The sequence below is a fragment of the Variovorax stachyos genome (genome assembly GCF_051400855.1).
Taxonomy (GTDB): Bacteria; Pseudomonadota; Gammaproteobacteria; order Burkholderiales; family Burkholderiaceae_C; genus Variovorax.
This window is the reverse complement of sequence record NZ_JBLFFN010000005.1, coordinates 162835-217080: the sequence shown is the minus strand read 5'-3', so window position 1 is coordinate 217080 and position 54246 is coordinate 162835. Positions and strand designations below refer to the sequence as shown.

The window sequence follows — 54246 nt, the reverse complement described above, 5'->3', positions numbered from 1 at the left end:
CGTCGTCGCCGCAACGGTCGCGCCGCGTTTGGCCTTGTAGTCGTTGACGGCCGCCTTGATGGCGTCTTCCGCCAGGATCGAGCAATGGATCTTGACCGGCGGCAACGCCAGCTCTTCGGCAATCTGCGCGTTCTTGAGCGCTGCCGCCTCGTCGAGCGTCTTCCCCTTGACCCACTCGGTCACCAGCGAGGAGGAAGCGATCGCAGAGCCGCAGCCATAGGTCTTGAAGCGCGCGTCTTCGATGACGCCCGTCTCGGGGTTGACCTTGATCTGCAGCTTCATGACGTCACCGCATGCGGGTGCGCCGACCATGCCCGTGCCCACCGAATCGTCGCCCTTTTCGAAGGAGCCGACATTGCGGGGGTTTTCATAATGGTCAATGACCTTGGATGAATATGCCATGGGGTACCTCTCAGTCTTGGTTCAATGCGCCGACCACTGGATCGTGCTGATGTCTATGCCGTCCTGGAACATCTCCCAGAGCGGGCTCAGTTCGCGCAGCTTGGCGACGTTGTGCTTGATGGTCGAGACCGCGTAATCGATCTCTTCCTCGGTGGTGAAGCGGCCGATGGTCATGCGCAGGCTGCTGTGGGCGAGTTCGTCGCTGCGGCCGAGCGCGCGCAGCACATAGCTCGGCTCCAGGCTGGCCGAGGTGCACGCCGAGCCGCTGGACACCGCAAGGCCCTTGATGCCCATGATCAGCGACTCGCCCTCGACATAGTTGAAGCTCATGTTGAGGTTGTGCGGCACGCGGTGCTCGAGGTCGCCGTTGATGAAGACCTGCTCGACGTCCTTCAGGCCTTCGAGCAGGCGCTGCTGCAGCGCGCGCGCCTTGGCGATGTCCTGCTTCATCTCGAGCTTGGCGATGCGGAAGGCCTCACCCATCCCGACGATCTGGTGAGTGGGCAGGGTGCCGGAGCGCATGCCGCGCTCGTGGCCGCCGCCGTGCATCTGGGCTTCCAGCCGGACGCGCGGCTTGCGGCGCACGTACAGGGCGCCGATGCCCTTCGGGCCGTAGGTCTTGTGCGAAGCCAGGCTCATGAGGTCGATCGGCAGCGTCTTGACGTCGATCTCGACCTTGCCTGTGGCCTGCGCCGCGTCGACGTGGAAGATCACGCCCTTTTCGCGGCAGATCGTGCCCAGCGCCACGACGTCCTGGATCACGCCGATCTCGTTGTTCACGAACATCACGCTCGCGAGAATGGTGTCCGGTCGGATCGCGGCCTTGAAGGCGTCCAAGTCGAGCAAGCCGTTTTCCTGCACGTCCATGTAGGTCACCTCGAAGCCCTGGCGCTCGAGCTCGCGCATGGTGTCGAGCACTGCCTTGTGCTCCGTCTTGACCGTGATCAGGTGCTTGCCCTTGCCCTTGTAGAAATGGGCTGCGCCCTTGAGCGCCAGGTTGTTCGACTCGGTGGCCCCGGACGTCCAGACGATTTCGCGCGGGTCAGCGCCGATCAGGTCGGCCACCTCGGTGCGCGCTTTCTCCACCGCCTCTTCCGCTTCCCATCCCCAGGCGTGGCTGCGTGATGCCGGGTTGCCGAAGTGCTCGCGCAACCAGGGAATCATCGCGTCGACCACGCGCGGGTCGACCGGCGTCGTGGCACCGTAGTCGAGATAGATCGGGAAATGGGGAGTGACATCCATGGCTGGCTCGGGCTGGCGTGGGGTTGACGTTCTCTGGGAATCTTCGACGCGGCGCCATGTGGCGCCGCCGCATCAGGACTTGGCGAAGGCGTTGCCCAGGGCGAACACCGAATTGGGCGCATTGACCCGGATCGGCTTCACCACAGGCTGGCTCGAGATCGCCCGCTTGACGGCCGGCTTGTTCTCGATCTGCACGCCCTTGGCGATCTGGTCGTCCACCAGCTTCTGCAGCGTGACGGAATCCAGGAATTCGACCATGCGCTGGTTCAGCGAAGCCCAGAGCTCGTGGGTCATGCAACGGCCGGCCTCGCCCAGGCAGTTTTCCTTGCCGCCGCACTGCGTCGCATCGATGGGCTCATCGACGGAAACAATGATGTCGGCGACAGTGATCTCCGAAGCCTTGCGACCCAGCGAGTAACCGCCGCCGGGGCCGCGGGTCGACTCGACCAGTTCATGCCGGCGAAGCTTGCCGAAGAGCTGCTCGAGGTACGACAGAGAGATCTGTTGCCGCTGGCTGATTGCGGCCAGCGTGACCGGACCGGTGTTCTGGCGCAGGGCCAGATCGATCATGGCTGTGACCGCAAAACGGCCTTTGGTTGTGAGACGCATCGCAAGCTCCTTTGAGTGCTTACCGTTGAAAAGACACCTTGGCGTTGTGGGCTTTGGTGACGCCGTCTCCGCCCTTCCCGGCCCGCTTCCGCTGGTGATCCAATCGGTAAGAGCCGGTCCTTCATCGCGAAGTTCTTTTTTCCTGACTATTTCGCTCAAGTATAACAGAAGGCCCTCCGCTCTGCTCGGGTAAACCCGATTGCAGGTTGGGAGGGCCGCTGGCGGTGCACTGTTCTCGGTACTCAGGGGACAACGTTGTCCTTGCCAGGGGCGCCGAACGCCTGCTCCCGCAGCTGCGCCAACTGGTCGCGCACCCGCGCCGCCTTCTCGAACTCGAGGTTGCGCGCATGCTCGAGCATCAGCTTTTCCAGCCGCTTGATCTCCCGAGCCATGTCCTTTTCCGACATGTCCTCGACCTTGGCGCGCTCCAATTCGCGCTTGGCGGCTTCCTTGCCGGCCTTCTCGCTGTACACGCCGTCGATCAGGTCCCGCACCTGCTTGACGATGCTGCGCGGCGTGATCCCATGGGCCTGGTTGTAGGCGATCTGGCGCGCCCGGCGCCGTTCGGTCTCCCCGATGGCCTTCTTCATCGACTCGGTCATGCGGTCGGCGTAGAGGATGGCCTTGCCGTTCATGTTGCGCGCCGCGCGGCCGATGGTCTGGATCAGCGAGCGCTCGGCACGCAGGAAGCCCTCCTTGTCGGCATCCAGGATTGCAACCAGCGAAACCTCGGGAATGTCCAGTCCCTCCCGCAGCAGATTGATGCCGACCAGCACATCGAAGGTGCCGAGCCGCAAGTCGCGCAGGATCTCCACCCGCTCGACCGTGTCGATATCGCTGTGCAGGTAACGCACCTTGACGCCGTTGTCGCCCAGGTAGTCGGTCAGCTGCTCGGCCATGCGTTTGGTCAGCGTGGTGATCAGCACGCGCTCGTTCTTGTCGACGCGCAGCCGGATCTCCTGTAACACGTCGTCCACCTGGTGGGTGGCAGGGCGGACCTCGACCTCCGGGTCGATCAGGCCGGTCGGCCGCACCAGTTGCTCGACCACGTTGCCGGCATGGTCCATCTCGTACTGCGCCGGCGTGGCGGACACGAAGATGCACTGCCGCATGCGGGTCTCGAACTCGTCGAACTTGAGCGGGCGGTTGTCCAGCGCCGAGGGCAGTCGAAAGCCATACTCGACCAGCGTGGTCTTGCGAGCCCGGTCGCCGTTGTACATGCCGCCCAGCTGGCCGATCATCTGGTGGCTCTCATCGAGGAACATGAGCGCGTCCTTCGGCAGGTAGTCGGTCAGCGTGGCTGGCGGCTCGCCCGGCGCCGCTCCGGAGAGATGGCGTGTGTAATTCTCGATGCCCTTGCAGTGGCCGATCTCGGCCAGCATCTCGAGGTCGAAGCGGGTGCGCTGCTCGAGCCGTTGGGCCTCGACCAGCTTGCCCTCGCCCACCAGCTCCTTGAGTCGCTGGTCGAGCTCGATCTTGATGGTTTCGACCGCCGTCAGCACCTTGTCGCGCGGCGTCACGTAGTGGCTGGACGGGTAGACGGTAAAGCGCGGGATCTTCTGCCGGATGCGCCCGGTCAGCGGGTCGAAGAGCTGCAACGTCTCGATTTCGTCGTCGAAGAGCTCGATGCGGATTGCCAGCTCGCTGTGCTCCGCCGGGAACACGTCGATGGTGTCGCCGCGCACCCGGAAGGTACCGCGCGTGAAGTCCTGCTCGTTGCGCGTGTACTGCATGCGGATGAGTCGCGAGATCACGTCGCGCTGGCCGATCTTGTCGCCGACGCGCATGATGAAGCGCATCTGGGTGTAGTCCTCGGGTGTGCCGATGCCATAGATCGCGCTCACGGTCGCGACGATCACCGTGTCGCGGCGCTCCAGCACGCTCTTGGTGGCCGACAAGCGCATCTGCTCGATGTGCTCGTTGATCGAACTGTCCTTCTCGATGAACAGATCGCGTTGCGGCACGTAGGCCTCGGGCTGGTAGTAGTCGTAGTAGCTCACGAAGTACTCGACCGCGTTCTTCGGGAAGAACTCGCGAAACTCGCTATAGAGCTGCGCCGCCAGCGTCTTGTTGGGCGCGAACACGATCGCCGGGCGGCCGAGCCGGGCGATGACATTGGCCATGGTGAAGGTCTTGCCTGAGCCGGTCACGCCCAGCAGGGTCTGGTAGACCTCGCCGTCGCGCACGCCCTCGACGAGGCCCTGGATTGCCGCCGGCTGGTCGCCCGCCGGGGGATAGGGCTGGTAGAGCTCGAAGGGCGAGTCCGGGAAGTGGATGAATTCGCCCGGCTTGACGGGGCCGACGGGCTCGGCCTCGGGCCGATCCGGAATGACTTCGGTGATTTCAGGCATGGCGTCCAGGGGAGGTGCGGGTCGGCCGGTAAAATTCAAGCGAACTCGTGAGGCTAACCGACCCGCGAGCCATGGCGCAAACCCGGATGCAGCCGGGCGCGAATCGCATCACCAAAGGACTTTCTTCCATGTCAATGTTCACCGCCGTCGAACTGGCGCCGCGCGACCCGATCCTGGGCCTCAACGAACAGTTTGCCGCCGACAGCAATCCCAACAAGGTCAACCTCGGCGTCGGCGTCTACTACGACGACGACGGCAAGCTCCCCCTGCTGCGCTGCGTGCAAGCGGTCGAGGAGGACATGATCAAGGCGCCCAAGGCGCGCGGCTACCTGCCCATCGACGGCATTGCCGCCTATGACGAAGCGGTGAAGGGCTTGGTCTTCGGCGCCGGCAGCGAACCCGTAACAGCCGGCCGCGTCGCCACCATCCAGGGCATTGGCGGCACCGGCGGCCTGAAGGTCGGCGCCGATTTCCTCAAAAAGCTCAACCCCAAGGCCAAGGTGCTCATCAGCAACCCAAGCTGGGAGAACCATCGCGCCCTCTTCACCAACGCCGGCTTCGTGGTCGAGGAGTACCCGTACTACGACGCCGCCAAGCGCGGCATCGACTTCGACGGCATGCTGAGCGCACTGAACGCCGCCCCGGCGGGCACCATCGTCGTGCTGCACGCCTGCTGCCACAACCCGACGGGCTACGACATCCGCGCCGACCAGTGGGACCAGGTGGTTGCCGCCGTCCAGGAGAAGCAGCTGGTCGCCTTCCTGGACATGGCCTACCAGGGCTTCGGCTACGGCATCCAGGAAGACGGGGCAGCGATCGGCAAGTTCGTCGCAGCAGGCCTGAACTTCTTCGTCTCGACTTCGTTTTCCAAGAGCTTCAGCCTCTACGGCGAGCGCGTGGGTGCCCTTTCCGTACTCTGCGAGAGCAAGGAAGAAGCCAGCCGCGTGCTGAGCCAGCTCAAGATCGCGATCCGCACCAACTACAGCAACCCGCCCACGCATGGCGGCGCGGTGGTCGCAACCGTGCTGGGCACGCCAGAGCTGCGTACCCTCTGGGAGAAGGAGCTCGGGGAGATGCGCGACCGCATCAAGCTGATGCGCCACAAGCTGGTGGATGGCCTGGCCGCGGCCGGCGTGAAGCAGGACATGCACTTCATCACGGACCAGATCGGCATGTTCAGCTATTCCGGCCTGAGCAAGGACCAGATGGTGCGCCTGCGCCAGGAGTTCGGCGTGTACGGCACCGACTCCGGCCGCATGTGCGTGGCCGCCCTCAACAGCAAGAACATCGACTACGTCTGCCAGAGCATCGCGAAAGTGTTGTGACGTTCCGACCGGGCGCCCTGTGTGCCTGGGTTTGGGAAATTTCTGGCCGGAACAATTAGCACACTCAGGGACTCAACTGATATATTGCACTGCAACATTTGTTGTCATTCCCATGCTCTACCAACTTTACGAAGCACAGCGCTCTCTCATGGAGCCCTTTGCCGATTTCGCGCAAGCTGCTTCCAAACTCTATGGCCAAGGCGGCGTCTTCGGCCAGACCCCGTTGGCGCAGCGCATGGCGGCCGGCTACGACCTGCTCTACCGACTGGGCAAGGACTATGAAAAGCCGGAATTCGGCATCAAGACGGTGCGAGTCGACAACGACGACGTGGTCATCCAGGAGGTCGTCGAGATCGACAAGCCCTTCTGCCAGCTCCGCCGTTTCAAGCGCTTCACCGACGATCCCAAGACCCTGCAGACGCTCAAGGCCCAGCCCGTGGTCCTGATCGTGGCGCCACTGTCCGGCCACTACGCCACGCTGCTGCGCGATACGGTACGCACCATGCTGCAGGACCACAAGGTCTACATCACCGACTGGGTCAACGCCCGCCTGGTTCCGCTGTCCGAGGGCCAATTCCACCTCGACGACTACGTCAACTACATCGAGGAATTCATTCGCCACCTGCAGGCGGAGTACGGCAACTGCCATGTGATCAGCGTCTGCCAGCCCACCGTGCCGGTGCTCGCGGCGGTATCGCTGATGGCCAGCCGCGGCGAGAAAGTCCCGTTGTCGCTGACCATGATGGGGGGCCCCATCGATGCCCGCAAGTCGCCCACCGCGGTCAACAACCTGGCGATGAACAAGAGCTACGAGTGGTTCGAGAACAACGTGATCTACCGTGTGCCGGAGGGCTTCCCGGGCGTGGGCCGGCGGGTGTACCCCGGCTTCCTGCAGCACACGGGCTTCGTCGCGATGAACCCGGACCGTCACGCAAGCAGCCACTACGACTACTTCAAGGACCTGATCAAGGGCGATGACGCCAGCGCCGAGGCGCACCGAAAGTTCTACGACGAGTACAACGCCGTGCTCGACATGGATGCCGACTACTACCTGGACACCATCCGCACCGTGTTCCAGGAGTTCGATCTCGTCAACGGCACCTGGGAGGTGAAGAGTCCCGATGGGACGCGAGAGCTCGTTCGTCCGCAGGACATTCATTCGACCGGCGTGCTCACGGTCGAGGGCGAGCTGGATGACATCTCCGGAGCCGGCCAGACGTGTGCCGCCCACGACCTGTGCACCGGCGTGCCGCCGGAGCACCAGCGCCACTACGAGGTCAAGGGCGCGGGCCACTACGGCATCTTCAGCGGGCGCCGCTGGCGCGACAGCGTGTACCCGGAGGTGAAGGCCTTCATCTCGGCCCACGACAAACCGCAGAAGCGCGCCGGGCGACCCACTGTGTCGGCGGAAGACACGATCAAGGCCCCCGCCGCGCCCAAGAAGATCAAGGTCGCCGCAGCGGCAAAAAAGCCCGCCGTCGCGCGCAAGTCCGCGCCGGTGCGCCGCGCACGCGGCGCTGCGCGCTAGCGCAAGGATCCGCCAGTGAACGCGCTGGCCCGGCGCATCCTGGACGCGCTGCCGCAGACGCAGTGCACGCGCTGCGGCTATCCCGATTGCGCGGGCTATGCCGAGGCGATCGCAGCCGGCGAGGCCGGCATCCACCAATGCCCGCCGGGCGGCGCCGAAGGGGTGGCGCGCCTGTCACGCCTGACCGGCCGGCCGGTGCGGCCCATCGACCCGCAGTTCGGCACCGAAGGCGCCCGCATGATGGCGGTCATCGACGAGGCCTGGTGCATCGGCTGCACGCTGTGCCTCGATGCCTGCCCGACCGACGCGATCCTGGGCATCCACAAGCGCATGCATACCGTGATCGAGGCCCACTGCACCGGCTGTGAGCTCTGCATCCCCGTCTGCCCGGTGGACTGCATCTCGCTCGACGTGGCCACGCCGGGAAAGAGCGGCTGGCAGGCCTGGTCGCAGGCGCAGGCAGACGAGGCGCGCCGCCGCTACGAGGCGCATCGCCGCCGCCACGGCAAGGAAGACGAGTTGTCCACGGCCGCGCCGCTGCCAGAGGCCGCTGCGCCAGATCGCAAACGCGCGATCGTCGAAGCGGCTCTGGCGCGTGCACGTGCCGCCGCGGCGTCACGAACCGATCCGAAAGCACGACCATGACGCTCGACACCCTGCTCCTCTACATGATTGCCTCCGTTGCGCTGGCGATCACGCCTGGCCCCACCATGCTGCTGGCGATGTCCAACGGCATCGCAGGCGGCATGCGTCCCGCGGTCTGGGGCATCGTGGGCGCGTCGCTGGGGGCTGCCATCCTGATCGCCGTGGTGGCGCTGGGGCTGGGCTCCTTGCTCGCGGCCTCGGAATGGCTGTTCAACGCCATCCGCGTGGCCGGCGTCGCCTACCTGGTCTGGCTCGGCGTCAAGATGTGGCGCAGCCAGCCGATCGACATCCACGCGGCGCTCGCCGCATCGCCCGCCGATGCCCTGAGCAGCCGCACCGCTTTCCTGCGCAGCCTCACAGTGGCACTGTCGAACCCGAAGACACTGCTCTTCTTTGCCGCATTCCTGCCGCAGTTCGTCGACACCGCCGGCCCGCAAGGACCGCAATATGCGGTGCTCGGCGCCATCTTCATCGGCATCGATACCTGCGTCATGCTCGGGTACGCCACGGCCGGCGCGCAGGCCGTGCGCTGGCTCTCTCGACGCAGCCTGCGCCTGCTCAACCGCGGCTGCGCGGCGGGCATGTGGCTGCTGGCCGCGACGCTGGCCGTCTGGCGGCGCCCAGGCGCCTGAAGCGTCAGCCCGCGGCCAGCGCGGCAAAGGCCGCCACCACTTCCGGTGGCGCCTGCACCAGCTCGATCAACACCCCTTCGCCCGCGATCGGGGACTCCTCGTTGCCCTTGGGATGCAGGAAGCAGATGTCGAAACCGGCAGCTCCCTTGCGGATCCCGCCCGGCGCGAAGCGCACGCCCTGAGCCGTGAGCCAGCCGACCGCGGCAGGCAAATCATCGATCCACAGGCCCACGTGGTTGAGCGGCGTGGCGTGCACCGCCGGCTTCTTGTCGGGATCCAGCGGCTGCATCAGGTCGACCTCCACCTTGAAGGGGCCGCTGCCGATCGCGCAGATGTCCTCGTCGACGTTCTCGCGCTCGCTGCTGAAGCTGCCAGTGACTTCCAGTCCCAGCATCTCCACCCACAGTGTCCGCAGCCGCGTCTTGTCCGGCCCGCCGATCGCGATCTGCTGGATGCCCAGCACCTTGAACGGGCGCACTTGCGAGGTTGTCATGCGACGGTCTCCTTCACGCGAATTCCAGGATCACCTGGTCCACCGCGAGCGACTCGCCCTTGGCGGCCGAGATGCTGCCGACCACGCCGTCCTGCGAGGCGAGGAGCACGTTCTCCATCTTCATCGCCTCGATCACGGCGAGCTTTTCGCCGGCCTGCACCTGCTGGCCCGGCTGCACGGCAATTTCGACCAGGAGCCCCGGCATCGGCGACATCAGGAACTTGCTGAGGTCCGGCGGTGCCTTGTAGGGCATGAGCTTGAGCAGCCTCGAGCCCAGTGGCGACAGCACCATCGCCTCGATCTGCTTGCCGTTGTGTGCGATGCGCAAGGCCAGGGGCCTCTTGCCGACGCCGCGCTCGACCTGCGCAGTGAAGCCGCGGCCGTTCACGCTGCCCTCGACCCGGATGCTGCCCAGCGCCGCCTGGCTTTCGATCTTGTAGGTGTTCGCGCCCACCATCACCGCGCTCGAACCCGAGGAACCCTGGTAGTCGGTGACGGTCACGGGCTGATGTACATGCTCCCCCTTGGCATCGAGGACGACGACCACGAACTGCTCGCCCACCTTCACGCCGTGCCCCTCCAACTGGCCGCTGATGCGCGAGGCCCGGGCGCGGTAGCGCCGATGCATGTAGGCGGCCAGCGCGACCAGAAAGTCCGGGTCGTCGTGCGGCACGTCCTCGGCGCGAAAGCCCTTGCCGTAGTGCTCGGCGATGAAGCCGGTGTTGAACGCGCCGCTCACGAACTTGGGATGCGCCAGCAGCGCCGCCTGGAAGGGGATGTTGCTGCTGATGCCGCGAATCACGAAGCCGTTGAGCGCCTCGCGCATCAGCGCGATCGCATGCGTTCGGTCGCGCCCGTGCACGATCAGCTTGGCGATCATCGAGTCGTAGAACATCGGGATCTCGCCGCCGTCGTAGACACCGGTGTCGACGCGCACGCCGTACAGGTGCTCCGTGTCCGCGGAGAACATCGTCTCCTTCGGCGGCTGAAAGCGCACCAGGCGCCCGGTCGACGGCAGGAAATTCCGGAACGGGTCTTCCGCATTGATGCGGCACTCGATCGCCCAGCCCTCGCGCTTCACATCCTGCTGCGCGAGCGGCAGCTTCTCGCCGGCGGCGACGCGGATCATGAGCTCGACCAGGTCCAGCCCCGTGATCGCTTCGGTCACCGGATGCTCCACCTGCAGCCGCGTGTTCATCTCGAGGAAGTAGAAGCTCTGGTCCTTGCCGACCACGAACTCCACCGTGCCTGCGCTCTGGTAGTTCACCGCCTTGGCAAGCGCCACCGCCTGCTCGCCCATGGCCTTGCGGGTTGCTTCGCTGATGAAGGGTGACGGCGCCTCCTCGATCACCTTCTGGTGGCGGCGCTGGATCGAGCATTCGCGCTCGTTCAGGTAGATCACGTTGCCGTGCGCATCGCCCAACACCTGGATCTCGATGTGGCGCGGCTCCTCGACGAACTTTTCGATGAACACGCGATCGTCGCCGAAGCTGTTGCGCGCTTCGTTGCGGCAGGAGGTGAAGCCGTCGAACGCGTCCTTGTCGTTGTGAGCCACACGCAGGCCCTTGCCGCCGCCGCCGGCCGAGGCCTTGATCATTACCGGATAGCCCACATCCCGCGCGATTTCGACTGCGCGCTCCGCCGTCTCGATCGCGTCGTTCCAGCCCGGGATGGTGTTGACCTTGGCCTCGTTCGCGAGCTTCTTGGAAGCGATCTTGTCGCCCATGGCGGCGATCGAGTAGTGCTTCGGGCCGATGAAGACGATGCCCTCCTCCTCGACCTTCTTCGCGAAGCCCTCGTTCTCGGAAAGAAAGCCATAGCCGGGATGGACCGCCTCGGCGCCGGTCTTCTTGCACGCCGCGATGATGCGATCGGCTTGCAGATAGCTCTCGCGGCTGGGCGAGGCGCCGATGTGCACGGCCTCGTCGGCCAGCTCCACATGACGTGCGTCCTTGTCGGCGTCGGAATAGACGGCCACCGTCAGGATGCCCATCTTCTTCGCCGTCTTGATGACTCGGCAGGCGATCTCACCGCGGTTGGCAATTAAAATTTTCTTGAACATGCTGTGTTCTCCCGTCCTCAGAGCGGAATGTTCCCATGCTTGCGCCACGGGTTGTCGAGCTTCTTCTCGCGCAGCATGACCAGGCTGCGGCAGATGCGCTTGCGCGTCTCGCTGGGCAGGATCACGTCGTCGATATAGCCACGCGTGCCGGCCACATAGGGGTTGGCGAAACGGGCCTTGTACTCGGCCTCGCGCGCGGCCAGTTTGTCGGGGTCGTTCTTGTCCTCGCGGAAGATGATCTCCACCGCGCCCTTGGCGCCCATCACCGCGATCTCGGCGCGCGGCCAAGCCAGGTTGACGTCGCCGCGCAGGTGCTTGGAGGCCATCACGTCATAAGCGCCGCCGTAGGCCTTGCGCGTGATGACGGTGATCTTCGGCACGGTGCACTCCGCATACGCGTAGAGCAGCTTGGCGCCATGCTTGATGATGCCGCCGTACTCCTGGCTGGTGCCGGGCATGAAGCCGGGCACATCGACGAAGGTGACGACCGGGATGTTGAAGGCATCGCAGAAGCGCACGAAACGAGCCGCCTTGATCGAGGACTTGATGTCCAGGCAGCCGGCCAGCACCAGCGGCTGGTTGGCGACGATGCCCACGCTCTGCCCATCCATGCGCGCGAACCCGATCACGATGTTCTTCGCGTAGTCGGGCTGCAGTTCGAAGAACTCGGCGTCGTCGACCACCTTCGTGATCGCCTCCTTGATGTCATAGGGCTTGTTCGGGTTGTCGGGCACCAGGGTGTCGAGCGACAGGTCGGCGCGATCGGCCGGGTCGCCGCTGGGCCGCACGGGGGGCTTCTCGCGATTGTTGAGCGGCAGGTAGTTGTAGAGGCGGCGCAGCATCATCAGCGCCTCCACGTCGTTCTCGAAGGCCATGTCGGCCACGCCGCTCTTGGTGGTGTGCGTGGTGGCACCGCCCAGCTCCTCGGCGGTGACGTCCTCGTGCGTCACTGTCTTCACCACCTCCGGGCCGGTGACGAACATGTAGGAGCTGTCGCGCACCATGAAGATGAAATCGGTCATGGCCGGCGAGTAGACGGCGCCGCCGGCGCAGGGGCCCATGATCATGCTGATCTGCGGCACCACGCCCGAGGCCATCACGTTGCGCTGGAACACCTCGGCGTAGCCGCCGAGCGATGCCACGCCTTCCTGGATGCGCGCGCCGCCGGAGTCGTTGAGGCCGATGACGGGCGCGCCGACCTTCATTGCCTGGTCCATCACCTTGCAGATCTTCTCGGCGTGGGCTTCGCTGAGCGCGCCGCCGAAGACAGTGAAGTCCTGGCTGAAGACGAACACGAGCCGGCCATTGATCATGCCGTAGCCGGTGACCACGCCATCGCCCGGAATCTTCGTTTCGGCCATGCCGAAGTCGCTGGACCGGTGCTCGACGAACATGTCCCACTCCTCGAAGGTGTTGTCGTCGAGCAGCAGCTCGATGCGCTCGCGCGCCGTCAGCTTGCCCTTGGCGTGCTGCGCGTCGATGCGCTTCTGCCCGCCGCCCAGCCGCGCCTGGGCGCGCCGTTTTTCGAGTTGTTCGAGGATCTCTTTCATGGTCCTGTTCCGGAAGTGATGTTGATGTGTTCTTCGAAGGGCCTGGCCTGTCCGACCTGCGCCGCGAGCAGGTTGCGCGCCGCGGTCGACGCGGGCAGCGTCCCGGCCGCCACCTGGGCCAGGATCTGCGGCAGCAGCTCGCGCACCTTCGGGTGCTGGCGGAAGGCCTGCTTGAGGCCCGCGTCGATGCGTTCCCACATCCACGCGAGCGCCTGTTTCTCGCGCCGCGCGGCGAGCTTGCCGGTCGCGGTCTGCAGGGCCTTGAACTGCAGCACGGTGTCCCAGAAGGCGTCGACGCCCGTGCCCAGCAAGGCGCTGGATTGAATCACCTTGGGTTGCCACTGGCGCAGCGTTGCGTCGGCGCCGTGCACGACGTGCGCATGCACCGGATTGCCGTGATGGCCGAAGAGCCGCAGCGCGGAGGTGATCTGGGCCTGCGCGCGCGTCGCCGCGTCCGGGTCGATGTCGGCCTTGTTGATGACCACCAGGTCCGCCAGCTCCATCACGCCCTTCTTGATCGCCTGCAGGTCGTCACCGGCATTGGGCAGCTGCAGCAGCACGAACATGTCGGTCATGCCCGAGACCGCGGTCTCGCTCTGGCCGACGCCCACGGTCTCGACGATCACGATGTCGTAGCCGGCGGCCTCGCAGACCAGCATGGCCTCGCGCGTCTTCTCGGCCACGCCGCCCAGCGTGCCGCTCGACGGACTGGGGCGGATGTAGGCACGCTCGTGCACCGAGAGCCTTTCCATGCGCGTCTTGTCGCCGAGTATGGAGCCGCCGGAAACCGTGGACGACGGGTCGATGGTGAGCACCGCCACCCGATGCCCGCGATCGATCAGGTACAGGCCCAGCGTCTCGATGAAGGTGGACTTGCCCACGCCGGGCACGCCCGAGATGCCCAGGCGGAAGGATTTGCCGGTGTGCGGCAACAGCGCGGTCAGCAGTTCATCGGCCTGTGCGCGATGGTCGGCCCGGGTGGATTCGAGCAGCGTGATGGCCTTCGCGATGGCGCGGCGCTGCCGTGGGCCTTCGGCCCCGGCAAGCGCTTCGGCCGTTACCAGGCTTCGAGCCGCGGCAGGCATGCTCAAGCCGCGACCGCCGCGCGAATCTGCTCCAGCACGTCCTTCGCACTGGCCGGAATGGGCGTCCCAGGCCCGTAGATGCCCTTGACCCCGGCCTCGTACAGGAACTCGTAGTCCTGCCGCGGAATCACGCCACCGACGAAGACGATGATGTCGTCCGCGCCCTGCTTCTTCAGCTCTTCGATGATGGCCGGCACCAGCGTCTTGTGCCCCGCGGCCAGCGTGCTGACGCCCACCGCATGCACGTCGTTCTCGATCGCCTGGCGCGCGCATTCCTCGGGGGTCTGGAACAGCGGGCCCATGTCGACGTCGAAGCCCAGGTCGGCGAATGCGGTGGCGACCACCTTGGCGCCGCGATCGTGGCCGTCCTGGCCGAGCTTGGAGATCATCACGCGCGGACGCCGGCCCTGCTCCTCGGCAAAAGCGGCGATTTCCTTCTGCAGTGCTCCCCAGCCTTCGGCCGAATCGTAGGCGGCGGCGTAGACGCCCGTCACCTTCTGCGTGTCGGCGCGATGGCGGCCGTAGACCTTCTCCAGCGCGTCGCTGATCTCGCCCACCGTGGCGCGCAGGCGCACGGCATCGATGCTGAGCGCCAGCAGATTGCCCTTGCCGCTCTCGGCTGCCGCGGTCATCGCGTCGAGCGCGGCCCGTACCTTGGCGGCGTCGCGCTTCTCACGCACGGCCTTGAGCCGCGCGATCTGGCTGTCGCGCACCTTGACGTTGTCGATCTGCAGGATGTCGTGCGTGTCCTCGTTCTGCAGCCTGTACTTGTTGACGCCGACGATCACGTCCTGCCCCGAGTCGATGCGCGCCTGCTTGTCGGCCGCTGCCGCCTCGATCTTGAGCTTGGCCCAACCGCTGTCCACCGCCTTGGTCATGCCGCCCATGGCCTCGACTTCCTCGATGATGGCCCAGGCTGCATCCGCCATGTCCTGGGTGAGCTTCTCCATCATGTAGCTGCCGGCCCACGGATCGATCACGTTCGTGATGTGAGTCTCTTCCTGGATGATGAGCTGCGTGTTGCGCGCGATGCGCGCGCTGAACTCGGTAGGCAACGCGATCGCCTCGTCCAGCGCATTGGTGTGCAGGCTCTGGGTGCCGCCGAAGACCGCGGCCATGGCCTCGATGGTGGTGCGCACGACGTTGTTGTACGGGTCCTGCTCGGTGAGGCTCCAGCCCGAAGTCTGGCAGTGGGTACGCAGCATCAGGCTCTTCGGGTTCTTGGGGTTGAACTCCTTCATGATCCGGCACCAGAGGAGGCGCGCCGCGCGCATCTTGGCGATCTCCAGGTAGAAGTTCATGCCGATGGCCCAGAAGAAGCTCAGCCGCCCCGCGAAGCCGTCGACATCCAGCCCCTTGGCCAGCGCCGTCTTCACGTACTCCTTGCCGTCCGCCAGCGTGAAGGCCAGCTCCAGCGCCTGGTTGGCGCCGGCCTCCTGCATGTGGTAGCCGCTGATGGAGATCGAGTTGAACTTCGGCATCTTCTCCGCGGTGTACGCAATGATGTCGCCGATGATCCGCATCGAGGGCTCGGGCGGATAGATGTAGGTGTTGCGGACCATGAATTCCTTGAGGATGTCGTTCTGGATGGTCCCCGAGAGCTGGTCTTGCGCCACGCCTTGCTCCTCGGCCGCGACGATGTAGCCGGCCAGCACCGGCAGCACTGCGCCGTTCATCGTCATCGAGACGCTGACCTTGTCCAGCGGGATCTGGTCGAACAGGATCTTCATGTCCTCCACGCTGTCGATGGCCACTCCGGCCTTGCCGACATCGCCGGTCACGCGCGGATGGTCGCTGTCGTAGCCGCGGTGCGTCGCCAGGTCGAAGGCCACGCTCACGCCCTGCCCGCCGGCGGCCAGCGCCTTGCGATAGAAGGCGTTCGACTCCTCCGCGGTGGAAAAGCCCGCGTACTGCCGGATGGTCCAGGGGCGTACGGCGTACATCGTGGCCTGCGGGCCACGCAGATAGGGCTCGAAGCCGGGCAGCGTGTCGGTGTACTTCAGGGCCTTGAGATCGGCCGCGGTGTAGAGCGGCTTGACCGTGATCCCGTCGGGCGTGATCCAGTTCAGCGCTTGCAGGTCGCCGCCGGGAGCCGACTTGGCTGCAGCCTTGGCCCAGGCTTCGAGTGTCGCGGTTTGGAAGGTCGGTTCGGGTTTGCTGCTCATGGCGCCGCTTTGCGAGTGGAAGGGGATGTCTGCGCAAGCGCGCGCGACGATTTCGATGCGAGTCTAACCCCTGTAATTATTAATTCAAAGACCCGGCGTTGCGGTACATTTCGCGCATGTCCGCCCTCACCCTGACCCCGCGCGCCCTCTACGAAGAGGTGGCGGAGCTGCTGCGTCAACGCATCTTCAACCGCGAGCTGGAACCCGGCAGCTGGATCGACGAGCTCAAGCTGGCGGAGGAATACGGCATCAGCCGCACGCCGTTGCGGGAAGCGCTCAAGGTGCTGGCGGCCGAAGGCCTCGTGACGATGAAGGTGCGGCGCGGCGCCTACGTGACCGAGGTGTCGGAGAAGGACCTCGCGGACGTCTATCACCTGCTCAGCCTGCTCGAGAGCGATGCCGTCGGCGTGGTGGCCGAGCGGGCCTCCCCGGCAGAGCTGGCCGAGCTCGAAGCCCTGCATGCCGAGCTCGAGGCCGCCGCGGCGCCGGGCAAGGTCGATCGTGCTCACTTCTTCGCCATCAACGAACGCTTCCATATGCGCATCCTGGCAATGGCCGACAACCGCTGGCGCGACCAGATGGTGGCCGACCTGCGCAAGGTGATGAAGCTCAATCGCCACAACTCGCTGCTGAAGTCGGGGCGCATTGCGGAGTCGCTGGCCGAGCACCGCGCGATCATGGAAGCGCTCGCCCGCCGTGATGCGAGTTCAGCGGTCAAGCGCATGCAGGATCACTTCAGGAACGGGCTCGAAGCCGCAGCCTGAGAGGCAGTTCGCGAAAACAGGTCGCGAGCCGGGCATCGGGCCGAGATCCTGAACAGACGCTGAAACATGCTGAGCGGTTCGAAGACTAACGGTGTCTTCCCGATGCACCCGGGCACCGGTCAGCCCACCTACACCGTGCAACTCACGGGTCTCGATCAGTTCACGTCCACATCGCTCGCTGAGATCTTGCGCATTCTTGTGGCGCAAGGTGTTGGTGGCATTGGCGCTCTTCGCAGTTTGGCTTGAAGAGGCCACCGCATCAGAATAGTCGTTGCCGATAGACCAGGAACCCGGGCCGTGAAACGCGGCACCAGGCAGTGCGCAACGCCGGGTGCCGCAAACACGACGTGCGTCCAGCGTGCGCCGTCCAGCTGTTAGCCGCCAACAAACTCCGACTGCGGCATCGCATCGTGCGCCCGCGCCATCACCTCGTGCGGCGGCAGCGCCTTGAGGCGATGGTCGCTCCAGACCTGGCGCCAGCGGCGCGCACCCGGCAGGCCGTTGCGAAGCCCCAGCATGTGGCGCGCGATGTTCGGCCACGGCGTGCCGTGCTCGGCCGCCTCGCGGGCCATGTAGTCGCACATCCTGCGCTCCACGTCTTCGCGCGTCAGGGCGGCGGGCGGCTGCCGGTAGAAGACCTCGTCCCACTGTGCGAGCCACCACGGGTTGTGGTACGCCTCGCGCCCGATCATCACGCCGTCGAGCAGCCGCAGATGCGCCTGCATCTGCGCGTTGTCGTTGAAGCCGCCATTGATCGAGATGGCGAGCTCGGGAAAGTCGTGCTTGAGCCGGTGCACCAGCTCGTAGCGCAGCGGCGGCACCTCCCGGTTCTGCTTGGGCGACAGGCCCTTCAGCCAGGCATTGCGCGCGTGGACGATGAAGGTGCGGCAGCCGGCCTCGCTCACCATGCCGACGAAATCGCGCACGAATTCATAAGACTCGGTCTTGTCGATGCCGATGCGGTGCTTGACCGTGACCGGCACGCTCACCACATCGACCATGGCCTTCACGCAATCGGCCACGAGCTGCGGCTCGTTCATCAGGCAGGCGCCGAAAGCGCCGCGCTGCACGCGCTCGCTGGGGCATCCGCAGTTGAGGTTGATCTCGTCGTAGCCCCAGTCCTCGCCCAGCTTCGCGCAATGCGCCAGCTCGGTCGCCTCGCTGCCGCCCAACTGGAGGGCGACCGGATGCTCCTCGGCGTCGAAGCGCAGATGGCGGGGGACGTCGCCATGGATCAGCGCGCCGGTGGTCACCATCTCGGTGTAGAGCAAGGCGCGGCGGGTCAGCAGCCGGTGGAAGTAGCGGCAGTGGCGGTCCGTCCAATCCATCATGGGCGCGACCGAGATGATCTTTTCGTTGTCGTTCAGCAAACTGGATTCATCGTTTGGACCGTGGCGGGCCCGTAGTTTCTCACGGGGTCCGTGCCCTGGCCGCACAGCAGACGCGTCTGCGGCCCGACCCGCCGGACCCAAAAAAAGGCTCGCACGAAGCGAGCCAAATGATTGCCTTTGCAGCAATCCCCCAGAGAAACCATGGACGTAGTTTGCGCCGATTCCGCCAGGAAGCGCGTGAAGAAATAGACGGATCGCTGACCAGAAGCTGATGCTTTGTGACGGCGCTGCCAGATCGCGTGCCTTTTTGCGCGGCCGCTCCCGCGGGCACGGCCGCGACCCTGTCCGTCGTGCTGCTCGACGCCCGCGCCGCAGGCCCAATCTCCCATGAATCGCGGACTTCGCCGCAGCCGCGTAACATGCCTCGGCAGCGGCCGCCGTCCGGGCCGCCCTACCCGCTCTCCGCCCGTGCCATTCGCCGAATTCCACCCTGCCGTCAGCGGCTGGTTCAGCCGCAGCTTTCCCGCACCGACCGAAGCGCAGAAGGCCGCCTGGCCCGCCATTCGCGCCGGGCGCCATACGCTGGTCGCGGCCCCGACCGGCTCGGGCAAGACGCTGACCGCCTTCCTCGCCGCCCTGGACGGGCTGGTGCGCCAAGGCCTTGCGCCCGGCGGCCTGCCGGACGAGACGGCGGTGGTGTATGTCTCGCCCCTCAAGGCGCTGTCCAACGACATCCGCCTGAACCTCGAAGCGCCGCTTGCGGGCATCCGCGCGGAACTGGCGGCACTGGGCCTGCCGGACGTGCAGATCCGCAGCGCCGTGCGCACCGGCGACACGCCGTCCAGGGACCGCCAGCAGAGCCTGCGTCAACCGCCGCACATCCTCGTGACCACGCCCGAGTCGCTCTACGTGCTGCTCGGCTCGGCCTCGGGCCGGCGCATGCTGTCCACGGTGCGAACGGTGATCGTCGACGAGATCCACGCCATCGCCGCAGGCAAGCGGGGCAGCCATCTGTCGCTCTCGCTGGAGCGGCTGCAGTCGCTGTGCGGCCGACCCCTCACGCGCATCGGCCTGTCGGCCACGCAGAAGCCGATCGACGAGGTCGCGCGCTTTCTGGTGGGCGCGGGCGAGGTGCATGAAGGCGTGGCCGACTGCGAGATCGTCGACATCGGCTACGCCAAGGAGCGCGACCTCGCCCTCGAGCTGCCCGAGCAGCCGCTGGGCGCGGTCATGACCCACGAGCAATGGGACCAGGTCTATGCGCGCGTGGCCGAGCTGGTATTGCTGCATCGGACCACGCTGGTCTTCGTCAACACCCGTCGCATGGCCGAGCGCGCCGCCCGCCATCTCGGCGAGCGCCTGGGCAAGGAAGCGGTGGCTGCGCACCACGGGAGCCTTGCCAAGGAAGCGCGGCTCGATGCCGAGCAGCGCCTCAAGCGCGGCGAGCTCCAGGTGCTGGTGGCGACTGCCTCGCTGGAGCTCGGCCTGGACATCGGCGACGTCGACCTCGTGTGCCAACTGGGCTCGCCGCGTTCCATTGCCACCTTCCTGCAGCGCGCCGGGCGCTCGGGCCACGCCGTGGGCGGCACGCCCAAGGCGCGCCTCTTCCCGCAGTCGCGCGACGAACTGGTCGAGTGCGCGGCCTTGCTGGACTGCATCCGCCGCGGCGAGCTCGACGCCTTGCGCGTGCCACGGGCCCCGCTCGACGTGCTCGCGCAGCAGATCGTGGCCGAGACCGCCAGCCGCGAATGGGATGAGGACGCGCTGTTCGCCCTGGTGCGCCGCGCCTGGCCCTATGCGCAGCTTGCACGGGAGCAGTACGACGCCGTGGTTCGCATGCTGGCCGAGGGCTTCGCCACCCGCAACGGCCCGCGCGCCGGCTATGTGCACAAGGACGCAGTGCATCACCGGCTGCGCGAGCGCCGGGGTGCCCGACTCACCGCCCTGACCTCGGGCGGCACCATCCCCGAGACCGGCGACTACAGCGTGCTGCTGGAGCCGCAGGCGCACCAGATCGGGACGGTGAACGAGGACTTCGCGGTCGAGAGCCTGGCCGGGGACGTGTTCCAGCTCGGCAATACCAGCTACCGCATCCTGCGCATCGAACCCGGCCGCGTGCGCGTCGAGGACGCGCAGGGCGCAGCGCCCAACATTCCCTTCTGGCTGGGCGAGGCGCCGGGGCGCAGCGACGAGCTGTCCTTCGGCGTCTCGCGGCTGCGCGAGGAGCTCGGCGACCACATTGCCGCACACGACGCGGACAGTGCCGTGCGATGGCTGCGGGAGGTCATCACGCTGTCCGAGGATGCCGCTCGCCAGCTCGTCGACCACCTGGCGCGCACGCTCGCCGTCCTGGGCGTGCTGCCGAGTCAGCGGCAGATCGTCTTCGAGCGCTTCTTCGACGAATCGGGCGGCATGCAGCTGGTCATCCATTCGCCCTTCGGCAGCCGGCTCAACCGCGCCTGGGGCCTGGCGCTGCGCAAGCGCTTCTGCCGCAAATTCAACTTCGAGCTCCAGGCCGCGGCGACCGAGGACGCGATCGTGCTGTCGCTGTCGACCAGCCACAGCTTCGCGCTCGACGAGGTGGCGCGCTACCTGCATTCGGCCACCGCGCGCGACGTGCTGGTGCAGGCCCTGCTGGACGCGCCGCTCTTCGGCGTGCGCTGGCGCTGGAACGCAACCACCGCCCTGGCCCTGCCCCGCTTCGTCGGCGGCCGAAAGGTGCCGCCGCAGCTGCAGCGCATGAAGTCCGAGGATCTGCTGGCCAGCGTGTTCCCGGATCAGGTGGCCTGCGCCGAGAACCTGGCCGGCGAGCGCGAGATCCCCGACCATCCGCTGATTGCGCAGACGCTGGACGACTGCCTGCACGAGGCGATGGATGCCCAAGGCTGGCTGCGCCTGCTGCGCCGCATGGAGGCGGGCGAGGTACAGGTGAGCGCACGCGACCTGCCCGCCCCTTCCCCGCTCGCGGCCGAAGTGCTGAACGCGCGACCCTACGCCTATCTCGACGACGCGCCGCTGGAGGAGCGGCGCACGCAGGCCGTGCAGAGCCGGCGCTACGCCGATCCCGAGAGCGCGGACGATCTGGGCCGCCTCGACGCGAACGCGATCGAGAGCGTGCGCGAAGAGGCCTGGCCGAGTCCGCGCCATGCGGACGAGATGCACGAAGCGCTCAACGGCCTGGCCGCGCTCACCGATGAAGAGGCCGCTCGCGATCCCGCGTGGAAGCCCTGGCTCGCAGCGCTCGCCGACGCGGGTCGCGCGACCCGCCTCCTGCCGGCCGGCACGGACGCGGGCCTGTGGGTGGCGGCCGAACGCCTGTCGCTTGCACGGATGCTCTATCCCTCTGCCACCCAGCAGCCGGCGATCGAGCCGCCGGCCGAGTACGCGCGGGGCCCGTCGACGCGCGACGAAGCACTGCGCGAGCTGCTGCAGTCGCGCCTGGGCGGACTCGGGCCGATGTCCACGCGCTTGCTGGCGCGACAGCTTCAGCTGCCCGAGGCCGAGCTCGAGACGGCGTTGCTCGGCCTGCAGAGCGAAGGCCTGCTGTTGCAGGGGCGCTTCACGCCCGGCGCCGCGGAGCCCGAATGGTGCGAGCGCCATCTGCTGGCCCGCATCCACCGCTACACCCTCAAGCGACTTCGGCGCGAGATCGAGCCGGTCGAGCCGCGCGACTTCGCGCGATTCCTCTTCGAGTGGCAGCATGTGAGCGCCGCCTCCAGGGTCAGCGGCCCCGAGGCGCTGGCCGGCGTGCTGACCCAGTTCGAAGGCTACGAGGCGCCCGCCGCGCTGTGGGAGGCCGAGCTGTTACCAGCCCGCGTCAACGACTACGCGAGCGCCTGGCTGGACGATCTCTGCACCGCCGGCCGCGTCATGTGGACGCGCCTGCGCCCCAGCGCACCCGAGAGCCGGACCGGCCGCGCCGGCACCTCGCTGCGCGCCACCCCGGTCCTGCTGCTGCCGCGGCGCAGCGCCGCACTGTGGACCCAACTCGCCCCGGTACCCGCCGACGATGCAGTGCTGGGCTCGCGCGCGCAGCGCGTGGCTGCCTGGTTGGGCGAACGCGGCGCCTCCTTTTTCGACGAGATCGCAGACGGCGCCCGCCTGCTGGGCACCGAACTCGAGGATGCGCTGTCCGAGCTCGTGGCGCGCGGCCGCGTGCGCTGCGACAGCTATGCGGGCTTGCGCGCCCTGCTGGTTCCCGCCTCGAAGCGCTCGGCTTCCCATTCGTCCGCTCGGCGCCGGCGCGGCGCCCTGTTCGGCATCGAGGACGCCGGGCGCTGGTCGCTGGTGCGGCCGTCCTCGCCGGGAGGCGAGAACTCGGCTTCCGATGCCGTCGAGCAGGTCGCACGCGTGCTGCTGCGGCGCTACGGCGTGATGTGCTGGCACTTGATCGAGCGCGAGGCTGCGTGGCTTCCGCCCTGGCGCGAGCTGGTGCGCACCTACCGGCGGCTGGAGGCCCGCGGCGAGATCCGCGGCGGCCGCTTCATCGCCGGGCTGTCGGGCGAGCAGTTCGCGCTGCCGGAGGCCATCGGGCTGATGCGCAACGTGCGCCGGCAACCACCGGATGCGAGCCTGGTGTGCCTCTCGGCGGCCGATCCCGCCAATCTGCTGGGGAGCGTGTTGCCGGGTAACCGGGTGCCGCGCGTGCCGGGCTCGCGCGTGCTCTACCGGGGCGGCGTGCCGATCGCGACCAGCACCGCGGGCGAGATCCAGATCCTTGCGACGCTGGATGCGGCGCTGGAGAAGGAGGCGCGCAAGGCGCTGACGCTGGATCCTGCCTGGCGCCCGACGGCCACGGTGGCGCAGACGGTACCGGGCTGAGGACTGGTCTCGTCCTCTCCGCGGTGGCGACCTGCCGGCACCAGGGCGGCGACAGCGATTCGCGGCCTGCTCCTACAACCGCTGTCTCGATACGCGCCAATGCTCCTGCTCCCCGGAAGATATGGAGGATTCCCCGATGACCAGCGACGCAGCATGTTCAACCGATGCATGCTGCAGCTTGCGCGTGCTGGTGGTGGAAGACGATCCCGAGGTTCTGGAGGCGTCTCTCGAAGCCCTCGAGCTGCTCGGCCACTGGGCCACGGGCGTGCGCAGCGCCGAAGGCGCGATCATTCGCTTCCTCGAAGGCGCCTTCGATGTAGTGCTCGTCGACGTCGGACTGCCCGGGCTCTCCGGCCTGGAGCTGGCCGACAAGCTCCGGACTCGCTGCGGATTGCCGATCATCTTCGCGACCGCCAGCCAAGCGCCCGAGAGGCCGACCGCCGGCACCTTGTGGCTGTGCAAGCCTTTCAGCATAGAGCAACTCGGCGATGCGTTGCGCCAGGCCGCTCGACTTCGTCCCGCGCCTGCATCCCCTTCGATGCTCCCGCCAACGTCGGCCCCGCTGTCGTCCGGTGCCAGCTGCCGCGCTGAAGCGAGCAGCGCCAGTCGTTGACGCCGGAGGGCGCTCAGCCCCGCTGGCACCTTGCGTAGACCAGTGCCAGATAGTCGGCGTGCTTGCGAAGACTCTCGAGCTGCTGCACCGTGTTGCCCTGGATCGGATCCTTCGGGTCGAGGCGCAGCTCGCCATCGGGCAAGAGGATGAAGTGGGTCTTGCCGGCCGGAGCTCCGCTCGGATCCTGTGCGCTGACATAGCCGCACGCCGTGCCCGTCTTCTTGTTGTAGAAGACACCTGAGAGGCTTGCCGTGCCGGGCTCTGAGAGCCTGCTCTTCACGCGGGCCTCGGCCTGCCACACCGGCCAGTAGAACCACCAACCGCCAAGGCAGGCAATAAAGATGGCGAGGCTGGCAAGCAGACAGACGACGACTCTCATGGCGTGTCCTTGTCATCGGGTTGCACGAACTGCATCGCGAACCGGCCCAGGGGGGTCAGTTCCGTCACCGTCGCAGTCCCTTGGCGGCCGGCCGCCGCCGAGAACGAGGCCTTGACCCAGCCGCCATCCTTCAGAATGCGCAGCGCCTCGACGTCCTCCATCGAAGTGAAGACCATCGGTAGTGGTCCGTTTGCCACGCGCTGAAGCACCCTATAGGAGGACAAGGATGCCTCCGCAGGTCCGCGGGGAAAAAGGGTGGGGCTCCGTCTCGGGACGTGAATGCATGTAGCCAATTGTAATTACATGTAGTACTTACAGGCTACTCATCTCGTGCATCATTTCACGAAAAGATGCAGGCGAAGATTCAGGTCGCGGGGACTCCTCATGTAGCTGGCCGCCCGCCGCCTCTTCTGCAAGCGACTGCTCCTCTTCCGGAGCGGGCGAAACGGCGGGTTCAAGGCCGGGCGACCCGCCCCATTGTTTCCACCAGGAAAACGCCGTGATTCCCAATGGCTAGGGTTTTTACCTAGCTTTTGGCGCAAACTTCATCCCACAGAGCAGCCATTCACTGTTCTGAAAGTGAACAGGGCACCGAGCGAGGTGGCCGTCCCCTCCGGACGACGACCCCACCCAAGACCGGTTCGAAATCAATCCCCAGTCATTTGCAAGGAACTGAAATGAAAACCTCGAAGATCATCGCCGCAGCCGCTCTTTCCCTTCTCGCCGCAGCCGGCGCTCAAGCCGAAACCTATGAAGGCGTGCACGCGCCCGTGTCGGCCAACAGCCGCGCCGACGTGAGGACCCAGGCCGTTGCCGCCGCGCACAGCGAGAACCCGTACGCCGAAGGCGTCTCGTCGCGCGTCGCGCCCTCCCTGACCGCAGCTGCCGACCGCGGCGTCGTGCGCAATGAGGCCGTGGCCGCCGCACACAGTGCCAACCCCTACGCCGAGGGTTATGGGCAAGGCGTGACGTCGGTGCTGGCCAGTACCGTCGACCGCGCCACGGTTCGCGCGGAAGCCCGCGCTGCCGCTCGCGGCCAGCAACTCGCGCTGTAAGCGCCACGCGCATCGCGCGCGACAAGCCGGGACCATGCGAAATGCATGGCCCCGGCTTTTTTTCTTCTGCCGAAACGGGGGCCGTGTATCAAGAATGGGAATGCTCTGCGCGCCGGAGCGCGGCACAATCTCGTTCAGCATGACGCAGCAATTGCCCCACCCTGACGACCTGAGCGATACGGAGCTCGCGCAACAGGCCCAAGCCTGGCGGCGTTTGGCGCTTCGCGGCGACCGCAACGCGCGCGCCCCCGCACACGCCTACGAGACCGCACTGCGCGAGCGTGTGCGCGCCTCGATGGCCGCAGAACTGATCGCCTCCGCCTCCGCCGCCGCGCCCGAACCCAAGCGCCCATGGTGGCGCCGCTTGTGGCCCCTGTCGCCGGACGAGCGCGTCACATCCTGAGCCAGCCGGCGCTGCCGCCCTGATCCTTCAATTGCGGGGACCGTTGTTGCCGAACAACTTTCGCATGGCTGCGACGCCGGCCACCAGGGCGTTGGCGTAGGTCGCCTGCGGATCGCTCGCCGCCTCGAGCGGCAGGTACGGGAGCGCATCCTCCATGGCGTAGTCGGTGCCTTCCATCAATACCCAGTAGAACTCCCCTTCTTCGAGTTCGTGCACGGTCAGCGCGATATTTCGCAATTGCGACATGGGGTTAGGAGGGGTTTTCCAAGTGAGCCGTTCGATCCTAGTCAGCGGCCCCCGCAGAGACTAGCCACAATTTCACGCTTTTGTCGCAATGTGACTAAAAGTTGTCAGGTCTGGGAGCCGCTGCCTAACCGACGCAGTCGAACGTGCCGGCTCGCACTAAGGGCTTTTCCTACCGCACGCGAATGCGGCGAAGCCTAAGCTGACTTTCCCTTAAGAAACGTAACGTGATTGAGGAGGCATCGTGAAGCACTTCGTCCTCGACCCTCATATGTGCTCAACCTTCGGGGGCGCGTTCTACCCGACCGGCTATTCGATGGTGATGTTCCCGAACGCCGAAGACGCCAACCGGGTCGGGCACCAGTTGATCGACCGGGGCTTCAGCGGCGACGAGATCTACCTGATCCCGCCCAAGACGATGCTCTCCCAGATCTCACCGACCGTCCGGGATGATGCCGACAGTCCTCTGCCGTCGGCAGGCACCGACGGGGCAACCGTGAGGGTCTACACCAAGCTGGCGCGCGAAGGCCAGACGGGCCTGCTGGTCAAGACCGAGAACCGGGCCGCAGCCGAACGCCTGATGGAGGTGGTCCGCACCGTGACCTACTCGGTGGCCGAGCGCTACTGCCGGCTGGTGATCGAAGACCTCTGAACGGGCCGCTGGGGCCCGTCGACAAGCCTAGGCCGGAGCCGCCCGGCTGAGTACGGCGCGCGCCATCGACTGCGCGAGTTCCTCCTCGCCCAGGAAGACGGTGGTCTCGACCTCCTGGGTCAGCAGCCGCGCCTCATCCTCGTTGTGGCTACGGATCACGGTCTGGATCGCCGGATTGAGCGTGCGCGAGGCCTCGATCATCTGCCGGACATTGATGGCATCCGCGGTCGCGACCACCAGCACGCGCGCCCGCGCAATATGTGCCTGGATCAGCACCGCAGGATCGGCCGCATCGCCCCACACCGCTGCCCTGCCCTCGGCGCGCAGCTTCTCGACCAGCTCGCGGTTCTGCTCGACGACCACGAAGGGAAGATCGTGGGCCGCCAGTTCCGCCGCGATGCGCCGGCCCACCCGGCCGTAGCCGACCAGCACCACCTGGCGCGAGAGGTACTTCGCCTCGGTGCTCATCGGCAACTCGGCCAATGGGTCGTCGCGCTCGGCGAGCCCGCGCGCAAGGCGCGAATGCGCGTGCAGCCACTTCTGCAAGGGCCCGATGAGACCGAACCACAGCGGATTGGTCGCGATGGAGATCAGGGCGCCCGCCAGCAGCAGGCTCTGGCCTTCTTTGGGGAGCAAGCCCAGCGACACGCCCAGCGCCGCCAGGATGAAGGAGAACTCGCCGATCTGCGCCAGGCTCGCGCTGACCGTCAGCGCCGTGCCGAGCGGGTAGCGAAGGAGCAGCACCAGCACGCAGGCGGCGACCGACTTGCCCACCACGATCACCAGCACCACGGCCAGCACATGCAGCGGGCGCTCGATCAGCACCGAGGGGTCGAACAGCATGCCGACGGAGACGAAGAACAGCACCGCGAACGCATCGCGCAGCGGCAGCGATTCCTGCGCCGCCCGATGGCTGAACTCGGACTCGCGCATCACCATGCCGGCGAAAAAGGCCCCGAGCGCGAAAGACACGCCGAACAGGGCCGCCGAGGCGAAGGCGATGCTCACCGCGGCGGCCACAACGCACAGGGTGAACAGCTCGCGCGAGCCGGTGCGCGTGACCTGCCACAAGAGCCAGGGAAAGACCCGCCGCCCCACCACCAGCATCAGGAACACGAAGCCGCCGACCTGCAGCACCGTGAGCCCCAGTGTCTGCCAGAGCGGCGCCGCGTCCGGGCGCGCCGCGTCGCTGCCCAGCGCCGCGCCCAGCGGCGGCAGCAGCACCAGCACCAGCACCATCGCGAGGTCTTCCACGACGAGCCAGCCCACTGCGATGCGACCGGTGAAGGAATCGAGCAGCCCCAGGCTTTCGAGCGCCCGCAGCAGCACCACCGTGCTCGCCACCGACAGCGCCAGCCCGAAGACCAGCGCGCCGCCCAGGCTCCAGCCCCACCAGCTCGCGAGCGCCCCGCCCAGCAGCGTGGCCACCGCCATCTGCACCAGCGCGCCGGGCAGCGCGATCTTGCGCACAGCGAGCAGGTCATCGAGCGAGAAATGCAGGCCGACGCCGAACATCAGCAGCATTACCCCGATTTCAGCCAGCTGCGCGGCAATGCTCGCGTCGGCCACGAAGCCGGGCGTGAAGGGGCCGATGATCACGCCCGCCAGCAGATAGCCCACCAACGCCGGCAAACGCAGCCGTGCCGCCAGGAAGCCGAGGATCAGGGCCAGGCCCAGGCCGGCCGCGACGGTATTGATCAGGGAAACGCTGTGGGGCATTGCCTTGCATTGTGCAAGAGCGAGGCCAAAGGCCCGGTCAATGCCCCGCCATGGCGCAGCCAACAGCGAAGCACGTGCGACCCGCGCCAGAAAAAAGACCCGCCGAGGCGGGTCTTCTCAGCGGGCGCGGGGCGCGGCCTCAGTGCATGTGCAGGCCACCGTTGACCGAGAAGTCGGCCCCGGTCGAATAACCACCCTCGTCGGTTGCGAGCCACGCGATGATCGACGCGATCTCGCTGGGTTCGCCGAGCCGCTTGACCGGAATGGTGGCGATGATCTTGTCGAGCACTTCCTGCCGGATGGCGCGGACCATGTCGGTGCCGATGTAGCCCGGGCTCACCGTGTTCACCGTCACGCCCTTGGCCGCCAGCTCCTGCGCCAGTGCCATCGTGAAGCCGTGCATGCCGGCCTTGGCAGCCGAGTAGTTGGTCTGGCCGGCCTGGCCCTTGGCACCGTTGACCGAGCTGATGTTGATGATGCGGCCCCAGCCCTTCTCGACCATGTCGCCCACTACCTGCTTGGTGACATTGAACATGCTGTTGAGGTTGGTTTCGATCACCGCGCTCCAGTCCTCGGGCGTCATCTTCAGGAACATGCGGTCGCGCGTGATGCCGGCGTTGTTGACCAGCACGTCGATGCTGCCATGCTCGGCCTTGGCCTTGGTGAAGGCCTCGACCGTCGACTGCCAGTCGCCGACATTGCCGACTGATGCATGAAAGTCGAAGCCCAGCGCCTTCTGCTCCGACAGCCATTTGGCGTGGTCGCGCGTGGGGCCGCAGCCGGCAATGACATTGAACCCGTCCTTGTACAGGCGCTGGCAAATGGCCGTGCCAATGCCCCCCATGCCGCCGGTGACGTATGCAACTTTCTTGCTCATAATTTTTCCCTCGATGTTGATGCGCCTGAACAGGCGCGGTTCACTGTAGCCAAGTTTTCCACGGGGTCCGGCTCAGGAAAACACTGACCCCTCAATGCAACGGGGTGTCACAACCCTTTGCTACGGTTCCTATCTGAAAAGGCAGGCTGCCATGAAACTCGTGACCTGGAACACCCAATGGTGCCGCGGACTCGATGGCGTGGTGAGTACCAAACGTATCGTCGAAGGCGCGCGCGCGATGGCCGACTTCGATGTGCTGTGCCTGCAGGAAATCGCTTCCGGCTACGAACGCATGCCGGGCGCCCCGGGCGACCAGTCGGCGGAGCTGGGCGCGCTGCTGCCGGGCTTCAGGCTCTTCTTCGGCGCCGCGGTCGAGGAGTTCGACGGCCAAGGCCGCCGGCAGCGCTTCGGCAACCTGATTGCCACGCGTCTGCCGGTGTCGTTGGTCCGGCACCATCCCCTGCCCTGGCCGCCCGACCCGACCGTGAGCAGCATGCCGCGCATGTGCACGGTCGTGACCCTGGCCAGCCCCGAACTGGGCACCGTGCGCGTGATGACCACGCACCTCGAGTACTACTCATCCGTACAGCGGCGCGCGCAGGCCCAGGCTCTGCGCGCCCTGCACATCGAGGCCTGCCAGCAGGCCGCGGCACCGCCTGCCGCGGCGTTCGACGACTCGCCTTTCCAGCCCAAGCCCCACACCCAGCACGCCATCCTCTGCGGCGACTTCAACATGGAGGTCAGCGACCCGGCTCATGCCGAGATCCAGGCGCCGTTCACCGCCCCCGCCCTGCCGGCCGGCGGCGTGCCCGACAGGCGTCTCCAGGACGCCTGGCCGCTCGCGCATCCCGAGCGGCCGCACGACCCCACCTTCAAGCTTTTCGACGAGACCTACGGCAAGGACCCGGCCGCGTTCGACTTCGTGTTCGTCAGCGACACGCTGGCACCCCGCGTGCGGCGCATGGAGGTCGATCTCCAAACGCGCGCTTCGGACCACCAGCCCATGCTGATCGAGTTCGGCGACTGACAAGCCGCGGACGAACGTGCCGCACGCTATTCCGCCTGCACCCCGGCAGCGCGGATCACCTTCCCCCACTTGGCGACCTCGGCGGCGAGATGGCTGCGCAGGGCTTCCGGCGTCACCTTGTCCATCGGCACGATCTCGGAGCTGAGGTCCGCCAGGCGCTGCTTGACCGTCTCGTCCTGCAGAGCCGCACGCAGGGCCGCGTTGAGTTTCTCGGTCACTGCGGCGGGCGTGCCCTTCGGCGCGTAGACGCCATGCCACACGCGCACGTCGAAACCCTTGAGCCCTTGCTCGTCGAGCGTCGGGATGTTGGGCATGCTCGAGAGCCGCTTGGGCGTGGTCACGCCGAAGACCTTGACGCGGCTGCCCTCCTTGATGACCGGCGCGGTCTGCGTCGTCTGGTCGCACAGCAGGTCCACCTGCCCTCCCATCAGGTCGTTGAGCGCCGGCCCCGCCCCCTTGTAGGGCACGTTCGTGAGCTCGACGCCGACCTGGCTCGTGAACAACAGGCCGCACAGCTGCGACACCGCGCCCACCCCGGCGTTGGCCATCGAGACCTTGTCCTTGTTGGCCTTGATATGGCTCAGCAGCTCCTGGAAGTTGTTGGCCGGGAAGTCCTTGCGCGACAGCAGCGTCATCGGCACGTCCATCACCTGCCCGATGTACTCGAAGTCCTTGAGCGGGTCGTAAGGCAGCTTCTTGTAGAGCGCCGGCGCGGTGGCCATGCCCATGTGGTGGATCAGGATGGTGTAGCCGTTGGGCTGCGCCTTGGCAACGCGCGCCGGTGCGATGGTGCCGCCCGCGCCCACCGTGTTCTCGACCACCACGGTCTGGCCCAGCGACTTGCCCATGGGGATCGCGAGCATGCGCGCCACCACGTCGGTGGGGCCGCCGGCCGAATAGGGCACCACCAGCGTGACGGGCTTCTCGGGCCAGGCGGCCTGCGCCGCCGCGGGTGCCTGCACGGCCAGCGATGCAGCGAACATCGAGGCCGAGACCGAAAGCAGAATCCTGGTCTTCATTTTCATGTGGGTTGTCTCCTGGGTGGATGGGAATGAGTGGAGCCGGAGGAACTCAGCCGGCTCCCTGTGTCTCGAGCGCGAGCAGCCGCTGAGCGAGCCGCAGCACCGGCGCATCGACCATGCGTCCATCGAGATTGATCGCCCCGCCCCCCGCAGCGCGCATCGCCGCGTCGACGCGCCGCGCCCAGGCCAGTTGCTCGGCGCTCGGCGCGAAGGCGGCCTGCACGGGTGCCACCTGCTCGGGGTGGATGCAGAGCTTGGCGCCGAAGCCGCCGCGGCGGGCGCGCGCCGCCTCGGCGGCCAGTCGCTGCGTGTCGCGCCAATCCGGGGTTACGCCGTCGATCGGGGAGGCGATGCCCGCGCGGCGCGAAGCCAGCACCAGCGCCAGCCGCACCGGGACCAGCTCGGTCTCGTCGGCCTCGCAGGCCAGGCCCAGGTCGGCCTGGAAATCGAGATGGCCGAAGGCCAGGCGCAGCACCTGCGGGGCGGGGGCGAGTTCGTCGAGCGCTGCCAGGCCTGCGGCCGATTCGATCAGCGGAATCAGCACGGCCTGCGATCCCGCGGCCGCTGCGAGGCGCGAGAGCTGCTCCGCTCGCTCGGCCTTGGGCAGCACGACGCCCGCCAGCCCCTGTCGCGCCAGGCGTGCAGCCAGCGCCACGTCGTGGTCGTGCCATGGCGTGCCGTGCGGATTCACGCGCACGAGCAAGCGGCTGCGTTCGGCGGCGCCCAGCGCCGCATGCGCCTCGGCCAGGGCATCGCGTGCTGCCGGCTTGCGATCGGGCGCCACGGCATCCTCCAGGTCGACGATCACCGCGCCGGCGCCCGAGCCCAGGGCGCGTGCGTAGCGCTCCGGCCGGTCGGCCGGCACGAAAAGGAAGGTGCGCGCCAAGGCCAGCGCGTTCGGCTCACTCATGACGCACGCCCAGCAACAAGCCGACGGCAGGCGCGCGCGCAACATGCCAGAGCCGCTCCACGGCCGCCTGCATATCGTCCTCGCTCGCACCGCCGCTGAAGGCAGCGAGGCGCAGGGCCTTGGCGCCGATCTCCTCTCGGCTGAGCGTGTTGCCGGGGTCGCCCTTGGGCTCGTCGACGCGCCCTTGCAGCACTCGGCCGTCGCGCGTGTGCACCGTGACCTTGCCGATCCAGCGCTTCGGATAGGCGGCGTCCACCTCGGCGTCGAGTTCCATCCGCACGCGGTCGCGCAGACCTCGCGTTTCGGCATCGCGGAAATGCGCATCGAATTCGGCAAGGCCGGCTTGGCCGAAGCGCGCCGCCAGCGCGAGCACCGTGCCCATCGAGAACTTCGACTGGTGCACCGTGGCCGGATCGACCACCGGCCCCAGCACGTCGATGGCGCCCTGGTGCACATGCGTGATCACCTGGCCCAGGTCCTCCGCACGCAGATGGTGGTCGCGCATCACCGCCAGCAGCGCATCGGCCGCCGGGTGCGTATGACGGCACGAGGCGTGGTACTTGAAGGAGGTTTCCGCCAGCGCCCAGCGCGTGCCGAGGCCGTCGATCAGCCGCTGCGGGTCGGCGTCCTGCGACATGCCCGCGGCCATGCCCTGCGGACCCTCGAGGATCTGCTGCGCGCCGGTGAAGCCATCGCGCGCCAGCGTCGCGGCCATGAGTCCCGCGGCGGCCGCATGTGCCGTGTGCAGTTGCTTGGAATCGGCCGCGGTGCGCAGGAACTCCCAGAGCCCTGCAGACTGGGTGCCGGCCGAGCCGAAGGCATGCTGCATGCGTGCGGCATCGAGCCCCAGCAGATGCCCGGCGGTCGCCGCCGCCGCAAGCGTGCCGGCCGTGCCGGTGGTGTGGAACACCTTGTAGTGCGAGCGGCCGAGGAATTCGCCCACGCGGATGCCGACCTCGTAACCCGCGACCGCGGCCGCCAGCAAACGCTCGCCGCTCGCGCCCAGTGCCTGCGCCAAGGCCAGCGCGACCGGGAACACCACCGTCGCAGGATGGAAGACCGAACCGTTGTGCACATCATCCTGCTCGGCCACATGCGAGGCCGCTGCGTTGACCAAGGCCGCGAAGTAAGGGCTGCTGCTCGTGCGGCCCACCAGCACTTCGCTGGGGCCGGTGGCGGGCCCCATCTCGCGCGCGAAGGCGGCGATGGTCTCGACCGGCCGCGCGCCATGCCCGGCGATGGCCGAGCCGAACCAGTCGACCAGCAGGTCCTCCGCACGGCGCACGACCGGCGCCGGGATATCGACGAAGCGAAGGCCTGCGGCAAAACGCGCGAGGGTTTCGGTGGGTGAGGTCATGACCGCCATTTCAGATCGCCTCCGCCGCACGCAGCGCGTCGATGTCGGCCTCGCTGCGTCCGAGCGAGCGCAGGATGGCTTCGGTATGCGCGCCGACTGCCGGAATCGCATCCATGCGGTAGTCGAAAGCGCTCTGCCGGCCCGGCGGCAGCAAGGCCGGGATGGCGCCGGCCGGCGACTCGACTTCGCGCCAGCACCCGCGCGCCTTCAGCTGCGGATGCGCCCAGAGGCCCGCCATGTCGTTCATCCGCGCATTGGCGATCTGCGCCGCGTCGAGCCGCTCGAGCAGCTGCGGCGTGTCCAGTGCGGCGAAGGTCTCGAGGATGATGGCCCGCAACGCCTCGCGGTTGGCATTGCGCCTGGCATTCGCGTCGAAGCGCGGATCGGCCGCGAGCTGCGGCTGCAGCAGCACGCGCTCGCAGAACTGCTTCCATTCGCGCTCGTTCTGCAGGCCCAGCATCACGGTGCCGCCGTCGCCCGTGGCGAAGGGACCGTACGGATAGATGGTCGCGTGCGAGGCCGCACTGCGCGGCGGCGGCGGCGCGCCTTCGTAGGCGTAGTACATCGGATAGCCCATCCACTCGGCCAGCGACTCCAGCATCGACACGTCGATGTGCGAGCCCTTGCCCGTCTTGCCCCGCTGCAGCAGGGCCGCGAGGATGCCGGTGTAGGCGTACATGCCGGCCGCAATGTCGGCGATCGAGTTGCCCGCCTTGCAGGGCGCCTCCGCCGTGCCGGTGACCGACAGGAAGCCGGCCTCGCTCTGGATGAGCAGGTCGTAGGCCTTCTTGTCGCGATAGGGACCATCCTCGCCGTAGCCCGAGATGTCGCACACGATCAGCGTGGGATGCCTCGCCATCAGCGCCTCGGCGCCCAGCCCCATGCGCGCCGCGGCGCCGGGCGCGAGGTTCTGCACCAGCACGTCTGCCCCGGCGACCAGCTCCTGCAGCACGGCCTGCGCCGCCTCCTGCTTGAGGTCCAGCGCAAGGCTTTCCTTCGACCGGTTGACCCACACGAAATGCGAGGCCTCGCCGCCCACGCGCTGGTCGTAGGCGCGGGCGAAGTCGCCGCCGCCCGGCCGCTCGACCTTGATCACGCGCGCGCCCAGGTCGGCCAGCTGGCGGGTGCAGAAAGGTGCGGCGATCGCGTGTTCCAGCGAAACGACGGTGATGCCATCCAGCGGTCGTGTCATGACGCAGCCCTTCAGAACGAACGCGGCAAGCCCAACACGTGCTCGGCGACGTAGGAGTAAATGAGATTGGTCGAGATCGGCGCCACCTGGTAGAGGCGCGTCTCGCGGAACTTGCGCTCCACGTCGTATTCGCAGGCGAAGCCGAAGCCGCCATGGGTCTGCAGGCAGGTGTTGGCCGCCTCCCACGAGGCCTTTGCCGCCAGGTACTTCGCCATGTTGGCCTCCGCGCCGCAAGGCTGGCCCGCGTCGAACAGCGCGCAAGCCTTGAAGCGCATGAGGTTGGCGGCCTCGGCCTCGATGTAGTCCGCGGCAATGGGGAACTGGATGCCCTGGTTCTGCCCGATGGCGCGGCCGAACACCTGCCGGTCGCTCGCGTAGCGGCGTGCGCGCTCGATGAACCACCAGGCGTCGCCGATGCATTCGGCCGCAATCAGCGTGCGCTCGGCGTTGAGGCCGTCGAGGATGTACTTGAAGCCCTTGCCTTCCTCGCCGATCAGGTTTTCCGCGGGAATCTCGAGGTTGTCGAAGAAGACCTCGTTGGTCTCGTGATTGACCATGTTGAGGATCGGGCGCACGACCATGGCCCCCACGCTCGGCACTGGCGTGTCCTCGCTGCCCCCCGAGGGGGCTTTCGCGCCTTGGGGCGGCCCGGCGGCGCTCATCCCGTTGCCTATCGCCTGCTTCAGGTCGACGATGAAGATCGACATGCCTTCCGACTTCTTCTTCACCTCCGCGAGCGGCGTGGTGCGCGCCAGCAGGATCATCAAATCGGAGTGCTGGATGCGCGAGATCCAGACCTTCTGCCCGTTGACCACGTAGCGGTCGCCCTTTTTCAGCGCGGTGGTCTTGAGCTGCGTCGTGTCGGTGCCGGTGGTAGGCTCGGTCACGGCCATGGTCTGCAGGCGCAGTTCGCCGGTGGCGATCTTCGGCAGGTACTGGCGCTTCTGCGCCTCGCTGCCGTGCCGCAGCAAGGTGCCCATGTTGTACATCTGGCCATGGCAGGAGCCGGCATTGCCGCCCGAGAAATTGACCTCTTCCATGATCACCGAGGCCTCGGCCAAACCAAGGCCGGAGCCGCCGTAGTCCGCGGGGATGAGCGCGGCCAGCCAGCCGGCTTCCGTCAGCGCGTTCACGAAGGCCTCGGGGTAGCCGCGCTCATGGTCGACCTTCTGCCAGTAGGCGGAGTCGAAGCGGCCGCACAGGTCGCGCAGGGCTTCGCGCATTTCCTGGTGCGCGTCGGGGATGGGGATCTGGGTCTTCATGAGTGTTTCAGGCAAGGGTGGCGCTGGCCTGCATCGCAAGCCAGCCGTCGGCGTCTTCGGCCCACAGGCTGAAGCGCTTGTCGTCGGCCTCGGGCCGTCCGCGAAGGCGCAGCGGCGTGCTGTCGAAGACGGGCCGCAGCGCGCGGAACTCGAAGCGCGCGAGCGAAGCACCGGGCTTCTCGCGCCGCAGCAGGTCGACCAGCAGCGTGGCGATCAGCGGGCCGTGCACGATCAAGCCGGGGTAGCCCTCGACCTCCGTCACGTAGCGGCGGTCGTAGTGGATGCGATGGCCGTTGAAGGTCAGCGCCGAGTAGCGGAACAGCAGCACGTCGTCGGGTGTGAGCTCGCGGCTGAAGGCGGCGTCCTTCGGCGCCGGCGTGGGGGTCGCCGGAGCTTCTCCTGGCGCCGCTGCAGCGCGGTACACGATGTCGTGCTCCTCCGTCAGCGCCAGGCCGCGCGCATTGTGGATCTCGTGCCGCACCAGGACGAAGACCAGCTCGCCGCTGCGGCCCGTCTTGTGCGAGACCGAGGCGATGGTCGATGTGCGCTCCACCGCATCGCCCACCACCAGCGGATTGCCAGCCTCCCAGCCCAGGCGGCCACCGGCCCACATGCGGCGCGGCAGCGGCACCGGCGGCAGGAAGCCGCCTCGCTTTGCATGGCCATCGGGGCCGATCTCCGACTGCCGGTGATGCGGGAGGAAGTAGAGCCAGTGCCAGAGCTCGGGCAGCCGCGTGCCCGGCGCCGGCGCCGGGTCTTCGCGGTCCAGCGTGGCCGAGAGCGCGCGCACCGGAGCGGCCGTGATCTCGTCGGCCAGCGTTTCGCTTCGGCCTTGCCAGGCCTGCAGCCCGGCCAGTGCCTCGGCGTCGATCGCGGGAGAGGCCGGAGAAGCGGGGGAAGCTCGGGAAGGGCTCGTGGGCTGCGTCATCCCCGCATGGTGGCCATGGCGCCGACCGCGCGCAATCTGCGATTTCGAGACCGAGCCTTCGGTTATTTCGAAGGCTTGCTAGGATGGCGCATGCATTTCGACCTGACCGATCTGCGCCTCTTCGTTGCCGCGGCCGAGCTCGGCAGCCTCACGCGGGCAGCCGAGCGCCAGCACCTGTCGCTGGCCGCGGCGAGTGCGCGCATCAAGGCGCTGGAGGCGCAATCGGGCCTGGCGCTGCTGGCGCGCGAGGCCCGCGGCGTGCGCCTGCTGCCGCCGGGCGAGGCCTTCCTCCACCACGCGCGGCTGGTGCTGCACCAGGCCAGCCAGCTCGGCGCCGAGCTCAAGGAGTACGGCGGCGGCCTGCGCGGCCATCTGCGGGTGTTCGCCAACACCACGGCGGTGAGCGACTTCCTGCCCGAAATCCTGCCCGGCTTCCTGGCGCGCCATCCGCGCATCAACATCGACCTTCAGGAAAAACCGAACGCACAGATCCCGCACGGCGTGCTCGATGGCCGCGCCGACATCGGCATCGTCGCCGGCCGCATCGATACGCTCGGCCTCGAGGCGATCCACTTCAGCACCGACCGGCTGGTGCTCGTGACCTCGCGCAAGCACCGCTTCGCCCGGCGCCGCCGCATCGCCTTCGCCGAGACGCTGGACGAAGACGCGGTCGGCATGCAGGCGGGCAGCACGCTGCATGCGTTCCTGGCGCAGATCACCGAAAGCCTCGGCAAGAGCCAGAAGCTGCGCATCCAGCTCGGGGGTTTCGACGCCATGTGCCGCATGATCGGGAGCGGCGTCGGCATCGGCGTAGTGCCGGAGTCGGCCGCGCGCCGCAATCTCGAGAGCATGAAGCTGGCGCTGATCGAGCTCAGCGATCCGTGGAGCGTGCGCGAGCGCTACCTGCTGGTGCGCGATCGCGCGGCGCTGCCGACCTATGCGCGGGCGCTGGTCGACACGCTGTGCGCGCACTACGCTGAGCAGGACGTGCGCTCGGGTTGAAAAGCAAAAAAAAGCGCCGCGTATCGACGCGGCGCTTTCACGAACAGCAGGACGTCTCAGCGCTCGATGGTGAGCGCGACCCCCATGCCGCCGCCGATGCACAGCGAAGCGATGCCCTTCTTCGCGTTCTGGCGCTGCATCTCGTGCAGCAGCGTCACCAGGATGCGGCAGCCGGAGGCACCGATCGGATGACCGATCGCGATGGCGCCGCCATTCACGTTGACCTTGTTGGTGTCCCAGCCCATCTCGCGGTTGACGGCGCAGGCCTGCGCGGCAAAGGCCTCGTTGATCTCGAGCACATCGAGGTCCTGCGGCTTCCAGCCGGCGCGCTGCAGCGCCTTCTGCGAAGCCGGCACCGGGCCCATGCCCATGAAGGCCGGGTCGAGGCCGGTACTGGCGTAGCTGGCAATGCGGCCCAGGGGCTTCAGGCCCAGCGCGGCGGCCTTCTTGGCTGTCATCACCAGCACGGCGGCGGCGCCGTCATTGAGGCCGGAGGCATTGCCCGCGGTCACGCCGCCGTTCTTGTCGAAGGCGGGACGCAGGCCGGCCAGCCCTTCGGCGCTGGTCTTGCGGTTGATGAACTCGTCCTGGGCAAAGACGACCGGGTCGCCCTTCTTCTGCGGAATGTTGACGGCGACGATCTCGTCCTTGAACTTGCCGGCGTCCTGCGCCGCCGCGGCCTTGGTCTGGCTGGCGAGCGCGAGCTCGTCCTGCGCGGCGCGGCTGATGTCGTACTTCTTGGCCACGTTCTCGGCCGTGATGCCCATGTGGTACTGGTTGTACACGTCCCACAGGCCATCGACGATCATCGAGTCGACCAGCTTCCAGTCACCCATGCGCTGGCCGTTGCGCGAGTTGGGCAGCACGTGCGGCGCAAGGCTCATGCTCTCCTGCCCGCCGGCCACCACAATCTCGCTGTCGCCGGTGGCCACGGCCTGCGCGGCCAGCATCACCGCCTTCAGGCCCGAGCCGCACACCGCATTGATGGTGAGCGCCGGCGTTTCCTTGGCGATGCCGCTCTTCAGCAGCGCCTGGCGCGCCGGGTTCTGCCCGCTGCCTGCGGTGAGCACCTGGCCCATGATGACCTCGCCGATCTGGTCGGGGCCGATCTTCGCGCGCTCGAGCACTTCCTTGATCACGATCGAGCCGAGCTCGGTGGCCGCGATGTTGGCCAGCGATCCGCCGAACTTGCCCACGGCCGTGCGTGCGGCCGAAACGATGACGATGTCTTCCATGGTGTGTGCTCTCCGAGGCTGCGATTGAAAAAGGGAAAGTGGGAACGAACAACGAAAGTCAGGCTCGCGCCTTGACGTAGCGGCCGGGCGCGGGCTCGATCGCCTTGTAGGCGCTGCCCTTGCCGTAGGCCTTGGGGGCAGGGATCTGCTTGCCCGAGTGCGTCTTGAGCCAGTCGGACCAGTCGGTCCACCAGCTGCCAGGGTGCTCGACGGCGGCGGCCAGCCATTCGGCCTGGGTCTTCGGCAACTTGCCGTCGGCACGAAGCCAGTAGCTGCGCTTCTTCTTGGCCGGGGGGTTGATCACGCCGGCGATGTGGCCCGAGGCTCCCATGACGAAGCGCTTCTTGCCCTTGAGCAGTTGCGTCGACGCGTAGGCGCCGCCGATGGGCACGATGTGGTCCTCGCGCGAGCCGTAGATGTAGACCGGGGCCTCGATGCGCCCGAGGTCGACCTGCTCGCCGGCCACCGTCAGCGCGCCGGGCTGCGCGAGCTTGTTCTCGTGGTAGGTGTTGCGCAGGTACCAGCAGTACCAGGGCCCGGGCAGGTTGGTGGCGTCGCTGTTCCAGTAGAGCAGGTCGAAGGGCGGCGGGGTCTCTCCCTTCAGGTAGTTGCCGACGACGTAGTTCCACACCAGGTCGTTGGGCCGCAGGAAGCTGAAGGTGGACGCCAGCTCGCTGCCCGGCAGCAGCCCGCCCGAGGCCAGCTGCATCTCGCGCAAGCGCACGAAGCCCTCGTCGATGAAGATGTCGAGGACGCCGGTGTCGCTGAAGTCGAGCAGCGTGGTGAGCAGCGTCACCGAAGACGCGGGCTGCTCGCCGCGCGCTGCCAGCACTGCCAGCGCAGTAGCGAGGATGGTGCCACCGACGCAGAAGCCCAGCGTGTCGATCTGCCCGCCCTTCTTGTCCTGGCCGCTGATCTCGCGCGTGACCTGGATCGCCTTGATGGCGGCGTCCTCGATGTAGTCGTCCCAGGTGGTCTGGGTCATCGAGGCATCGGGATTGCGCCAGCTCACCACGAACACGCGATGGCCTTGCTCTACCGCGTAGCGGATCAGCGAATTCTCGGGCTGGAGATCGAGGATGTAGAACTTGTTGATGCAGGGCGGCACCAGCAGCAAAGGCCGCTCGTAGACCTTGGCCGTCAGCGGCTTGTACTCGAGCAGCTGGAACAGCTCGTTCTCGAAGACGACGGCGCCCTCGGTGGTGGCCACGTTGCGGCCGACCTCGAAGGCGCTCTCGTCGGTCATGCTCAGATGCCCCTGCCGCACGTCCTTCAGCAGGTTCTGGATGCCCTTGGCGATGCTCTCGCCCTGGGTTTCGAGCGCCCTCTTCTGGGCCTCTGCGTTGAAGGCGAGATAGTTGCTGGGCGCCCAGGCTGCCACCCACTGCTCGACCGCGAAGCGCAGGCGGGCGCGGGTCTTGGCGTCGGCCTCGACGGCTTCGGCCATGCCGAGCAGCGTGCGCGTGTTGAGCAGGTAGACGGCCGCCGAGAAGGCCGCCACCGGATTGCTGCCCCAGGCCTCGGCCGCGAAGCGCCGGTCGCCTCGCGCGCGCGCCGCCATGTCCTGGCGCCACAGCTCGGTGGCTTCTTCGACGTACTGCTTCTGCAGTTCCTGGAGCTTGGTGGGGGAAAAGGAGAACCGGGGCAGCTCCCAGGACGCGTCTGCGTCGGCCCCTTTGCCGAGCGACTGGAAGGACTCGAGAGCCTTCTCCCAACTCTGCGTCAACGCCTGCTGGAACGGAGCGAAAGCGGATTCGGCCGGGGCCTGTTGTTCTTGTCTCATGTCGTCTCCTGGTTCCTCACCTTGTCGCATCGGCTTTTGAGTATGCTGCATCCGGCAGGGCCCGGAAAGCAAAAGCCTGCCATACCTTCCTGAAAACCTTCCCTATGCACCTCGTCGTCATCGCCTGGCTGTATGTCACCCTGATGATGGCGGTGGCGGAGGCCACCAACACCAACGGCACGGTGCTCGGTGCGGTCTTCACCTTTCTACTCTATGGCTTGGCGCCGGTGGCACTGGTGGTTTACCTGATGGGCGCACCGGCACGCCGCAAGGCGATCCGTGCCCGCGAAGCAGCCGAGCGCGAGGCCGCCATCCAGGCAGGCAAGCCCTCAGCCGCGCCAGATGCAGGCGGCGAAACGGCCGCTGATGCGGTCCCGCCGGTGCGAGAAAAAAAGTAACGGATTGTTCACCGTGCACCAGGAGGCACTGCCGTCGTTGCCGTAGAGCTGCGTGACGCCTGCCGCCTGCAGCCGCTGCCGCGCCAGGCCGGCGAGATCCGCGAGCCACTTGCCGGGCGCCGCGGCGGGCTTGAAGCATTGCAGGGCCTGCGGCGCGGCCGATTCGAAGGCGGCCCGCACTTCGTCGCCGACCTCGAAGGCATCGGGCCCGATGCAGGGGCCGAGCCAGGCCATGAGCTCGTCCGGCCGGGCTTCGGTTGCGAAGGCGCCGACGGTCTCTTCCAGCACGCCTGCCGCCAGGCCGCGCCAGCCCGCATGCGCGGCCGCCACGCGGCAACCGCGGCCGTCGGTGAAGAGCACGGGCAGGCAGTCGGCAACCATGATGGTGCAAGCAATGCCGGCGACGGTGGCGGTGCAGGCATCGGCCACCAGGCCATCCGGCGTCTGGGAGTCCAGCGCCAGCAGCCGGGTCCCATGCACCTGCTGCAGGAAGATCGGGCGCGCCCCGACGGCATCGCGCAGCCGCGCGCGGTTGACGGCCACGTCAGCCGGCGCGTCGCCCACATGGTCGCCGAGGTTGAGGCTCCGATAGACACCGCCGGACACTCCGCCCTCGCGCGTGGTGCACAGCGCATGCACCCCGGCCGGCGCAGGCCAGTCGGGCACCAGCGCCTCGCCAAGCCCCATGCTCAGGGCTCCGCGTCGGGGCAGCGCGAAGGCTGGGCGCGCTGGAAGGCGTCGAGCTGCATACAGGCCTCGAACGCCGCCATGGTGCGCGGCAGCCCGCTGAAGTCGCAGTCGAAGCGCTGGCCGTTGAAGACCTGCGGCACCAGGCAGCAGTCGGCCAGCGTGGGCGCGTCGCCCCAGCAATAGAGGCTCGCCGGGCGCTGCGCAAGCTGGCGCTCGAAGGCCAGCATGCCCTCGCGCACCCAGTGGCGGTACCAGGCGTTCTTGGCCTCGTCGCCGATCTTGAGCTCGCGCACCAGGTACTTGAGCACGCGCAGGTTGTTCAGGGGATGGATCTCGCAGGCGACCGACTGCGCCAGGGCCCGCACGTGCGCCCGGCCCACCGGGTCGCGCGGCAGCAGCGCGGGTTCGGGATGGATCTCGTCCAGGTATTCGATGATCGCCATCGACTGCGTGAAGCGCTCGCCCTCGTCTTCCAGCAGCGGCACCAGCATGTCGGGCGAAATGGCCGAGAAGGGCCCCGTCTTGTGCTCGCCGCGCGCAATGTGCACCGGGAGGTAGTCGTAATCCAGGCCCTTGAGATTGAGCGCGATGCGGACCCGGAACGAAGCAGAGGAGCGGAAGTAGTTGTGGAGCTTCATCATGGGCCAGAGCATAGCGCCGGTGCTCCCCTCGTGGACCCCGGCCGGCGACGGCTTCCGCCCTCTGGCAAACTGCCGCTTTCGCTTGAAAGGACTTTTGCGCCATGGCATCCGAATACGTCTTCACTCCGTCGGCGACGGTGTCCCTGCCGGTGGTCGGCCAGGCTGCCCGCTTCCCCGTGCACCGCATCTACTGCGTCGGCCGCAACTACGAAGAGCACGCCAAGGAAATGGGCTTTACCGGCCGCGAGCCGCCCTTCTTCTTCATGAAGCCGGCCGATGCCGTGGTCGTCGTCGATGCGGACCAGACCGGCACCATGGCCTACCCCACCCTGACCAAGAACCTGCACCACGAGATCGAGCTGGTGGCGGCCATCGGCACCGGCGGCAAGAACATCAAGGCGGCCGATGCGATGAAGCACATCTTCGGCTACGCCGTGGGCCTGGACATGACCCGCCGCGACCTGCAAGGCGACATGAAGAAGCAGGGCCGCCCCTGGGACATCGGCAAGAGCTTCGAGCAGAGCGCGCCCATCGGGCCGATCGTGCCGGCAGCCCAGGCCGGCGACATCGAGCACGCCGAGATCTCCCTGCAGGTCAACAGCCAGGACCGCCAGCGCAGCAACGTCAGCAAGCTGATCTGGAACATGGCCGAGACCATCGAGCACCTCTCGGCCGCCTGGGAGCTGCAGCCCGGCGACCTGATCTTCACCGGCACGCCCGAAGGCGTGGCCGCGGTCGTGGCCGGCGACACCCTGGTCGGCCAGGTCGCGGGCCTGCCCACGCTCACCGTCAAGGTGGTCTGAAACACTCTGCCGGTCCACACCCGATGCTCCTGCGCGTCCCCATCAAGCACTGCAAGAACTGCGGCACGGCGGTGGTGTACCGCATTCCCGACGACGGCGACACGCGCGAGCGCGCCATCTGCCCTGCCTGCCACACGGTGCACTACGAGAACCCGCTCAACGTGGTGGGCACCATCCCCGTGCTGGGCGATCGCGTGCTGCTGTGCAAGCGCAACATCGAGCCGCGCTGGGGCAAGTGGACGCTGCCGGCCGGCTTCATGGAGCTCAACGAGACCACCGCACAGGGCGCCGCGCGCGAGACCGACGAGGAGGCCGGCGCCGAGTACGAGATGGAAGGCCTGTTCGCAGTAATGAGCGTGGTGCGGGTGGGCCAGGTGCACCTGTTCTACCGGGCTCGCCTTCTCAGCGACAAGTTCGCCCCCGGGCACGAGACGATCGAGGCCCGCCTCTTCACCGAGGAAGAAATTCCCTGGGACGAGATCGCCTTCCGCACCGTGCGCGAGGCGCTCACCCGCTACTTCGAGGACCGCCGGCGGGGCAGCTTCGACCGCGTCCACCAGCTCGACATCGTATGAAGCTCCTTCGCGCACCGCTGTGCTGCGCCCTGCTGCTGGCTGCACAGGCGCAGGCCGAGCAGATCGGCGAGGTCGATACGGCCTTCAAGCTGATCGGCCCCGATCACAAGATCGTGGTCGAGGCCTACGACGACCCCAAGGTCAGCGGCGTGACCTGCTATGTCTCGCGCGCCAGGACCGGCGGCATCTCCGGTGCCTTCGGCCTGGCCGAGGACAAGGCCGAGGCCTCGATCGCCTGCCGCCAGGTCGGGCCCGTGCGCGTGACCCAGCCGCTGCCCAAGCGCGAGGAGGTGTACAGCGAGCGGCTCTCGATCCTCTTCAAGCGCCTGCGCGTGGTGCGCATGGTCGATGCCCCGCGCAACACGCTGGTCTACCTCACTTACTCCGATCGCCTGGTCGAAGGCTCGCCGAAGAACAGCATCACCGCGGTCCCCATCGACCGCGCGATGCCGATCCCCCTGAAGTAGGTGAGCGCGTCCCATGGTCACCTGCGCTGACGCGCACGATCGGCGAGCTCTACGGCGCACTCTCCACCGGCCCGCGGCCTCCACCCTTAAAAAACGCCACGGTCCTACGCGCCCTCGGGAACCAGCGCGGCAGAATGCGTTCGAAAAAACGCCATGCCATCCAACACTCATGTTCTCCGCGCCGGCTTCATGGCCGCAGTGGTCGCCAGCCTGGTCGCCTGCAGCACCACGCCCCTGCCACCCCCGCGCCCGCTTCCCTCGACCCCCGGCGCCACCGTCAAGCCGCCGCCGCCACCACCGCCGGCACCGCCCGCATTCATCCGGCCCGCGGCCGGGGCCACGCTGTCGCGCTTCGACGGGAAAACCAACAAGGGACTGGACATCGCGGGCAGCCCGGGCGACCCGATCCTCGCCGCGGCCGACGGCCGTGTTGTCTATGTCGGCGGCGAGCTGCGCGGCTACGGCAACATGGTGATCGTGAAGCACAACGACACCTTCCTCAGCGCCTACGCGCACGCGCAGCAGGTCCTGGTGAAGGAGAAGGACGTCGTGCGCCAGGGCCAGAAGATCGCCGAGATGGGCAGCAGCGGCGCCGACCGCGTCAAGCTGCACTTCGAGCTGCGCAGGCAGGGCGTTGCGGTGGATCCCGAGCCCTATCTCAACGGCCAGCTGCGCTGAGCGCGGCAACTGCACAGCCCAGCGCAGCTACAGCAGGCTCTCCGGCACCAGCGGCGCAAGCAGCTCCAGCTTCAGGCGCGAGCCGAGATCGGTCTCGGGTTCCACGTGCTGCACGACATCGGGCCCGCCGTCCTCCGACGGGCTCACCCATTCGATGCCGCCCTTCGGCCCCAGACGAACGCGGTAGGCCGCATCCATCGTGATGAAGCCGACCAGGCTGGTGAGCTGCGCCGCGAGCTGCGGGCTGTGGATGAACAGGCCGAGCTCCGTGTTGTGCAGGTCCGAGCGCGGATCGAAGTTGAGCGAGCCGATGAACACCACCTTGCCGTCGACCACCGCGGATTTGCCGTGCAGCCGCCCGCTGGCCGAGCCGAAGATTCCGAAGCGCTGCGTCTGCTCGACGCGCTTCGGGCTCAGCTCGTAGAGCTCCACGCCGAGGCGCGCCAGCTCGGGCCGGTAGCGGCGGTAGCCCAGGTGCACCAGCGATTCGTCGGTGGCGGCCAGCGAATTGGTCACCAGCGTGAAGCGCACGCCGCGCTCGCGCAGCTGGCGCACGGATTCCATGCCGCCGCGGCCCGGAATCAGGTAGGGCGTGGTGATCAACGCCTCGCGCTCGGCGGCGCGCACGTAGCGACGGACGTTGAAGAGCACGCCCTCGGGCGCATCGGCCGCCACGCGCGGGCGCTCCTCGCGTGGGCCCAGTGCCTTGTGCGGCGTGTCGGCATAGGCCTCTGCCCGCGCCCAGACCAGCGACAGCGTGCCCGCCTCCAGGTCCTCGGCAAGGGCCTGGTAGCCCAGCAGGTCGCGCTCGACCGGCGTCTGCGGCGCCCACATCGCGGCGTCCCAGGTCATCTCCTCGAAGCGCTGCCGCCGCTGCGACGGCGTGCCCTCCACCTGCGCGATCGATTCGATCGGATACACGAAGGGGCTGTTCCAGTACGTGTCGAACAGCGAGGACAGCCGCGGCACCACCGCGCCCGTCACCAGGGTGTCGATGTCGATGAAGTTGGCCCCGGCATCGCGCATGAAATATTCGTTGGCGATGTTGCGCCCGCCCACCACCGCCATTGCGTTGTCGGCGACGAAGAGCTTGTTGTGCATGCGGCGATGAATGCGGTCGAAGTCGAGCAGCGAGGCAGCCAGCCGTGTCGACAGCCGCCCGCGCCCGGCCGGGAAAGGATTGAAGAGCCGCACCTCCACGTTGGGATGGGCCGCGAGGCTCGCCAGCAGCGTGTCGGCCCCGGCGGTATAGAGGTCGTCGATCAGCACGCGTACGCGCACGCCGCGCTCGGCCGCGTCGCGCAACGTGCGCAGCAGGTAACGGCCGGTCTCGTCGTTCTGCACCAGGTAGTACTGCACGTCGATGCTGCGCTGTGCGCGCCGCGCCAGCTCGAGGCGCGCGTGCATCGAATAGGCCGGCAACGGCAGCAGCCGGAAGCCGCTTTGCTGCGCATCCGGCGCACCGGCCACGGCGAGGCGGCCGAGCGCCGTGTTCGCAGTGTCCATGATCGCGTGCGAGGGCCGGCGCTCCACCCCCTTCGGCAGGCCCGCGCAGCCGGTCAGCAGCACGGCGAGGGCTAGCGCGACGAGCCAGCCGACTCCGCTGCCCCAGGCGCTACCAGGATGCGTCGCGCTTTCAGCCCCCATCGCCGCCTTCGATCCGGACCAGGGTCTCGCGATCGCGCCGGCTGCCGAAGTACTTGTCCAGGCAGTCGCGAAACACCGGCTCCGACGGATCGGCCGCATCGAACAGGGTCATGGATGAGCAGAACTTGAGGTCGTCCGGCGCGCCGAATATCTCGTGGATATCGCGGCCCTCGACCGCGAGCACCAGCGCGCTGCATTCGCGCAGCCGCGGCCCGAGCAGCGGGTGCGCCAGATAGGCGCGCGCCTCGGCCGGCGAAGCAATCGCATAGCGCTGCGCCATCGCGCTGCGGCCCAGGCCCGCGAGCTGCGGAAACACGAACCACATCCAGTGACTGCGCTTGCGGCCGTCGCGCAGTTCGCGGCGCACCGCATCGATCACGGGCGCCTGCGCATCGACGAAGCGCTGCAATTCGAAGGCATCGTTCATGGGCGGGAAACTTCTCTGTAGGTGCCGTCTTTCTCAAGCTCGCGAAGTATGCCGCGCCATGCCGGGCGCGTGCCACCGTCAAATCTGCACGCATCAAAAAAAGAGAGGCTCCCCCAGAGAACGACAATGAACTGCGAAGCGATCCACTGCGCCGACACCAAGACCGTCCGGTTTGCCATCTACCCCGACGGACTCGACGGACCCCGCATCATGGCCCATGTCTCCGAGGCCGCTCTCCGCGATCTTTGCGAAAACCCGGACGCGGACCCCGACCCCGACCTGACCCTCACCTGCGAGGCCTACTTCCCCTGCATCGAGGCCAAGGCGCTGGAGCGCTATCGGGCCGAACCCTCCGTCCCCATCGTGCTGGGGCCTTCAGACCTCAGGGCCTGCGCCGTGCTCCACTGATCCGTCGCCTGAGGGCGCGCGCCCCGGAGCGGGGCGGGCGCCGTCAGCCTTTGATGAACGCCAGCAGGTCGGCGTTGATCACCTCGTGATGCGTCGCGCACATGCCGTGCGGCAGCCCCGGGTAGACCTTGAGCTCGGCGTTCTTCACGAGCTTGGCCGACAACAGCGCCGAGGCGCCGATCGGCACGATCTGGTCGTCGTCGCCATGCATGATGAAGGTGGGCACGTCGATCTTCTTGAGGTCCTCGGTGAAGTCGGTCTCGGAGAAGGCCTTGATGCAGTCGTAGTGGGCCTTGATGCCGCCCATCATTCCCTGCAGCCACCAGTGCTGGCGGATGCCCTCGGAGACCTTCGCGTCCGGCCGGTTGTAGCCGTAGAAGGGCAAGGTGATGTCGCGATAGAACTCGGCCCGGTTACCGGCGACACCGGCGCGAATGCCATCGAACACCTCCATGGGCAGTCCACCGGGGTTGGCAGCGGTCTTCACCATGATCGGCGGGACGGCACCGATCAGCACGGCCTTGGCCACACGCTTGGAGCCGTGCCGTCCCAGATAACGTGCCACTTCGCCGCCGCCGGTGGAATGGCCGACATGGATCGCGTCCTTCAGGTCCAGGGCCGCGGTGAGCGCGGCCAGGTCGTCGGCGTAGGTGTCCATCTCGTTGCCGGTCCAGGTCTGGGTCGAGCGGCCGTGGCCGCGCCGGTCGTGCGCGATCACGCGAAAGCCCTGGGCGAGGAAGAACAGCATCTGGTTGTCCCAGTCGTCGGCCGAGAGAGGCCAGCCGTGGGAGAAGACGATGGGCTGGCCCTTGCCCCAGTCCTTGTAGTAGATCTGGGTGCCGTCCTGGGTCGTGATGGTGGGCATGGTGGGATTTCCTTGGGGTGGTTAGGAGAAGAGGAAGAAGGCGCAACAGGCCTGGTCGAAGGCCGCGCGAACGGAGTCTATCCAAGCGCCCTGCGCAAGCGTTCAGCAATATGCAAGCCAGCCGGTGCCTCGCGGTCCCCGAGGTCCAGACACCGGCCTCAGCCGTGCACCGGCCGTACCGGCAGCGCGGGCATCGCCTCGCGCAGAAAGTCCCTGAAGCTGGCCGCCGCCGGCGACAGCGCCCGGTCTCGCTTGCAGAACAGCGACAGGTGCCTGTGCACCACCGGCGCGACGAGGGGCCGAGCCACCAGGCCGAAGGGCTCGATCAGCGGCAACGAACGGCCGGGCTGCGCCGTGATGCCGTGCCCCCACTGCACCATGCCCAGCGCGGTGGTGATGAAGGACACCTCGTGCGCCGGGTTCAGCGCGAGCGTGGCGGAGTGCTTGAAGAGATCGGCTTGCAGCCGCTTGGTGAAGTCGGGCGTGAGGCTGACGAACGGCTCCTGCAGCACCTGCGCCCAGGTCACGCGGCTGCGGGCGGCCAGAGGGTGGTCCGGCCGGCAGATCAGCCACATGCGGTCGCGCAGCAGGCTTTGCTGCGCGAGTTCCGGCGGCGCCTGGCGCTGCGGCGCAATGCCGAGGTCGGCCTCCCCGCTCATCACGCGCGCCAGCGCCTGCTGGTTGAGCGAGTCCAGCACGTACACGGCGATGGCCGGAAACTTCTGCCGATAGCGCAGGACCAGCTCGGGCAAGGTGGTGGCCGCGTAGAGCGGCGTGCAGGCGATGCGCACGGTGCCGCGCTTCTTCTGCTCCAGGTCCTGCGTGCTTTCGAGCGCACTGGCGAGGTCGTCCAGCACCTTGCGCGCCAGCGGATAGAACTCGCTGCCTGCCAGCGACAGCGCCGTCGCACGCGTGCTGCGGTCGAACAGGCGCACCTCGATCCCGCGCTCCAGGTCCTTGATGAGCAGGCTCAGCGCCGAGGGCGTCAGATGCAAACGGCGTGCGGCGGCGGCGAAGCCACCCGCATCGGCGATGGCAACGAAGGCGCGAAGCTGGCGCAGCGTGACGTTGGCCGGATTCATCAGAAAAACTCAATGCCCGCTAAAAATTGCTGGTTTGTCTCAACGATCACGCGAATCTACCATCGGCTCAAAGGAGGCGCTCCCACGATGCTGCGATTCGATCCCAATCTTCGATGGCTGTTCACCGAAGTCCCCATGCTGCAGCGCTACGAGGCCGCGGCGGCCGCCGGCTTCCGCGGCGTGGAGGTGGCCTTTCCCTATGAATATCCGGCCAGGGAGATTGCCGCCCGGCTCGAGTCCAACGGGCTCGAACTCGTGCAGATCCTCTCGCCCTTCGACTGGGACGCGGGCGAGCGCGGTCTCGCGGCGTTGCCGGGGCGCGAGCATGACTTCAAGGCGAGCATCCGCACCGCCATCGACTACGCGGTACAGGTGGGCGGCCCCCTCATCCACGTGATGCCCGGGAAGATAGGGCCGCAACTCGAACGTGCGCAGTGCATGGATTTGTTCCTTGAGAACATCGGCTGGGCTGCGGACGCGGCCCGCGCGGCCGGGCTGACGCTCATCCTCGAGCCTTGCTGCCGCGCGCGCTTTCCCGACTTCCTGTACCACCGCATCGAGGAAGGCGTGGCGGTCGTGAAGGCCTTGGGGCGCGAGAACGTCAAGCTGTGCTTCGACACTTTCCACATCCAGATGGAGGAAGGCGCCATCGCCGACCGGCTGCGCGCCACCTGGCCGCACATCGGCCATATCCAGGTCGGCAATGTGCCGGGGCGCCACGAGCCCGGCACGGGAGAGATTCATTTCCCCTACCTGTTCGGCCTGATCGAAGAACTGGGCTGGCAAGGGTGGATCGGCTGCGAGTACACCCCCTCCGGCCCCACGCTGGACACCCTGGGCTGGGGCGCCCCCTACGGCCTGGGCGCACGCTCGGAGGCAATGACATGCTGAGCGCCGCGGACAACGAACTGCTCACGCGCACCGGCGCGGCCACGTCGATGGGCCAGTACTTCCGCCGCTTCTGGCAACCCGTGGCGCTCTCGCGCGAGCTGCCTGAGCGCGACGGCGTGCCGCTGCGCGTGAACGTCATGGGCGAGAAGCTGGTCGCATTCCGCGACAGCCAAGGTGCAGTGGGCCTGGTGGACTCACGCTGCCCGCACCGCGGCGCCGACCTCTACTTCGGGCGCAACGAGGACTGCGCCATCCGCTGCGTGTTCCACGGCTGGAAGTTCGACCGGCAGGGCCGCCCCGTCGAGCTGCCGAACGTGCCGCCCGGCGCGGCCTACCACGACACGCTGCGGCTCAAGGCTTACCCCACGCGCGAGTACGGAGACGTGGTGTGGGCCTACATGGGGCCCGACCCGTGGAGCCGCGCGCTGCCGGAAGTGCCCCAGCTGGAGTTCGGCGCACTGCCCGCCGCGCACCGCTTCGTCACGAAGAAGCTGCAGGAGTGCAACTGGGCCCAGTCCATCGAAGGCGCGCTGGACACCTCGCATTTTTCCTTCCTGCACATGCCGGCCCCTGGCGTGCCGTCGAACGCGAACCCTGACGCGCCGGCGGACGAGAAGCGGCTGCGCTGGATCCGCGAGGACCCGTTGCCACGCTTTTCCATCCTCGAGCATGAGGTCGGCTTCGTGGTCGGTGGCGCCCGCCGCGCCGACGATGGCGTGCGCTACTGGCGCACCGCGCAGTTCGCCCTGCCCGCGCACAGCACCACGCCCTCGACGCTGCCGGGCGAGACCCATTTCGGCTATACCTGGGTGCCGATCGACGACGAGAACTGCTGGATCTACACCTACGCGTGGAATCCCGAGCGTGCGTTGTCCGAAGACGAGCTGCGCAAGTTCAAGGCCGGCCATGGCGTCATCGCCGAGGTCGACGAAGACTTCATCCCGGTCCGCAACCGGGCCAACGAGTACCTGATCGACCGCCACCACCAGAAGCACATCAGCTTTACCGGCGTGCGCGGCGTGGCCGAGCAGGACGCGATGATCCAGGACAGCCAGGGCCGCATCGCCGACCGGACGCAGGAGCACCTGTCGGCTTCCGATGCGGCGGTGGTGCGCTTCCGGCGCGCGGTGCTGGGGGGTGCCAAGACGCTGGCCGCCGGCACGGAGCCTCAGGCGCCGCTGAAGCACGAGGCCTACCGGCTGCGCTCGGGCAGCTGGTTCGCATCGGAAGGCGTGTCCTTCGAGCAGGTCATGCTGGAGCGCTTCGGCGATCCTGTCGGCCGCGTCGCGTCCGGCACCGAAACCCCGGCGGCCACGACGCTCACCGAGTGAGCGAGCCCACGACAGCAAGGAGACAAGCCCATGATTCCCAAGCTCCTCCGGCACGCACGCAGCCTTGCGCCCGGCTGGCACCGCACGCTGGCGCTGGTCGCCTGCGCGCTCTTCGGCGCGGCCGGCGCCCATGCGCAGGCCTACCCGAGCAAGCCCGTCAAGCTCATCATTCCGTACGCTGTCGGCGGCTCCACCGACCAGACCGGGCGCCTGCTCGCGAGATCGCTCTCTGAGCGGCTCGGCCAGCCCATCGTGGTGGAGAACCGTGCCGGTGCCGGCGGCGCGGTGGGCCACGAGTTCGTCGCCAAGGCGCCGGCCGACGGCTACACCCTGCTCTTCAGCGCGGCAGGGCCGCTCACCGTGACGCCGCACACCTATACCAAGCTCAACTACGAGCCCATCAAGGGCTTCGAGCCGATCACGCTCGTCGCCACGCAACCGCTGCTGCTGGTGCTCAATCCGGCCATGAAGGCCGACAGTGTCGCGGACCTGGTGCAGGAGGCCAAGGCCAGGCCCGCCAAGCTGACCTACGGGTCCTTCGGCAACGGCAGCGCGGCACACCTCGCCGGCGAACACTTCAAGACGCTGACCGGCGTGGACATGGTGCATGTGCCGTACAAGGGCAGCGGACCCGCGCTGGTCGACCTGGTCGCGGGTCAGATCGATCTGATGTTCGACGTGTTCAGCACCGCCGCGCCGCTGGTCAAGGGCGGCAAGCTGAAGGCGATCGCCATCACCTCCAGTGAACGCTCGCCGCAGCTCCCGCAGGTGCCCACCATGCAGCAGGCGGGCGTCGCGGGCTTCGAGGCCGGCACCTGGTTCGGCGTGCTCGCGCCGGCCGGCACCCCGGCACCCGTGATCGAGAACCTGTCGAAGGCCATCAACGCATCGCTCGAGGAAAGGGAACTGCGCGACACGCTGGCGTCGCAGGGCGCCACGGTGCGCGGCGGCACGCCCGAGCAGTTCAACCGCTTCTTCCTCGCCGAGTACGACAAGTGGGGAAAGATCGTGAAGTCGGCCGGCGTGACGGCGGAGTGACGCTCGGCCTGGCTGCGGCCTATGAGGCTTCTTCGCGCCTTCGTCCCGGCCCGCCGATCTTCCTGAGGCGTCCAACCACCTCGTCGAGCTTCAAGCGCGGCAGCTCGATCGTGGGAACGTCGACCGCCCTCAGCGGACGCACGACCTGGAAGCTCCAAACGAGCGGCTCTGTCTCGCTCCCCTGCGCAGGCGTGTAGGCCCGGCCTTCACCGTCGACCGTGATCTCCACGTCCTGGATGTACTGCGTCGAGCCGTCGGCAAGATCGACGTAGGGCTCGAGCAGCGCTTCGGGACCGCTGTCGAGCAGCTTGCTCACGACCCGTTGACCGTTGCAGACGATGATGTCGGCCGCCTGCAGTGCCTGAAACAAGGTAGTCCTGAAATTCATGGAGACATTGTCTCTCCGCACTGAACCCTCGATCACGGCCCGGGGCAGCGGGATGGCATCATCCGCCTACTTGGCGTCGTCGGGGGCCGGCTTAACGAAACCTGCAGCGTTCTCGCCCTTGCCAGGCTCCGCCTCGTCGTCGAGGGCTTCTTCCTCTTCGGGAACATCCCGGCGCGCGTCCGGATCCGGCACCAGCACCGGCTTGTTCTGGGGCGGCTTGACGTACTCGGTCATGTTGCTCTCCTTGCCAAGGATGCGGCCATTGCCGCTGAGTGGGTCGACTGGTCCTTCGACCAAGCTATGCCGCCGCGGGCCGCCAGGTCTGTAGGAGCCGACCGCATGGGAGTGAAGTGCCCGCTTGGGTCATGGACGGCGGATCTGGAACGCGGCGTTCGCGCCCCATGTCGCCACCAGCAGGCTGCCATCCGGTGCAACTGCCAGGCCCACCGGACTGCTCAGGCGATCCGCAATCACCGTGCGAGCGCCTTGGCGGTCGACGCGGCTGACGGTTGTCCCGCCATAGTCCACGACATAGGCGGCGTCCGCGCCCGCCGCAACGATGCCCGGGCCGGGGCTTTTCAGTTCGGTGTTGATCGTCCTGGCCTTCTGTCCACCCGATACCAGGGATATGCCACCCGCGATGTTGCTGACCAGCAGATCGCCATTGGGCAATTCGACGGCACCTACCGGTGTCTGCAAGCCTTCGGCAGCGACCTCCAATCTTCCGTCCGGGTGCGCGGCAAGAATCTGATTGGTTCTGCGATTCGCGACCAGCAAGCGACCACGCGCATCGAAGGACAGGCCAGCAGGTGTTGCCAGCCCCCGCACGAAAACAGACTTGTCGCCGTTCGGGGTAAAACGCCACACCAGATCCTCGTTGTACGAAGCGACGTAGACATCTCCCTTGGACGAGACCGCCAGCCCCGAAGGGCCGCTGAGCCCGCTGGCAAAGACCGTACGTTCGCCGTTGGGTGCGAAGCGCAAGACGGTGCCCGCAGACCAGTTCGCCACGTAGAGATGGCCTGTCGCGTCATAGGCCATGCCGACAGGTGAGCTGAGCCCTTCATGGATTGCGGTCCGGTCGAGCTTCCACATGCCGGTCGGTTGCGATTGAGCAAAGACAAGCTCACCTGGCGAAGTCGCCATGAGAAGCATCAAGCAGAGGGATTGGAAGACCTGCTTCATCCTGCGGCCTCATGAGAGAAGATTTCCTTGGCCGCAAAGAGGCCGTTGAGCGCAGCAGGAAAGCCGGC

At 67.4% G+C, this 54246-nt stretch carries 54 protein-coding genes (2 of these 54 cut by a window edge); 21 read left to right on the top strand and 33 right to left on the bottom strand.

All coding sequences use genetic code 11. From position 1 onward, the window contains the following. From iscU to uvrB, 4 genes are all read right to left on the bottom strand, one after another. Positions 1 to 402: the 5' portion of a Fe-S cluster assembly scaffold IscU gene (gene iscU, locus ACMGEZ_RS11460; protein ID WP_436822387.1), read on the bottom strand. It extends 15 nt beyond the left edge of the window; the window shows 402 of its 417 coding nt (coding positions 1-402); the start codon lies at positions 400 to 402; its stop codon lies beyond the left edge, outside the window. A 21-nt stretch (positions 403 to 423) separates the two neighbouring features. After that, on the bottom strand, positions 424 to 1644 hold the full coding sequence (locus ACMGEZ_RS11455) for an IscS subfamily cysteine desulfurase (protein ID WP_436822386.1): 1221 nt from the start codon (positions 1642 to 1644) through the stop codon (positions 424 to 426). 72 nt (positions 1645 to 1716) lie between these two features. After that, positions 1717 to 2253: a Fe-S cluster assembly transcriptional regulator IscR gene (gene iscR, locus ACMGEZ_RS11450; RefSeq protein ID WP_068672852.1), complete on the bottom strand. Its 537-nt coding sequence runs from the start codon at positions 2251 to 2253 to the stop codon at positions 1717 to 1719. Positions 2254 to 2495: 242 nt separating this feature from the next. Beyond that, positions 2496 to 4604, bottom strand: a complete 2109-nt coding sequence (uvrB, locus tag ACMGEZ_RS11445; protein ID WP_436822385.1) for an excinuclease ABC subunit UvrB — start codon at positions 4602 to 4604, stop codon at positions 2496 to 2498. Positions 4605 to 4732: 128 nt separating this feature from the next. Here uvrB and ACMGEZ_RS11440 point away from each other — a divergent pair, with 128 nt between their 5' ends. From ACMGEZ_RS11440 to ACMGEZ_RS11425, 4 genes are all read left to right on the top strand, one after another. Continuing rightward, positions 4733 to 5929, top strand: coding sequence for an amino acid aminotransferase (locus ACMGEZ_RS11440; protein ID WP_436822384.1), 1197 nt, complete (start codon positions 4733 to 4735; stop codon positions 5927 to 5929). A gap of 112 nt (positions 5930 to 6041) precedes the next feature. Then, on the top strand, positions 6042 to 7457 hold the full coding sequence (locus ACMGEZ_RS11435) for a polyhydroxyalkanoate depolymerase (protein ID WP_436822383.1): 1416 nt from the start codon (positions 6042 to 6044) through the stop codon (positions 7455 to 7457). Between the two features lie 15 nt (positions 7458 to 7472). Beyond that, positions 7473 to 8102 (top strand): RnfABCDGE type electron transport complex subunit B, encoded by a 630-nt coding sequence (locus ACMGEZ_RS11430; RefSeq protein ID WP_436822382.1) that lies wholly within the window; start codon positions 7473 to 7475, stop codon positions 8100 to 8102. Beyond that, positions 8099 to 8734, top strand: coding sequence for a LysE family translocator (locus ACMGEZ_RS11425; protein ID WP_436822381.1), 636 nt, complete (start codon positions 8099 to 8101; stop codon positions 8732 to 8734). The genes ACMGEZ_RS11430 and ACMGEZ_RS11425 overlap by 4 nt, the downstream gene beginning before the upstream one ends. Before the next feature lie 4 nt (positions 8735 to 8738). On the opposite strand, the gene ACMGEZ_RS11420 is transcribed toward ACMGEZ_RS11425, so the two are convergent. From ACMGEZ_RS11420 to scpA, 5 genes are read right to left on the bottom strand one after another with little or no spacing between them, the layout of a single operon-like run. Beyond that, entirely contained in the window at positions 8739 to 9227 is a 489-nt protein-coding gene (locus tag ACMGEZ_RS11420; RefSeq protein WP_436822380.1) for a VOC family protein, read from the bottom strand. A gap of 13 nt (positions 9228 to 9240) precedes the next feature. Then, positions 9241 to 11289, bottom strand: a complete 2049-nt coding sequence (locus tag ACMGEZ_RS11415; protein WP_436822379.1) for an acetyl-CoA carboxylase biotin carboxylase subunit — start codon at positions 11287 to 11289, stop codon at positions 9241 to 9243. Positions 11290 to 11306: 17 nt separating this feature from the next. Then, complete coding sequence (locus ACMGEZ_RS11410) at positions 11307 to 12839, bottom strand: acyl-CoA carboxylase subunit beta (protein ID WP_436822378.1); 1533 nt, start codon at positions 12837 to 12839, stop codon at positions 11307 to 11309. Beyond that, on the bottom strand, positions 12836 to 13924 hold the full coding sequence (gene meaB, locus ACMGEZ_RS11405; RefSeq protein WP_436822576.1) for a methylmalonyl Co-A mutase-associated GTPase MeaB: 1089 nt from the start codon (positions 13922 to 13924) through the stop codon (positions 12836 to 12838). The genes ACMGEZ_RS11410 and meaB overlap by 4 nt, the downstream gene beginning before the upstream one ends. Positions 13925 to 13926: 2 nt before the next feature. Next, complete coding sequence (scpA, locus tag ACMGEZ_RS11400) at positions 13927 to 16089, bottom strand: methylmalonyl-CoA mutase (RefSeq protein ID WP_436822377.1); 2163 nt, start codon at positions 16087 to 16089, stop codon at positions 13927 to 13929. Positions 16090 to 16205: 116 nt separating this feature from the next. Between scpA and ACMGEZ_RS11395 the strand changes: the two genes are divergently transcribed. Next, entirely contained in the window at positions 16206 to 16853 is a 648-nt protein-coding gene (locus ACMGEZ_RS11395; protein ID WP_436822376.1) for a GntR family transcriptional regulator, read from the top strand. Positions 16854 to 17227: 374 nt separating this feature from the next. On the opposite strand, the gene dusA is transcribed toward ACMGEZ_RS11395, so the two are convergent. Beyond that, a complete protein-coding gene (dusA, locus tag ACMGEZ_RS11390; RefSeq protein WP_436822575.1) occupies positions 17228 to 18184 on the bottom strand; it encodes a tRNA dihydrouridine(20/20a) synthase DusA in 957 nt (318 codons plus the stop codon). A gap of 387 nt (positions 18185 to 18571) precedes the next feature. Here dusA and ACMGEZ_RS11385 point away from each other — a divergent pair, with 387 nt between their 5' ends. Together ACMGEZ_RS11385 and ACMGEZ_RS11380 are read left to right on the top strand one after the other, a co-directional pair. Next, positions 18572 to 23005 (top strand): DEAD/DEAH box helicase, encoded by a 4434-nt coding sequence (locus ACMGEZ_RS11385; RefSeq protein ID WP_436822375.1) that lies wholly within the window; start codon positions 18572 to 18574, stop codon positions 23003 to 23005. A gap of 136 nt (positions 23006 to 23141) precedes the next feature. Continuing rightward, entirely contained in the window at positions 23142 to 23618 is a 477-nt protein-coding gene (locus ACMGEZ_RS11380) for a response regulator transcription factor (protein WP_436822374.1), read from the top strand. A gap of 13 nt (positions 23619 to 23631) precedes the next feature. Here the strand turns inward: ACMGEZ_RS11380 and ACMGEZ_RS11375 are convergent, their stop codons facing one another. Together ACMGEZ_RS11375 and ACMGEZ_RS11370 are read right to left on the bottom strand one after the other, a co-directional pair. Next, the gene (locus ACMGEZ_RS11375; RefSeq protein ID WP_436822373.1) at positions 23632 to 23997 is read right to left on the bottom strand and encodes a hypothetical protein; all 366 of its coding nucleotides are present in this window, start codon (positions 23995 to 23997) and stop codon (positions 23632 to 23634) included. Beyond that, on the bottom strand, positions 23994 to 24173 hold the full coding sequence (locus tag ACMGEZ_RS11370; protein WP_436822372.1) for a hypothetical protein: 180 nt from the start codon (positions 24171 to 24173) through the stop codon (positions 23994 to 23996). Before ACMGEZ_RS11370 ends, ACMGEZ_RS11375 begins: the two co-directional genes overlap by 4 nt. A 501-nt stretch (positions 24174 to 24674) precedes the next feature. Here ACMGEZ_RS11370 and ACMGEZ_RS11365 point away from each other — a divergent pair. Continuing rightward, positions 24675 to 25052, top strand: a complete 378-nt coding sequence (locus tag ACMGEZ_RS11365) for a helicase SNF2 (protein WP_436822371.1) — start codon at positions 24675 to 24677, stop codon at positions 25050 to 25052. Positions 25053 to 25191: 139 nt separating this feature from the next. Further along, positions 25192 to 25455, top strand: coding sequence for a hypothetical protein (locus ACMGEZ_RS11360; protein WP_436822370.1), 264 nt, complete (start codon positions 25192 to 25194; stop codon positions 25453 to 25455). Positions 25456 to 25482: 27 nt separating this feature from the next. On the opposite strand, the gene ACMGEZ_RS11355 is transcribed toward ACMGEZ_RS11360, so the two are convergent. Then, positions 25483 to 25701: a hypothetical protein gene (locus ACMGEZ_RS11355; RefSeq protein WP_436822369.1), complete on the bottom strand. Its 219-nt coding sequence runs from the start codon at positions 25699 to 25701 to the stop codon at positions 25483 to 25485. Between the two features lie 241 nt (positions 25702 to 25942). Here ACMGEZ_RS11355 and ACMGEZ_RS11350 point away from each other — a divergent pair, with 241 nt between their 5' ends. Next, positions 25943 to 26350, top strand: coding sequence for a hypothetical protein (locus ACMGEZ_RS11350; RefSeq protein ID WP_436822368.1), 408 nt, complete (start codon positions 25943 to 25945; stop codon positions 26348 to 26350). Positions 26351 to 26377: 27 nt separating this feature from the next. Here ACMGEZ_RS11350 and ACMGEZ_RS11345 read toward each other — a convergent pair whose 3' ends face one another. Both ACMGEZ_RS11345 and phbB read right to left on the bottom strand, forming a co-directional pair. Next, entirely contained in the window at positions 26378 to 28069 is a 1692-nt protein-coding gene (locus ACMGEZ_RS11345) for a cation:proton antiporter domain-containing protein (protein WP_436822367.1), read from the bottom strand. Between the two features lie 139 nt (positions 28070 to 28208). After that, complete coding sequence (phbB, locus tag ACMGEZ_RS11340; protein ID WP_436822366.1) at positions 28209 to 28946, bottom strand: acetoacetyl-CoA reductase; 738 nt, start codon at positions 28944 to 28946, stop codon at positions 28209 to 28211. Positions 28947 to 29097: 151 nt separating this feature from the next. Between phbB and ACMGEZ_RS11335 the strand changes: the two genes are divergently transcribed. Next, positions 29098 to 29973: an endonuclease/exonuclease/phosphatase family protein gene (locus ACMGEZ_RS11335; RefSeq protein WP_436822365.1), complete on the top strand. Its 876-nt coding sequence runs from the start codon at positions 29098 to 29100 to the stop codon at positions 29971 to 29973. Between the two features lie 26 nt (positions 29974 to 29999). Here the strand turns inward: ACMGEZ_RS11335 and ACMGEZ_RS11330 are convergent, their stop codons facing one another. From ACMGEZ_RS11330 to ACMGEZ_RS11305, 6 genes are all read right to left on the bottom strand, one after another. Further along, positions 30000 to 30956 carry a tripartite tricarboxylate transporter substrate-binding protein gene (locus ACMGEZ_RS11330; RefSeq protein WP_436822574.1) on the bottom strand — a complete coding sequence of 319 codons (957 nt, stop codon included), beginning with the start codon at positions 30954 to 30956 and terminating at the stop codon, positions 30000 to 30002. Positions 30957 to 31044: 88 nt separating this feature from the next. Continuing rightward, on the bottom strand, positions 31045 to 31905 hold the full coding sequence (locus tag ACMGEZ_RS11325; RefSeq protein ID WP_436822364.1) for an HpcH/HpaI aldolase/citrate lyase family protein: 861 nt from the start codon (positions 31903 to 31905) through the stop codon (positions 31045 to 31047). Further along, positions 31898 to 33262 carry an MmgE/PrpD family protein gene (locus tag ACMGEZ_RS11320; protein ID WP_436822363.1) on the bottom strand — a complete coding sequence of 455 codons (1365 nt, stop codon included), beginning with the start codon at positions 33260 to 33262 and terminating at the stop codon, positions 31898 to 31900. Before ACMGEZ_RS11320 ends, ACMGEZ_RS11325 begins: the two co-directional genes overlap by 8 nt. 10 nt (positions 33263 to 33272) lie before the next feature. Beyond that, the gene (locus ACMGEZ_RS11315) at positions 33273 to 34454 is read right to left on the bottom strand and encodes a CaiB/BaiF CoA transferase family protein (RefSeq protein WP_436822362.1); all 1182 of its coding nucleotides are present in this window, start codon (positions 34452 to 34454) and stop codon (positions 33273 to 33275) included. An 11-nt stretch (positions 34455 to 34465) separates the two neighbouring features. Continuing rightward, complete coding sequence (locus ACMGEZ_RS11310; RefSeq protein WP_436822361.1) at positions 34466 to 35716, bottom strand: acyl-CoA dehydrogenase family protein; 1251 nt, start codon at positions 35714 to 35716, stop codon at positions 34466 to 34468. A 7-nt stretch (positions 35717 to 35723) separates the two neighbouring features. After that, positions 35724 to 36644, bottom strand: a complete 921-nt coding sequence (locus ACMGEZ_RS11305) for an HTD2 family dehydratase (RefSeq protein ID WP_436822360.1) — start codon at positions 36642 to 36644, stop codon at positions 35724 to 35726. Positions 36645 to 36734: 90 nt separating this feature from the next. Here ACMGEZ_RS11305 and ACMGEZ_RS11300 point away from each other — a divergent pair, with 90 nt between their 5' ends. Next, entirely contained in the window at positions 36735 to 37646 is a 912-nt protein-coding gene (locus ACMGEZ_RS11300) for a LysR family transcriptional regulator (RefSeq protein WP_436822359.1), read from the top strand. Between the two features lie 56 nt (positions 37647 to 37702). On the opposite strand, the gene ACMGEZ_RS11295 is transcribed toward ACMGEZ_RS11300, so the two are convergent. Together ACMGEZ_RS11295 and phaC are read right to left on the bottom strand one after the other, a co-directional pair. After that, positions 37703 to 38881, bottom strand: a complete 1179-nt coding sequence (locus tag ACMGEZ_RS11295) for an acetyl-CoA C-acetyltransferase (RefSeq protein WP_436822358.1) — start codon at positions 38879 to 38881, stop codon at positions 37703 to 37705. A 58-nt stretch (positions 38882 to 38939) separates the two neighbouring features. Then, positions 38940 to 40664 carry a class I poly(R)-hydroxyalkanoic acid synthase gene (gene phaC, locus ACMGEZ_RS11290; protein WP_436822357.1) on the bottom strand — a complete coding sequence of 575 codons (1725 nt, stop codon included), beginning with the start codon at positions 40662 to 40664 and terminating at the stop codon, positions 38940 to 38942. A 104-nt stretch (positions 40665 to 40768) separates the two neighbouring features. Between phaC and ACMGEZ_RS11285 the strand changes: the two genes are divergently transcribed. Continuing rightward, positions 40769 to 41062 (top strand): hypothetical protein, encoded by a 294-nt coding sequence (locus tag ACMGEZ_RS11285; RefSeq protein WP_436822356.1) that lies wholly within the window; start codon positions 40769 to 40771, stop codon positions 41060 to 41062. Here ACMGEZ_RS11285 and pgeF read toward each other — a convergent pair. Together pgeF and maiA are read right to left on the bottom strand one after the other, a co-directional pair. After that, entirely contained in the window at positions 40994 to 41749 is a 756-nt protein-coding gene (gene pgeF / locus ACMGEZ_RS11280) for a peptidoglycan editing factor PgeF (RefSeq protein ID WP_436822355.1), read from the bottom strand. The two genes, ACMGEZ_RS11285 and pgeF, sit on opposite strands and share 69 nt — an antisense overlap. A 2-nt stretch (positions 41750 to 41751) precedes the next feature. Further along, entirely contained in the window at positions 41752 to 42390 is a 639-nt protein-coding gene (gene maiA / locus ACMGEZ_RS11275) for a maleylacetoacetate isomerase (protein WP_436822573.1), read from the bottom strand. Positions 42391 to 42494: 104 nt separating this feature from the next. Here maiA and ACMGEZ_RS11270 point away from each other — a divergent pair, with 104 nt between their 5' ends. The 4 genes from ACMGEZ_RS11270 (at position 42495) to ACMGEZ_RS11255 (ending at position 44916) form a co-directional block, all read left to right on the top strand. Next, complete coding sequence (locus ACMGEZ_RS11270) at positions 42495 to 43196, top strand: fumarylacetoacetate hydrolase family protein (protein WP_436822354.1); 702 nt, start codon at positions 42495 to 42497, stop codon at positions 43194 to 43196. 23 nt (positions 43197 to 43219) lie between these two features. Beyond that, entirely contained in the window at positions 43220 to 43771 is a 552-nt protein-coding gene (locus ACMGEZ_RS11265; protein ID WP_436822353.1) for an NUDIX hydrolase, read from the top strand. Continuing rightward, positions 43768 to 44238: a CreA family protein gene (locus tag ACMGEZ_RS11260; RefSeq protein ID WP_436822352.1), complete on the top strand. Its 471-nt coding sequence runs from the start codon at positions 43768 to 43770 to the stop codon at positions 44236 to 44238. The genes ACMGEZ_RS11265 and ACMGEZ_RS11260 overlap by 4 nt, the downstream gene beginning before the upstream one ends. 153 nt (positions 44239 to 44391) lie before the next feature. Then, complete coding sequence (locus ACMGEZ_RS11255; protein WP_436822351.1) at positions 44392 to 44916, top strand: peptidoglycan DD-metalloendopeptidase family protein; 525 nt, start codon at positions 44392 to 44394, stop codon at positions 44914 to 44916. A gap of 27 nt (positions 44917 to 44943) precedes the next feature. Here ACMGEZ_RS11255 and ACMGEZ_RS11250 read toward each other — a convergent pair whose 3' ends face one another. Together ACMGEZ_RS11250 and ACMGEZ_RS11245 are read right to left on the bottom strand one after the other, a co-directional pair. Next, a complete protein-coding gene (locus ACMGEZ_RS11250; RefSeq protein ID WP_436822350.1) occupies positions 44944 to 46563 on the bottom strand; it encodes a phospholipase D family protein in 1620 nt (539 codons plus the stop codon). Then, positions 46553 to 46990, bottom strand: coding sequence for a DUF1810 domain-containing protein (locus ACMGEZ_RS11245; protein ID WP_436822349.1), 438 nt, complete (start codon positions 46988 to 46990; stop codon positions 46553 to 46555). Before ACMGEZ_RS11245 ends, ACMGEZ_RS11250 begins: the two co-directional genes overlap by 11 nt. A gap of 126 nt (positions 46991 to 47116) precedes the next feature. Between ACMGEZ_RS11245 and ACMGEZ_RS11240 the strand changes: the two genes are divergently transcribed. Next, positions 47117 to 47398: a hypothetical protein gene (locus ACMGEZ_RS11240; protein WP_436822348.1), complete on the top strand. Its 282-nt coding sequence runs from the start codon at positions 47117 to 47119 to the stop codon at positions 47396 to 47398. Between the two features lie 43 nt (positions 47399 to 47441). On the opposite strand, the gene ACMGEZ_RS11235 is transcribed toward ACMGEZ_RS11240, so the two are convergent. After that, positions 47442 to 48263, bottom strand: a complete 822-nt coding sequence (locus ACMGEZ_RS11235) for an alpha/beta fold hydrolase (RefSeq protein ID WP_436822347.1) — start codon at positions 48261 to 48263, stop codon at positions 47442 to 47444. A 158-nt stretch (positions 48264 to 48421) separates the two neighbouring features. Continuing rightward, entirely contained in the window at positions 48422 to 49345 is a 924-nt protein-coding gene (locus tag ACMGEZ_RS11230) for a LysR family transcriptional regulator (protein WP_436822346.1), read from the bottom strand. 87 nt (positions 49346 to 49432) lie between these two features. On the opposite strand from ACMGEZ_RS11230, the gene ACMGEZ_RS11225 reads away from it, so the two are divergent. Genes ACMGEZ_RS11225 through ACMGEZ_RS11215 form a run of 3 tightly spaced genes read left to right on the top strand, consistent with a single transcriptional unit; the run spans position 49433 to position 52605 of the window. Beyond that, the gene (locus ACMGEZ_RS11225; protein ID WP_436822345.1) at positions 49433 to 50236 is read left to right on the top strand and encodes a hydroxypyruvate isomerase family protein; all 804 of its coding nucleotides are present in this window, start codon (positions 49433 to 49435) and stop codon (positions 50234 to 50236) included. Further along, on the top strand, positions 50230 to 51567 hold the full coding sequence (locus tag ACMGEZ_RS11220; RefSeq protein ID WP_436822344.1) for a Rieske 2Fe-2S domain-containing protein: 1338 nt from the start codon (positions 50230 to 50232) through the stop codon (positions 51565 to 51567). Before ACMGEZ_RS11225 ends, ACMGEZ_RS11220 begins: the two co-directional genes overlap by 7 nt. Before the next feature lie 30 nt (positions 51568 to 51597). Next, positions 51598 to 52605, top strand: a complete 1008-nt coding sequence (locus ACMGEZ_RS11215; protein WP_436822343.1) for a Bug family tripartite tricarboxylate transporter substrate binding protein — start codon at positions 51598 to 51600, stop codon at positions 52603 to 52605. A gap of 19 nt (positions 52606 to 52624) precedes the next feature. Here the strand turns inward: ACMGEZ_RS11215 and ACMGEZ_RS11210 are convergent, their stop codons facing one another. From ACMGEZ_RS11210 to ACMGEZ_RS11195, 4 genes are all read right to left on the bottom strand, one after another. Continuing rightward, complete coding sequence (locus ACMGEZ_RS11210; protein ID WP_436822342.1) at positions 52625 to 52993, bottom strand: hypothetical protein; 369 nt, start codon at positions 52991 to 52993, stop codon at positions 52625 to 52627. A 66-nt stretch (positions 52994 to 53059) separates the two neighbouring features. Continuing rightward, the gene (locus ACMGEZ_RS11205; RefSeq protein WP_436822341.1) at positions 53060 to 53227 is read right to left on the bottom strand and encodes a hypothetical protein; all 168 of its coding nucleotides are present in this window, start codon (positions 53225 to 53227) and stop codon (positions 53060 to 53062) included. Between the two features lie 129 nt (positions 53228 to 53356). Beyond that, positions 53357 to 54178 (bottom strand): NHL repeat-containing protein, encoded by an 822-nt coding sequence (locus tag ACMGEZ_RS11200; RefSeq protein WP_436822340.1) that lies wholly within the window; start codon positions 54176 to 54178, stop codon positions 53357 to 53359. Then, positions 54175 to 54246, bottom strand: partial view of a carboxymuconolactone decarboxylase family protein gene (locus ACMGEZ_RS11195; protein WP_436822339.1) — the 3' portion only. It continues 309 nt past the right edge of the window; the window shows 72 of its 381 coding nt (coding positions 310-381); its start codon lies beyond the right edge, outside the window — the gene reads right to left on this strand; the stop codon is at positions 54175 to 54177. Before ACMGEZ_RS11195 ends, ACMGEZ_RS11200 begins: the two co-directional genes overlap by 4 nt.

Coding starts and splice junctions, on each gene's coding strand:
- ACMGEZ_RS11385 (WP_436822375.1), top strand. CDS start 18,572: ATGAATCGCGGACTTCGCCGCAGCCGCGTAACATGCCTCGGCAGCGGC.
- ACMGEZ_RS11395 (WP_436822376.1), top strand. CDS start 16,206: ATGTCCGCCCTCACCCTGACCCCGCGCGCCCTCTACGAAGAGGTGGCG.
- ACMGEZ_RS11335 (WP_436822365.1), top strand. CDS start 29,098: ATGAAACTCGTGACCTGGAACACCCAATGGTGCCGCGGACTCGATGGC.
- phaC (WP_436822357.1), bottom strand. CDS start 40,664: ATGAGACAAGAACAACAGGCCCCGGCCGAATCCGCTTTCGCTCCGTTC.
- scpA (WP_436822377.1), bottom strand. CDS start 16,089: ATGAGCAGCAAACCCGAACCGACCTTCCAAACCGCGACACTCGAAGCC.
- ACMGEZ_RS11435 (WP_436822383.1), top strand. CDS start 6,042: ATGCTCTACCAACTTTACGAAGCACAGCGCTCTCTCATGGAGCCCTTT.
- ACMGEZ_RS11265 (WP_436822353.1), top strand. CDS start 43,220: ATGCTCCTGCGCGTCCCCATCAAGCACTGCAAGAACTGCGGCACGGCG.
- ACMGEZ_RS11305 (WP_436822360.1), bottom strand. CDS start 36,644: ATGACGCAGCCCACGAGCCCTTCCCGAGCTTCCCCCGCTTCTCCGGCC.
- meaB (WP_436822576.1), bottom strand. CDS start 13,924: ATGCCTGCCGCGGCTCGAAGCCTGGTAACGGCCGAAGCGCTTGCCGGG.
- dusA (WP_436822575.1), bottom strand. CDS start 18,184: ATGATGGATTGGACGGACCGCCACTGCCGCTACTTCCACCGGCTGCTG.
- ACMGEZ_RS11345 (WP_436822367.1), bottom strand. CDS start 28,069: ATGCCCCACAGCGTTTCCCTGATCAATACCGTCGCGGCCGGCCTGGGC.
- ACMGEZ_RS11310 (WP_436822361.1), bottom strand. CDS start 35,716: ATGAAGACCCAGATCCCCATCCCCGACGCGCACCAGGAAATGCGCGAA.
- ACMGEZ_RS11205 (WP_436822341.1), bottom strand. CDS start 53,227: ATGACCGAGTACGTCAAGCCGCCCCAGAACAAGCCGGTGCTGGTGCCG.
- ACMGEZ_RS11420 (WP_436822380.1), bottom strand. CDS start 9,227: ATGACAACCTCGCAAGTGCGCCCGTTCAAGGTGCTGGGCATCCAGCAG.
- ACMGEZ_RS11270 (WP_436822354.1), top strand. CDS start 42,495: ATGGCATCCGAATACGTCTTCACTCCGTCGGCGACGGTGTCCCTGCCG.
- ACMGEZ_RS11370 (WP_436822372.1), bottom strand. CDS start 24,173: ATGGTCTTCACTTCGATGGAGGACGTCGAGGCGCTGCGCATTCTGAAG.
- ACMGEZ_RS11380 (WP_436822374.1), top strand. CDS start 23,142: ATGACCAGCGACGCAGCATGTTCAACCGATGCATGCTGCAGCTTGCGC.
- ACMGEZ_RS11235 (WP_436822347.1), bottom strand. CDS start 48,263: ATGCCCACCATCACGACCCAGGACGGCACCCAGATCTACTACAAGGAC.
- ACMGEZ_RS11240 (WP_436822348.1), top strand. CDS start 47,117: ATGAACTGCGAAGCGATCCACTGCGCCGACACCAAGACCGTCCGGTTT.
- ACMGEZ_RS11410 (WP_436822378.1), bottom strand. CDS start 12,839: ATGAAAGAGATCCTCGAACAACTCGAAAAACGGCGCGCCCAGGCGCGG.
- ACMGEZ_RS11285 (WP_436822356.1), top strand. CDS start 40,769: ATGCACCTCGTCGTCATCGCCTGGCTGTATGTCACCCTGATGATGGCG.
- ACMGEZ_RS11230 (WP_436822346.1), bottom strand. CDS start 49,345: ATGAATCCGGCCAACGTCACGCTGCGCCAGCTTCGCGCCTTCGTTGCC.
- ACMGEZ_RS11325 (WP_436822364.1), bottom strand. CDS start 31,905: ATGAGTGAGCCGAACGCGCTGGCCTTGGCGCGCACCTTCCTTTTCGTG.
- ACMGEZ_RS11250 (WP_436822350.1), bottom strand. CDS start 46,563: ATGGGGGCTGAAAGCGCGACGCATCCTGGTAGCGCCTGGGGCAGCGGA.
- ACMGEZ_RS11245 (WP_436822349.1), bottom strand. CDS start 46,990: ATGAACGATGCCTTCGAATTGCAGCGCTTCGTCGATGCGCAGGCGCCC.
- ACMGEZ_RS11295 (WP_436822358.1), bottom strand. CDS start 38,881: ATGGAAGACATCGTCATCGTTTCGGCCGCACGCACGGCCGTGGGCAAG.
- ACMGEZ_RS11215 (WP_436822343.1), top strand. CDS start 51,598: ATGATTCCCAAGCTCCTCCGGCACGCACGCAGCCTTGCGCCCGGCTGG.
- ACMGEZ_RS11425 (WP_436822381.1), top strand. CDS start 8,099: ATGACGCTCGACACCCTGCTCCTCTACATGATTGCCTCCGTTGCGCTG.
- ACMGEZ_RS11355 (WP_436822369.1), bottom strand. CDS start 25,701: ATGTCGCAATTGCGAAATATCGCGCTGACCGTGCACGAACTCGAAGAA.
- ACMGEZ_RS11330 (WP_436822574.1), bottom strand. CDS start 30,956: ATGTTCGCTGCATCGCTGGCCGTGCAGGCACCCGCGGCGGCGCAGGCC.
- ACMGEZ_RS11440 (WP_436822384.1), top strand. CDS start 4,733: ATGTCAATGTTCACCGCCGTCGAACTGGCGCCGCGCGACCCGATCCTG.
- ACMGEZ_RS11320 (WP_436822363.1), bottom strand. CDS start 33,262: ATGACCTCACCCACCGAAACCCTCGCGCGTTTTGCCGCAGGCCTTCGC.
- ACMGEZ_RS11360 (WP_436822370.1), top strand. CDS start 25,192: ATGACGCAGCAATTGCCCCACCCTGACGACCTGAGCGATACGGAGCTC.
- iscR (WP_068672852.1), bottom strand. CDS start 2,253: ATGCGTCTCACAACCAAAGGCCGTTTTGCGGTCACAGCCATGATCGAT.
- ACMGEZ_RS11220 (WP_436822344.1), top strand. CDS start 50,230: ATGCTGAGCGCCGCGGACAACGAACTGCTCACGCGCACCGGCGCGGCC.
- ACMGEZ_RS11255 (WP_436822351.1), top strand. CDS start 44,392: ATGCCATCCAACACTCATGTTCTCCGCGCCGGCTTCATGGCCGCAGTG.
- ACMGEZ_RS11200 (WP_436822340.1), bottom strand. CDS start 54,178: ATGAAGCAGGTCTTCCAATCCCTCTGCTTGATGCTTCTCATGGCGACT.
- ACMGEZ_RS11455 (WP_436822386.1), bottom strand. CDS start 1,644: ATGGATGTCACTCCCCATTTCCCGATCTATCTCGACTACGGTGCCACG.
- ACMGEZ_RS11375 (WP_436822373.1), bottom strand. CDS start 23,997: ATGAGAGTCGTCGTCTGTCTGCTTGCCAGCCTCGCCATCTTTATTGCC.
- ACMGEZ_RS11315 (WP_436822362.1), bottom strand. CDS start 34,454: ATGACACGACCGCTGGATGGCATCACCGTCGTTTCGCTGGAACACGCG.
- ACMGEZ_RS11365 (WP_436822371.1), top strand. CDS start 24,675: ATGAAAACCTCGAAGATCATCGCCGCAGCCGCTCTTTCCCTTCTCGCC.
- uvrB (WP_436822385.1), bottom strand. CDS start 4,604: ATGCCTGAAATCACCGAAGTCATTCCGGATCGGCCCGAGGCCGAGCCC.
- ACMGEZ_RS11210 (WP_436822342.1), bottom strand. CDS start 52,993: ATGAATTTCAGGACTACCTTGTTTCAGGCACTGCAGGCGGCCGACATC.
- ACMGEZ_RS11260 (WP_436822352.1), top strand. CDS start 43,768: ATGAAGCTCCTTCGCGCACCGCTGTGCTGCGCCCTGCTGCTGGCTGCA.
- pgeF (WP_436822355.1), bottom strand. CDS start 41,749: ATGGGGCTTGGCGAGGCGCTGGTGCCCGACTGGCCTGCGCCGGCCGGG.
- ACMGEZ_RS11415 (WP_436822379.1), bottom strand. CDS start 11,289: ATGTTCAAGAAAATTTTAATTGCCAACCGCGGTGAGATCGCCTGCCGA.
- phbB (WP_436822366.1), bottom strand. CDS start 28,946: ATGAGCAAGAAAGTTGCATACGTCACCGGCGGCATGGGGGGCATTGGC.
- ACMGEZ_RS11225 (WP_436822345.1), top strand. CDS start 49,433: ATGCTGCGATTCGATCCCAATCTTCGATGGCTGTTCACCGAAGTCCCC.
- maiA (WP_436822573.1), bottom strand. CDS start 42,390: ATGAAGCTCCACAACTACTTCCGCTCCTCTGCTTCGTTCCGGGTCCGC.
- ACMGEZ_RS11300 (WP_436822359.1), top strand. CDS start 36,735: ATGCATTTCGACCTGACCGATCTGCGCCTCTTCGTTGCCGCGGCCGAG.